Annotated in this window: 45 protein-coding genes, 1 tRNA gene and 1 pseudogene (1 of these 47 running past the window's edge); 27 read left to right on the forward strand and 20 right to left on the reverse strand. The window is 57.7% G+C overall.

The genetic code is table 11. From position 1 onward, the window contains the following. Window positions 1-1,423 precede the first annotated feature (1,423 nt). The 3 genes from K5Q35_RS09965 to K5Q35_RS09975 all read right to left on the reverse strand — a co-directional run bounded on the left by K5Q35_RS09965 (window position 1,424) and on the right by K5Q35_RS09975 (window position 5,790). A complete protein-coding gene (locus tag K5Q35_RS09965; RefSeq protein ID WP_259650520.1) occupies window positions 1,424-2,083 on the reverse strand; it encodes an ATP-grasp domain-containing protein in 660 nt (219 codons plus the stop codon). Between the two features lie 366 nt (window positions 2,084-2,449). Next, window positions 2,450-4,057, reverse strand: coding sequence for a tetratricopeptide repeat protein (locus K5Q35_RS09970; protein ID WP_220799461.1), 1,608 nt, complete (start codon window positions 4,055-4,057; stop codon window positions 2,450-2,452). An 830-nt stretch (window positions 4,058-4,887) separates the two neighbouring features. After that, window positions 4,888-5,790: a spondin domain-containing protein gene (locus K5Q35_RS09975; protein ID WP_220799462.1), complete on the reverse strand. Its 903-nt coding sequence runs from the start codon at window positions 5,788-5,790 to the stop codon at window positions 4,888-4,890. A gap of 396 nt (window positions 5,791-6,186) precedes the next feature. On the opposite strand from K5Q35_RS09975, the pseudogene K5Q35_RS09980 reads away from it, so the two are divergent. After that, window positions 6,187-7,280: pseudogene (locus tag K5Q35_RS09980) on the forward strand (IS3 family transposase). 110 nt (window positions 7,281-7,390) lie between these two features. Here K5Q35_RS09980 and K5Q35_RS09985 read toward each other — a convergent pair. The 4 genes from K5Q35_RS09985 to K5Q35_RS10000 all read right to left on the reverse strand — a co-directional run bounded on the left by K5Q35_RS09985 (window position 7,391) and on the right by K5Q35_RS10000 (window position 13,317). Next, window positions 7,391-7,465, reverse strand: a tRNA-Gly gene (locus tag K5Q35_RS09985). A 105-nt stretch (window positions 7,466-7,570) separates the two neighbouring features. Beyond that, the gene (locus K5Q35_RS09990) at window positions 7,571-8,404 is read right to left on the reverse strand and encodes a B12-binding domain-containing protein (protein ID WP_220799463.1); all 834 of its coding nucleotides are present in this window, start codon (window positions 8,402-8,404) and stop codon (window positions 7,571-7,573) included. A gap of 169 nt (window positions 8,405-8,573) precedes the next feature. Further along, window positions 8,574-12,014: a pyruvate carboxylase gene (locus K5Q35_RS09995; protein ID WP_220799464.1), complete on the reverse strand. Its 3,441-nt coding sequence runs from the start codon at window positions 12,012-12,014 to the stop codon at window positions 8,574-8,576. A 145-nt stretch (window positions 12,015-12,159) separates the two neighbouring features. Then, window positions 12,160-13,317 (reverse strand): alpha-hydroxy acid oxidase, encoded by a 1,158-nt coding sequence (locus K5Q35_RS10000; RefSeq protein WP_220799465.1) that lies wholly within the window; start codon window positions 13,315-13,317, stop codon window positions 12,160-12,162. Window positions 13,318-13,423: 106 nt separating this feature from the next. Between K5Q35_RS10000 and K5Q35_RS10005 the strand changes: the two genes are divergently transcribed. Both K5Q35_RS10005 and K5Q35_RS10010 read left to right on the forward strand, forming a co-directional pair. Next, complete coding sequence (locus K5Q35_RS10005; protein WP_220799466.1) at window positions 13,424-15,817, forward strand: ATP-dependent helicase; 2,394 nt, start codon at window positions 13,424-13,426, stop codon at window positions 15,815-15,817. A 137-nt stretch (window positions 15,818-15,954) separates the two neighbouring features. Next, a complete protein-coding gene (locus K5Q35_RS10010) occupies window positions 15,955-16,656 on the forward strand; it encodes a DUF1868 domain-containing protein (RefSeq protein ID WP_220799467.1) in 702 nt (233 codons plus the stop codon). A gap of 292 nt (window positions 16,657-16,948) precedes the next feature. Here K5Q35_RS10010 and K5Q35_RS10015 read toward each other — a convergent pair whose 3' ends face one another. Further along, complete coding sequence (locus K5Q35_RS10015; RefSeq protein WP_220799468.1) at window positions 16,949-17,188, reverse strand: DUF1127 domain-containing protein; 240 nt, start codon at window positions 17,186-17,188, stop codon at window positions 16,949-16,951. A 218-nt stretch (window positions 17,189-17,406) separates the two neighbouring features. Between K5Q35_RS10015 and K5Q35_RS10020 the strand changes: the two genes are divergently transcribed. From K5Q35_RS10020 to murD, 9 genes are all read left to right on the forward strand, one after another. Beyond that, the gene (locus tag K5Q35_RS10020; RefSeq protein ID WP_013962471.1) at window positions 17,407-18,480 is read left to right on the forward strand and encodes an Mrp/NBP35 family ATP-binding protein; all 1,074 of its coding nucleotides are present in this window, start codon (window positions 17,407-17,409) and stop codon (window positions 18,478-18,480) included. Window positions 18,481-19,129: 649 nt separating this feature from the next. Beyond that, window positions 19,130-19,663 (forward strand): division/cell wall cluster transcriptional repressor MraZ, encoded by a 534-nt coding sequence (gene mraZ / locus K5Q35_RS10025; RefSeq protein ID WP_220799469.1) that lies wholly within the window; start codon window positions 19,130-19,132, stop codon window positions 19,661-19,663. A gap of 3 nt (window positions 19,664-19,666) precedes the next feature. Beyond that, window positions 19,667-20,659, forward strand: a complete 993-nt coding sequence (rsmH, locus tag K5Q35_RS10030; RefSeq protein WP_220799470.1) for a 16S rRNA (cytosine(1402)-N(4))-methyltransferase RsmH — start codon at window positions 19,667-19,669, stop codon at window positions 20,657-20,659. Next, window positions 20,659-21,018 carry a cell division protein FtsL gene (locus K5Q35_RS10035; protein WP_220799471.1) on the forward strand — a complete coding sequence of 120 codons (360 nt, stop codon included), beginning with the start codon at window positions 20,659-20,661 and terminating at the stop codon, window positions 21,016-21,018. The genes rsmH and K5Q35_RS10035 overlap by 1 nt, the downstream gene beginning before the upstream one ends. Then, the gene (locus K5Q35_RS10040; RefSeq protein WP_220799472.1) at window positions 21,015-22,796 is read left to right on the forward strand and encodes a penicillin-binding protein 2; all 1,782 of its coding nucleotides are present in this window, start codon (window positions 21,015-21,017) and stop codon (window positions 22,794-22,796) included. The genes K5Q35_RS10035 and K5Q35_RS10040 overlap by 4 nt, the downstream gene beginning before the upstream one ends. 18 nt (window positions 22,797-22,814) lie before the next feature. Then, window positions 22,815-24,296, forward strand: a complete 1,482-nt coding sequence (locus tag K5Q35_RS10045) for a UDP-N-acetylmuramoyl-L-alanyl-D-glutamate--2,6-diaminopimelate ligase (RefSeq protein WP_220799473.1) — start codon at window positions 22,815-22,817, stop codon at window positions 24,294-24,296. After that, on the forward strand, window positions 24,293-25,723 hold the full coding sequence (gene murF / locus K5Q35_RS10050; protein WP_220799474.1) for a UDP-N-acetylmuramoyl-tripeptide--D-alanyl-D-alanine ligase: 1,431 nt from the start codon (window positions 24,293-24,295) through the stop codon (window positions 25,721-25,723). Before K5Q35_RS10045 ends, murF begins: the two co-directional genes overlap by 4 nt. 9 nt (window positions 25,724-25,732) lie before the next feature. Continuing rightward, a complete protein-coding gene (mraY, locus tag K5Q35_RS10055; RefSeq protein ID WP_013962464.1) occupies window positions 25,733-26,815 on the forward strand; it encodes a phospho-N-acetylmuramoyl-pentapeptide-transferase in 1,083 nt (360 codons plus the stop codon). A gap of 55 nt (window positions 26,816-26,870) precedes the next feature. After that, window positions 26,871-28,265 carry a UDP-N-acetylmuramoyl-L-alanine--D-glutamate ligase gene (gene murD / locus K5Q35_RS10060; RefSeq protein WP_220799475.1) on the forward strand — a complete coding sequence of 465 codons (1,395 nt, stop codon included), beginning with the start codon at window positions 26,871-26,873 and terminating at the stop codon, window positions 28,263-28,265. A 9-nt stretch (window positions 28,266-28,274) separates the two neighbouring features. Here the strand turns inward: murD and K5Q35_RS10065 are convergent, their stop codons facing one another. Continuing rightward, entirely contained in the window at window positions 28,275-29,447 is a 1,173-nt protein-coding gene (locus K5Q35_RS10065; protein WP_220799476.1) for an NAD(P)/FAD-dependent oxidoreductase, read from the reverse strand. 132 nt (window positions 29,448-29,579) lie between these two features. On the opposite strand from K5Q35_RS10065, the gene ftsW reads away from it, so the two are divergent. From ftsW to K5Q35_RS10130, 13 genes are all read left to right on the forward strand, one after another. After that, the gene (gene ftsW, locus K5Q35_RS10070; protein ID WP_013962461.1) at window positions 29,580-30,749 is read left to right on the forward strand and encodes a putative lipid II flippase FtsW; all 1,170 of its coding nucleotides are present in this window, start codon (window positions 29,580-29,582) and stop codon (window positions 30,747-30,749) included. Then, the gene (gene murG, locus K5Q35_RS10075; protein ID WP_013962460.1) at window positions 30,746-31,846 is read left to right on the forward strand and encodes an undecaprenyldiphospho-muramoylpentapeptide beta-N-acetylglucosaminyltransferase; all 1,101 of its coding nucleotides are present in this window, start codon (window positions 30,746-30,748) and stop codon (window positions 31,844-31,846) included. Before ftsW ends, murG begins: the two co-directional genes overlap by 4 nt. Continuing rightward, complete coding sequence (gene murC / locus K5Q35_RS10080) at window positions 31,843-33,249, forward strand: UDP-N-acetylmuramate--L-alanine ligase (protein ID WP_220799477.1); 1,407 nt, start codon at window positions 31,843-31,845, stop codon at window positions 33,247-33,249. Before murG ends, murC begins: the two co-directional genes overlap by 4 nt. A gap of 19 nt (window positions 33,250-33,268) precedes the next feature. After that, window positions 33,269-33,517 carry a DUF2484 family protein gene (locus tag K5Q35_RS10085; protein WP_220799478.1) on the forward strand — a complete coding sequence of 83 codons (249 nt, stop codon included), beginning with the start codon at window positions 33,269-33,271 and terminating at the stop codon, window positions 33,515-33,517. Window positions 33,518-33,526: 9 nt separating this feature from the next. Then, window positions 33,527-34,456, forward strand: a complete 930-nt coding sequence (gene murB / locus K5Q35_RS10090; protein ID WP_220799479.1) for a UDP-N-acetylmuramate dehydrogenase — start codon at window positions 33,527-33,529, stop codon at window positions 34,454-34,456. Between the two features lie 107 nt (window positions 34,457-34,563). After that, window positions 34,564-35,484, forward strand: coding sequence for a D-alanine--D-alanine ligase (locus tag K5Q35_RS10095; protein ID WP_220799480.1), 921 nt, complete (start codon window positions 34,564-34,566; stop codon window positions 35,482-35,484). Continuing rightward, complete coding sequence (locus K5Q35_RS10100) at window positions 35,472-36,353, forward strand: cell division protein FtsQ/DivIB (protein ID WP_220799481.1); 882 nt, start codon at window positions 35,472-35,474, stop codon at window positions 36,351-36,353. Before K5Q35_RS10095 ends, K5Q35_RS10100 begins: the two co-directional genes overlap by 13 nt. A gap of 3 nt (window positions 36,354-36,356) precedes the next feature. Beyond that, window positions 36,357-37,691, forward strand: a complete 1,335-nt coding sequence (gene ftsA / locus K5Q35_RS10105; RefSeq protein ID WP_174270235.1) for a cell division protein FtsA — start codon at window positions 36,357-36,359, stop codon at window positions 37,689-37,691. 330 nt (window positions 37,692-38,021) lie between these two features. Beyond that, entirely contained in the window at window positions 38,022-39,641 is a 1,620-nt protein-coding gene (gene ftsZ / locus K5Q35_RS10110; RefSeq protein ID WP_220799482.1) for a cell division protein FtsZ, read from the forward strand. Window positions 39,642-39,844: 203 nt separating this feature from the next. Then, the gene (lpxC, locus tag K5Q35_RS10115) at window positions 39,845-40,768 is read left to right on the forward strand and encodes a UDP-3-O-acyl-N-acetylglucosamine deacetylase (RefSeq protein WP_013962452.1); all 924 of its coding nucleotides are present in this window, start codon (window positions 39,845-39,847) and stop codon (window positions 40,766-40,768) included. A gap of 177 nt (window positions 40,769-40,945) precedes the next feature. Further along, entirely contained in the window at window positions 40,946-41,812 is an 867-nt protein-coding gene (locus K5Q35_RS10120; RefSeq protein ID WP_013962451.1) for an outer membrane protein assembly factor BamD, read from the forward strand. 34 nt (window positions 41,813-41,846) lie between these two features. Continuing rightward, window positions 41,847-43,496 carry a DNA repair protein RecN gene (gene recN / locus K5Q35_RS10125; protein WP_220799483.1) on the forward strand — a complete coding sequence of 550 codons (1,650 nt, stop codon included), beginning with the start codon at window positions 41,847-41,849 and terminating at the stop codon, window positions 43,494-43,496. 68 nt (window positions 43,497-43,564) lie between these two features. After that, window positions 43,565-45,250 (forward strand): chloride channel protein, encoded by a 1,686-nt coding sequence (locus K5Q35_RS10130; RefSeq protein ID WP_220799484.1) that lies wholly within the window; start codon window positions 43,565-43,567, stop codon window positions 45,248-45,250. 6 nt (window positions 45,251-45,256) lie between these two features. On the opposite strand, the gene K5Q35_RS10135 is transcribed toward K5Q35_RS10130, so the two are convergent. The 5 genes from K5Q35_RS10135 to K5Q35_RS10155 form a co-directional block, all read right to left on the reverse strand. Continuing rightward, window positions 45,257-45,601 carry a DUF427 domain-containing protein gene (locus tag K5Q35_RS10135; protein WP_220799485.1) on the reverse strand — a complete coding sequence of 115 codons (345 nt, stop codon included), beginning with the start codon at window positions 45,599-45,601 and terminating at the stop codon, window positions 45,257-45,259. A 75-nt stretch (window positions 45,602-45,676) separates the two neighbouring features. Then, window positions 45,677-47,467 carry an aminopeptidase P family protein gene (locus tag K5Q35_RS10140; RefSeq protein WP_220799486.1) on the reverse strand — a complete coding sequence of 597 codons (1,791 nt, stop codon included), beginning with the start codon at window positions 47,465-47,467 and terminating at the stop codon, window positions 45,677-45,679. Between the two features lie 46 nt (window positions 47,468-47,513). Continuing rightward, window positions 47,514-49,391 carry a cobaltochelatase subunit CobT gene (gene cobT / locus K5Q35_RS10145; RefSeq protein ID WP_220799487.1) on the reverse strand — a complete coding sequence of 626 codons (1,878 nt, stop codon included), beginning with the start codon at window positions 49,389-49,391 and terminating at the stop codon, window positions 47,514-47,516. 51 nt (window positions 49,392-49,442) lie between these two features. Further along, on the reverse strand, window positions 49,443-50,429 hold the full coding sequence (gene cobS, locus K5Q35_RS10150) for a cobaltochelatase subunit CobS (RefSeq protein WP_013962444.1): 987 nt from the start codon (window positions 50,427-50,429) through the stop codon (window positions 49,443-49,445). A gap of 121 nt (window positions 50,430-50,550) precedes the next feature. After that, window positions 50,551-51,177 carry a J domain-containing protein gene (locus K5Q35_RS10155; protein ID WP_220799488.1) on the reverse strand — a complete coding sequence of 209 codons (627 nt, stop codon included), beginning with the start codon at window positions 51,175-51,177 and terminating at the stop codon, window positions 50,551-50,553. A 76-nt stretch (window positions 51,178-51,253) separates the two neighbouring features. Between K5Q35_RS10155 and K5Q35_RS10160 the strand changes: the two genes are divergently transcribed. After that, the gene (locus tag K5Q35_RS10160) at window positions 51,254-51,511 is read left to right on the forward strand and encodes a BolA family transcriptional regulator (protein WP_013962442.1); all 258 of its coding nucleotides are present in this window, start codon (window positions 51,254-51,256) and stop codon (window positions 51,509-51,511) included. A gap of 9 nt (window positions 51,512-51,520) precedes the next feature. Here K5Q35_RS10160 and K5Q35_RS10165 read toward each other — a convergent pair whose 3' ends face one another. The 5 genes from K5Q35_RS10165 to K5Q35_RS10185 form a co-directional block, all read right to left on the reverse strand. Beyond that, on the reverse strand, window positions 51,521-51,985 hold the full coding sequence (locus K5Q35_RS10165; RefSeq protein WP_220799489.1) for a DUF4177 domain-containing protein: 465 nt from the start codon (window positions 51,983-51,985) through the stop codon (window positions 51,521-51,523). A gap of 134 nt (window positions 51,986-52,119) precedes the next feature. After that, window positions 52,120-52,593, reverse strand: a complete 474-nt coding sequence (locus tag K5Q35_RS10170; RefSeq protein ID WP_220799490.1) for a thioesterase family protein — start codon at window positions 52,591-52,593, stop codon at window positions 52,120-52,122. A gap of 477 nt (window positions 52,594-53,070) precedes the next feature. Continuing rightward, entirely contained in the window at window positions 53,071-54,582 is a 1,512-nt protein-coding gene (gene gatB, locus K5Q35_RS10175) for an Asp-tRNA(Asn)/Glu-tRNA(Gln) amidotransferase subunit GatB (RefSeq protein WP_220799491.1), read from the reverse strand. Window positions 54,583-54,708: 126 nt separating this feature from the next. Further along, a complete protein-coding gene (locus K5Q35_RS10180) occupies window positions 54,709-55,191 on the reverse strand; it encodes a hypothetical protein (protein WP_013962438.1) in 483 nt (160 codons plus the stop codon). After that, on the reverse strand, window positions 55,175-56,470 hold the full coding sequence (locus K5Q35_RS10185) for a hypothetical protein (RefSeq protein WP_220799492.1): 1,296 nt from the start codon (window positions 56,468-56,470) through the stop codon (window positions 55,175-55,177). Before K5Q35_RS10185 ends, K5Q35_RS10180 begins: the two co-directional genes overlap by 17 nt. Window positions 56,471-56,694: 224 nt before the next feature. Between K5Q35_RS10185 and K5Q35_RS10190 the strand changes: the two genes are divergently transcribed. Continuing rightward, entirely contained in the window at window positions 56,695-57,315 is a 621-nt protein-coding gene (locus K5Q35_RS10190) for a transglycosylase SLT domain-containing protein (RefSeq protein ID WP_013962436.1), read from the forward strand. Between the two features lie 12 nt (window positions 57,316-57,327). On the opposite strand, the gene K5Q35_RS10195 is transcribed toward K5Q35_RS10190, so the two are convergent. Beyond that, a protein-coding gene (locus tag K5Q35_RS10195) for a hypothetical protein (RefSeq protein WP_220799493.1) crosses the window boundary here: on the reverse strand, window positions 57,328-57,671 show its 3' portion. Its footprint extends 94 nt past the window's final position; 344 of the gene's 438 nt are visible here — the last part of the coding sequence; the start codon falls outside the window, past its right edge; its stop codon occupies window positions 57,328-57,330.

The raw sequence follows: 57,671 nt of genomic DNA on the forward strand, positions 1-57,671 counted from the left end.
ATCCCGATTATCTGTTCTTCACTGAAACGGCTTCTCTTCATCGTCTGTCTCCTTAGTTGGAGAACAGGCTAACTCAAAACACCGGACTTTTCAGGGGAGCAGGTCACCTTGCGCGAGTACTGTGACTTTGATCCAAGCACATGCTGTCCCGATTTTAACGGCGATTTGTGCGTGGTGTGCGAAGATGTCAGCAAACTTCGCGACATGATCGCTGGCCAAAGCAACTCGGTCCAGATCACCTGGGTCGAAAAATTCTGCCGTCCCTATGAGAGGATTGTGGAGGAGCGCACACCTAATCACCTGATCTAGGACAACACTGTACGGCTTACTTCAACAAGGTTGGGGTCAAAGCGTTCAAGGGAAAGAAAAAATAGTTTTTCGCGGAAAAGCTGTAGGCGTTCACACATGAGTTCTGTGAAGCATTCAGTTTAGCCCACAGCCACCCCCGGTGCGCAGCAAATTCAACGACAACTCCCAGCCTGAAGCGGACCTTGGAAATAGAAGCCCTATGACGGGTCAGCGGACTTTGTTGCCATTGGCTATTGAGGCTTAGTCACAGAACATAAGCAAATTTATCCATCCTGATACAACATCGTAATTACGCCCTGCTCCCACTCAAAATAAACCCACACACCATGGTCTGCTCTTATTTGTACGCGGTCTTCTGAGTTAAGTGCTGCGCCCGTTATCGAGTTGATCGCACCCCTGTCTAATCTGGGATTAGAAAGACCATTCTTAATTCCCTCAATAAAGTGAGCCATATCGAATCGACTTCCAGTAGCTTGAAAATCAACTGTAAAATCGATCAACCCAGCATACTTACATTTCGTCGCGACTGCGTTTGCGGGAAGGCTTCTAGCAACCGGACACGAGTTTGGAAAATTGCTGTATCTCCAGTCTTCGCTAACCAACCAAGCAAGAATACCGATCAGAGCGAACTCAAAGATAACGGCAACAGTTTTCGTTATGCCCCATGACTTTATTCGCATGTGAATTTACTAGAGGTAAGCTGCTGTTTCCACAAGTCGGCGCGATAACCCGTTTTTGGAAAGGTAACTATGGGCTGATTGTGTTGAAAAACTCGAAAATCTGACGGCTGCATTTTCCTGCTAGAATCCACTGCGGTAGCCAAATTGAACCCGAGCGCCCGGTGGAGCCTCTGAGGGCCTCGTACATCGCCGACGCGGGTCATAGGCCGATCCCCAACGAATATTCAGAGAGGCCTTCTATGGGTAATTTTTTTAACCCAATCTCGTAAGAATTGGAGTTTTTCAACAGTATGGGCTCGCAGCCGACATCTGACAGTTTCGGTTGGGTGACGGGTGCCAGCTCCCAAGCGGACCTTGGATTTGTACGTCCATTGACCGGTCAGCGGGACAAAATAACCTTCTGTGACCCTCACAGGGATGGCCGCTTTCGGATTTTACACAACACGGAATTCATCGATTTCTGATGCGAGCTTCATAAGGTCAGCCGCGTAGAAGCCAGCTGCGTTGATGCAATTTGTCTCTATCATTTTTAAACCGTCTTCGGTCCGGCATATGTCGATGACGAAGGCAGGTGAATAATCGGAGTTCAAATCCACCAACTGCTGAGCAAATTCCAGAGCGTCGCCGTCTATTTCATGGCGGTAAACGACACGTGAGCCTTCCTTATATAAGGAATAAGTCACAATTTTTCCGCCAACTGCCCACAGCCGCCATTCCTTGAGAATGCGCACAGGTTTTGTGAGCATTAACTCGGTGTCATGGCGAGGCGATCCATTGGGAATGTCAGCCTCGCAAAGGGACAGCGCTTTTTGCGCCAGCTGTATGATTTCTTTTGCCGACTTCACACTACCTGGCACTTCTTTGCTTTCGTCAACAGGGCGGAAGAACCAATCCTTCACGTCATCAGCCAAGCGTTCAGGAATGTCTCTCAAGGTTATGAACAGGGCATCCGACCCATTGAGCATGAAAGGGTGCCATACTGTTTCATGAACAAATGGGCGTAGCTTGAATATGCCGGGTTTGAGATTTTTCTCATTGGCGTACCGCCACAAGGTATATGATCCAAACATAATAACTTCGTCTGGATCGCCCACAAGCGGCTCGGGGAATAACTCACCTACGAACGGAACGAGCTAGTGCCACGTATAGGACATTTCGAGCCGGTCGAGCGCTTCAGCTAACTTGTGGGTATCCTCAAATTCTTGCAGCGACCATTGCATCAGTTTTGAACCCTTCCAGTGTCAAGTTAGTCCTCAGGCTAAGGACCATCTTTTGGCCAAAGCCTCAATAACAGACATTCGTGCATAGTGCAGCATCGGTCAAAGTGGGCTCGCAGCTCCAAAGCGGAAACGCCTAGTTCAATGGCGCATCAAGCTGAGGTGCCCGTCAGATCAAGTCTGAAGTTTTATAATTAAATCTGCGCTTATTGTGAAAACCATCTCGCTTTTTCACACTGTAAATCAATGCCGACATACTTGGCTCAGCCCAAGAGCACATGCTTTTTCCATTAGCTTATATGCTGCTGCTTGGTCGACAGGTCCGCCTTTCCCTTCGAACATCATGAGGCCCAAATTTCCGCATGCAGGTGCCTCGCCTTTGTCGCAGGCCTTTGCAGAGAGCGCTCTCGCACGTTCAAAATCTTGCGGGACGCCTTGCCCGTTCATGGTCAGTTGCCCCAACGAAGCGCAGCCCGGCGAAGAGTTCAGATCACATGCGTCATGGAATAGTGCTGCTGCCTGTTCAAAGTCCTGATCAACTCCCGTGCCAAATTGGTATATCAGCCCAAGGTTTATGCAGGCGTCTTTCTGGCCCCACTCACATGCAAGCCAGTATAGTTCGACGGCCTTTAAAGCATCTTGCCTTACATGGGTTCCATCAGCATAGTTGGCAGCCAACATGAAACAGGCATCGGCATGCTCATAATCGCAGGACAGGCTATAATACTCCATGGCAAGATCGGGATTCAATTGAACACCCCTACCGTGTTCAATTCTCATACCGAGATTGTAGCATCCCAATCCAGACCCCAGGTCACATCCCTTTTGGGTGTACGCAATCGCTGCCGCCTCGTTCTGTGCTAGACCTTCTCCATGCGTGTTCCTAACACCTAGCATACTGCATGCATGGCCTGAATCTCCGTCACAGGCGATAGTGTAATACTGCGCTGCCAACTCATGGTCTGCTGGGAAAAACTCTTCCGTAACGTATAGTTCCCCGAGGTTCGCGCACCCAAGAGGATCTCCACCAACACAGCCTTCGACGAGAAATTCAAGCGCTTCTTGCGCAGCTTGCGCGGAGTTATCCTGTGTGAGTAACATCAGACCGTACCCGCTACATCCCTCCACGGCACCAAGTTTGCATGCTTTTAAAAATAATGACGCTGCCAGAGGGTTCACGACATCATCGTCTTCGATTCTGTTGTAAAGACCGCCGAGATTCACACAGGCCAGCCCCATATTCTGCGCGCAATGCTCTTCATAAATTGATGCTGCATGCTGCAGATCAAGCGGCACACCGATCCCATTTTCAAAGAGTAAACCACGGTTCATGCATCCGTCGAAGTATCCATCCTCACAAGCCAGAAGAATGAGGCGTGCCGCCTCATTTTCGTTTGGCTCGACGCCTTTGCCGTGAAGATGAAGGGCACCTAGTTGCCCGCAACCCATCGGGACACCAGCATCGCAAGCTTTTTTGTAGAGATCTGCGGCCCGTTCATGGTTTCTTTCAACAACTCGTCCTGATTGAAAAAGCGTCCCAAGATATGCACAGGCCAGCGCATCATCGTTACCACATGCCTCTGACCAAGCGGAAAAAACAGTCGTGGCTTCGGTATTGTCTGTATCCAGAAAGCGAAGTGCACATTGGACGGGTTGCGAAGTGATTTGACATCTATTGATTATATCGATCGCCAGGTTGTTCGGATCATCCTGAACCTCGGTGGTATTGGATAGAACTGGGTCAGAAAGAAAACCGACCAGCGCCAAACCCAGAGCGGCGGGTGTAATAGTCTGGGTCGGGAAACACCAGCGTGTCAAGCAGGCAAATCGGTCAAACTTCTCGAAAAACACGGTGCAAAAATCCTCTAAGGATCGGGTCAAAATCAACTTTGGAAGTAATTTTCTGAGCATACGATCAAATCGAGACGCGTAAAAGAAAATATCTTAATGCTGTCGCTGAAAGTGCCTGAAAATCGGGCCTGTCGCGCGCACATAGCAGGTCGACTTCTGACTGTTTACTTCGCGCTAAACCCAAAGAAACTCCAAGCCGTCATAGAAGCTGCAAAGAAACTGCTCAGTGTCCTTAAAGGTCACGCGAACTCAAAACCCCGACTTCCTTTTTGGCCTCGACTTGTGAGCTAGTTTGAGACTGAAATGCGGGCATGTGGTAAACATGCGCGATGCGCCTTCGTCGGAGCGATGCCGTTTAATTTCGAGCGCTCACTATGGGTCTTTCGTCAAACTTTGCAAAGTGCGCTTTTGCGCAGTCCTGCCTTTCGCGCGAGACGCAGCATCTTGTAAAATTGGGCTCGTTGCCGTCATCGGAGCTGGTGCAGCCTGTGGGGTCCTACGCTGATTTTCTCAATTGAAGACGGCCCGAAGCCGACATTCGCTCGGTGAGAATTGTTGCCCTAAGCTTCCGCAAACCCGCCATTTACTGCCCGCGGGAAAAAGTACCAGTTTCAGTTGCTATGCGAGTAAGTTTTCCTCCATTAGCAATGTGCGCCTGATCTGACAGAAGGTATTTCGCGGCTCTCAGTAGGCGTTCAAGATTGACATCTATGTCGCCATCATCGGTGATGCGACCGAAAGGGCCTTGTTCCAGTCGCCACAACTCTCACTTAATTGAGAACGCCGCGCCAAAGTTAGTCGGCGCGGCGTGGTTTCGTAGATATCCAGAATTACGACAGTTTTCTCTTCCGGCGAGCTACAAATGCCATGCCGCCGAGGGCTGCAACCAGCAAGGGCGCTGCGGCAGGCAACGGAACCGGAGTAGGTGTCACTTCAATACGAAAGCTGCCCAGTACATTGTTGCCCGATGCGCCGGAGGGCACAAATTCGATCAAGCCTCCGGGCGTTTCTGTGCCGATCAAGTTCGCAAGATTCAAACCCGCCGTCGAAGCGACATTGCGCACAACACCATTTTCGTCCGGGCCAACATTGGATTGGCCAGGACCCTGCGCGCTACCGAACACAAATGGCGCGTTCTCCAATACACCAGAACTGTTGGCGACGCTGTTGAGCTCAGTTCCTGCATCGTAGACCGAACTATATAGAACGTCGAATTCCAACACTCCGTTCGTGCCGAGGAATTCACCGGATGCATTTAGAAGCTGAATGCTCAACGGATCGTCATTGCCGATAAAAAAGTCATTTGATGGCAGGATCATGGAAAGAAAGCTGAAGTAAACCGGACCACCGGCCAGCGTGCTGGCATCGAGGTTGAGGGTGGACGTTTCGCCCGGTTCGAACAAAGGCGGTTGTCCTGCTCCGTTAAAGCTACCGCTGGCTCCATCAGTGCCAAGAATTGCACCAGCTACAGCACCAGCGGCCTCCGCGTTCGAAATTGCGCCGCCAACCGCGCCATCTTCCGCCACCGATTCCAGTGCAGCATTTGCCGTTGAGCCTGCGGTAAAAGTGTCGAAATTACCATTATGCAACGCGGTGAAAATCGGAGTGAAGAAAATGTCTCCACCGCTTGCATTATTGGTGAACGAAACATCGATCGAAGTGGCGGAAGCGCCCGTTGCAAACAACGTCGCGGTAGCAGACACCGCAAGCGCTTTCCGAAAATTTACAGTCATAGGTGAAGTTTTCCTGTGCTAAGGTTTACGCGATCCCGACATTGCATTGAGATCTGCGCGAATTACAGCACACTTGCCACATCAACTCAGAATGAAGCTTCTGTTACTTTACGTGAGTAGATGTACTCTGACTTTAAGCACATGAAAAATATAATAAAATGGACGTATTAGACTGATGGGGGCAGCCAAATTCGCAGCAACAAACAAATCGCGGATCAATGCAGATCACGGCGATGGGTTCTTCTTGTGACACCGGCTTACAAAAAAGGTGAGGAGCCATTGGTCAAGGGCGAATGGTTTTAAAAATCGAATTGATCCCCCCCTTTTGAACGGGTCCATCGTTATGTTTAGGAAACACAGGATCACAAATGGCAAACAAGCGAGCCAAGCCCAAAGATAAGGCAGGTTGACGTTCTGATGGGGCAAGGCATGCCGCGTCTGGATGCGATAAGACAAATAGGCGTCGTTGAGCAAACCTATTATCGCTGGCGCAAGCAATATGGCTAAATGGGCACAGAACAACTGAAGGAGTTCAAGCATCTTCAGAAAGAGAATGAGAACCTGAAACTGGCGGTTTCGGATCTGACGCTCGATAAACTCATTCTGACGGAAGCAGCGAGGGGAAACTTCTGAGCCCCGCCGGCCGCCGTGCCTGCATCAAGCATGTGCGCAGCCAGTACAGAGCATCGGAGCGCAGAGCCTGCCGGGTACTGGGGCAACACCAGTCTACACAGAGGCGAGTTCCGAAAGGACGCCCGGACGAGGACAAGCGGGTTGCCGACATGATCGAGCTGGCCCGGCAATATGGTCGCTACGGCTATCGCAGGATCGCTGCTTTGCTCAGAGATGCCGGATGGTCAGTCAGCGACGGACGGGTCGAACGCCTGTGGCGACGGGAGGGGCTGAAAGTGCCACTGAAGCAACCAAAGAAAGGGCGGCTCTGGCTGAACGATGGTTCTTGTGTCCGATTGCGACCGGAGCATCGCAACCACGTATGGTCCTATGACTTCGTGCATTACCGTACCGATGAGGGAAAGGTATTCCGGACACTCAACATTATCGATGAACACAGCCGCGAATGCCTGGCGATCAAGATGAAGCGCAAGTCGAACTCGATCGACGTGATCGACGTGATCGACGCACTGACGGATCTGTTCATTCTTCGTGGAGCGCCCAGTTACATTCGTTCAGACAATGGCCCTGAGTTCGTTGCTCCGACCGTTCAGGATTGGATTGCCGCTGTCGGTGCCAAGACTGCCTACATCAAGCCAGGATCACTTTGGGAGAACGGGTATTGTGAAAGCTTTAATGGTCGCTTCAGGGATGAACTCCTCAACGGCGAAATTTTCTACTCGCTCAGAGAAGCACCAATCATCATTGAAGAATGGACGAAACACTACAACACAAAGAGACCGCACAGTGCATTGGGCTACCGCCCACCCGCGCCAGAAGCCATCGTTCCGATGGACCAAAGGCCAATCATGCACTAACTTTCAAATTGCACCACTCAAGTGGGGCCGGTCAAACGTTCGCATGAATTAAGAAATTGACCAGCCTTACAGGTGTTTTAAGCTAAACAACTGTAAGGCTTTGGTAATTTTGGAGCGGGCGAGGCGATTCGAACGCCCGACCCTAACCTTGGCAAGGTTATGCTCTACCCCTGAGCTACGCCCGCATCCTTGGGTGAGGTTGAGATACATACAGGAGCCATATGCTGCAAGAGGTAAATCGACGATAAGTATATTTTTTTGGCCCCTACGGAAGACGTCTTCGTTCAGGATCAGGATGGTTGTGCGCACGACTCCGACCAAAGGTCTTGCAGAATACGCTTGGCGTCTTCGATATCATCGGCAGCACCGTCAAGGTCCATGACGGTAACGAGGTCGGGGCAAGCTTGCACAATCTGTCCGCTGAGGAAAATCCGCATATCAGGTCGGGCCAGTCGTACAGCGACAATCAACCGTGCCAATGCACCGGCAGAATGTGCGCCACCTGCAGACAGGCCCAGAATGTGATAGGGGCTTTGAGTGATCTGTTGAACAAGCGCTTCATGGGACAGGCCGGTCATGACGTCGATATTCCAGCCTTCGGTGCCAAAAAGGTCCGCCGCCATCTGAACGCCAAGAACATGCGTTTCATTCGGGGTAGTTGCGAAGATTGCTGATTTTACCTCAACAAGGCGATCGGGCACAAACAGATAGCCAAGGTCGCGCATGATTGCGTAGATCCGACTGCTGCCAATCGTGACCTCAAGAAAAGTGACGTGATCATCATCCCACCACTCGCCCAGAACTCCGGCGGCTTCGGCGAGATAGTTCAGATAGACTGCTTCGAGGGTCGCGCCTTCTTCCTGCACATCATGAATGAACGCGGCACCTTCATTCATGTCGTCTGAAATCAGCGCATAGCACAGTTTTTCAACTTTTTCCCGCGTTGGCAGGTTAACTCTGTCGCCGTTTACTTTTCTGAGCGCAGTAACGCGGTTCAATACTTCTGAAACGATATCACCGACATCAGCCTCGGGAAGACGCGCCTTGAGCTGCAAAACATCCGTCTGAACCTGGCGATACAGATTCTCATCTCTCGCCGCGCGCGGGGAATTCTGATCCGACATTTAGTCCCCCCCAAGGCCGTAGTTCAATGCATCCTTCGACAATCATCGTGTGCCTTGGCCATAGCGTACAGACTACCGATGAGCTGTGTCAACAAAAGTTGACATCATAGAAGCGGTTTTTCGCGTGAAAGGCGAATAAACCGTGCGTCTCGCCGGTGTCTTTTGGGGGTTACTCAAATTCGATAAGCAGATCCTTGGCGTCAATTTGCCCGCCGGGGCTGACATGTACGGTTTTGACCGTGGCCGCCTTTTCGGCGTGGATGCCCGTTTCCATTTTCATGGCTTCGATTGTGAGCAACAGATCACCTGCCTTGACCTTGCCCCCTTCCTTGGCTGCAACCGACGCTACAACCCCCGGCATCGGCGCACCAATGTGTTTGGCGTTTCCAGTCTCGGCTTTGGGTCGTTTTTGCGTTGTCGCCGCCACGAGGCGGTTGGGCACCCGGATCACGCGGGGTTGGCCGTTGAGTTCAAAGAATACCCGAACCTCACCGTCTTCGCCGGTGTCGCCGACCGTCTGCAGACGTATTTCAAGCGTCTTGCCGGGGTCGATTTCAGCGCTGATTTCTTCGCCCGGTTCCATGCCGTAAAAGAACGTCTTGGTCGGCAGCGCCCGTACCGGCCCATAGGTCCGGTGACGGCCCATGTAATCGAGGAACACCTTGGGATACATCAGATATCCCGACAGGTCCTCATCATCAACGAGCTTGCCTTCCATCAGATTGGAGGCCTCTGCGCGCAGGGCTTCCAGATCAGCGGGGGGCAGGTGTTTGCCGGGGCGGTCAAGGACGGGCTGCTCGTCCTTGAGCACCTTTTTGACAATGGCTTCCGGAAAACCGCCGGGCGGTTGGCCGAGGTTGCCGCGCATCATATCCACAACACTGTCCGGGAAGGAAACATCCGTGTCCGGGTTTTCCACGTCTGCGCGGCTTAGCCCTTGCGATACCATCATCAGGGCCATGTCGCCCACTACCTTGGAGGATGGCGTCACCTTAACGATATCGCCAAACATCTGGTTCACCTCGGCATAGGTCTGTGCGACCTCATGCCAGCGGTCGGCAAGCCCCAGACTGGCCGCCTGCGCCTTGAGGTTCGTGAACTGACCACCGGGCATTTCATGTAGATAAACCTCGGAGGAGGGGGCCTGCATACCTGTTTCAAAGGCGGCGTAGTGATTGCGCACCTCTTCCCAATAATCAGAGATTTCGCGAATCGCAGACATATCCAGCCCGGTGTCGCGATCGGTGTGTTTCAGCGCCGAAACGACAGACCCCAGCGTCGCTTGTGAGGTGTTGCCCGACAGCGCATCCATTGCGCAGTCCACGGCATCTACGCCAGCCTCGGACGCGGCAAGGATCGTGGCACAGGCAACCCCGGCGGTATCATGCGTATGAAAGTGAATGGGCAGGCCGACTTCGGATTTCAGGGTGCGGACCAACTGGCGCGCGGCGGCGGGTTTGAGCAGGCCCGCCATATCCTTGAGGCCGAGAACATGGGCCCCCGCGTCGCGCAGTTCCTTGCCCATGTCCACATAGTATTTCAGGTTATACTTTGCCCGATCCGGGTCATTGATGTCGCCAGTGTAGCAGATGGACCCTTCGCAAACCTTGCCGTTCTCAATCACGGCATCCATCGCAACGCGCATGTTCTCAACCCAGTTGAGACTGTCGAAAACGCGGAAAACGTCCACCCCTGTGCTGGCGGCAACGCGCACGAATTCTTGCACAACATTATCGGGATAGTTGGTATATCCCACCCCGTTTGAGGCGCGCAGCAGCATCTGGGTCATCAGGTTTGGCATCGCGGCACGCAGATCGCGCAGGCGCTGCCATGGACATTCCTGCAAGAACCGATAGGCCACATCGAACGTCGCGCCCCCCCAGCATTCAACCGAAAAGAGTTGCGGCAGATTGGCCGAATAGCTCGGCGCCACCTTGATCATATCAATGGACCGCATCCGCGTGGCCAGCAGAGACTGGTGCCCGTCGCGCATGGTGGTGTCGGTGATCAAGAGCTGGCGTTGCTGTTTCATCCAGTCCGCAACCCCTTGCGGACCTTTTTGTTCAAGCAGGTTGCGCGTGCCCATCATAGGCTCTGCGCGTTCCTTTGGGGCGCGTGGGTCTTTGACATGGGCTGGCGGGCGCGGATGCGCTTTGGTCTCGGGATGGCCGTTTACCGTGATGTCCGCGATATAGGTCAGCACTTTGGTGCCGCGGTCACGCCGTTTGGAGAACTGGAAAAGCTCAGGCGTCTCGTCAATGAATTTGGTGTGGTATTCATTGTTCAAAAACGTAGGGTGTTTGAGCAGGTTCTCGACAAAGGCGATATTGGTGGACACGCCCCGAATACGGAATTCGCGCAGGGCGCGGTCCATCCGGGCGATGGCCGCGTCCGGTGTTTGCGCCTTGGCGGTGACCTTGACCAGCAGGCTGTCGTAATAGCGCGTGATCACGCCGCCGGAATAGGCGGTGCCGCCATCAAGGCGGATGCCCATGCCCGTTGCCTCGCGAAAGGCAGTGATGCGGCCATAGTCAGGGATGAAGTTATTCTGCGGGTCCTCGGTGGTGATCCGGGTTTGCAGCGCATGGCCGGTCAGTTGGACATCAGATTGCGTCGGCTTGCCCGTCGCCTCGGCAATGGTTTTGCCCTCTGCGATCAGGATCTGAGCCTGCACGATGTCGATGCCTGTCACCTCTTCGGTGACGGTATGTTCAACCTGTACGCGCGGGTTCACCTCGATGAAGTAAAATTTGCCGTCATCCATATCCATCAGGAATTCGACCGTGCCCGCGCACTCGTAATTCACATGTTTGCAAATATCATAGCCCAGTTTGCAAACTTCAGCACGCTGCGCCTCAGTCAGGTATGGCGCAGGCGCGCGCTCAACGACCTTTTGGTTGCGTCGCTGGACCGAGCAATCCCGTTCAAACAGGTGATACATGTCGCCATGTTTGTCGCCCAGAATTTGAACCTCCACGTGGCGCGCCCTGAGGATCATTTTTTCCAGATAGCCCTCACCATTGCCAAAGGCAGCCTCCGCCTCGCGCCGCCCCTCAAGGACCTTTTCTTCCAGCTCGTCCTCTTGCTGGATTGGACGCATGCCGCGCCCCCCGCCGCCCCATGACGCCTTGAGCATCAGCGGATAGCCAACCTGTTTCGCCTCGGCCTTGATCGCCTTCATGTCATCGCCCAGCACTTCGGTGGCGGGGATCACGGGCACGCCTGCTTCAACAGCCACCCGACGGGCAGAGGCCTTGTCCCCAAGCGCACGCATGGTTTCGGCCCGCGGTCCAATAAAGACGATGCCGTTTTGATCGCAGGCATCCACAAAATCGGGGTTTTCCGACAACAGCCCATATCCGGGGTGGATGGCATCCGCGCCCGCTTCCTTGGCGACACGAATGATCTCATCAATGCTGAGATAGGCGGCAACCGGCCCCATGCCTTCGCCGATCCGATAGGCTTCGTCCGCTTTGAAACGATGCAGGCCCAGTTTGTCCTCTTCGGCAAAAACGGCGACGGTTTTCTTGCCCATCTCGTTTGCGGCGCGCATGATGCGGATCGCGATTTCGCCCCGGTTGGCAATGAGGATTTTTTTGAATTCAGGCATGTGACTCTCTTGATTTCAGCGGTGTCGTTACCCTGTCTAGGCGGGTTTGGGTGTATCGTAAACGCGTACTAACGGATGGTTTTCGCGCTGCCGCAGTGCAGCATTTCGCTGACGTAAAGTAAAGCACCAAGAGACCCTCGTCCCTTCAAGCCACAGGTCCGGAGGCGCTCAGATCAAACGGCGACGGCAATTTGCTGATCGTTCGCGCGCCGAGCTGTCCCATATTGGCCTCAATATCCTTGGTCAGAATCTCAATCAGATGATCGACGCCGATCGGTCCAAGGGCGGCCAACGCATAGTGGAACGCCCTTCCCAGCATGACGAAATCTGCACCGCATGCATAGGCGCGCAGAATATCAAGGCCCCCCTCAATGCCGCTGTCAAAAATTAGCGGCAGGTCCGTCGCGGCGCGGATCTCACGCAATGCGTCAATGCTGGCAGGGGCTGCATCAAATTGGCGGCCCGCATGATTTGAGACCCAGATCGCATCAACGCCGCGTGATTTAAGGGGCTGTGCATCCCTGGCGCGCAGCACGCCTTTGAGTACAAAAGCCCCCTCCCAGGCGTCGCGTAACCAACTGACATACTCCCAGTCGGGGGAGGTGCGCAAAAGATATCCGGCGTGTTGTGTGGAAGACAGCGCACTTTCGGTTTTCGGGGTGTATTTCTCAAGCCCGCGCATACGGGGCATGCCGCGTTGTGCCATCCCCCAGGCCCATGCCGGTGTCGTCGCCACCTGTGCCAGCAGGCGCGGTGTCAGGCGGGGGGGCTGTGTCAGGCCAGACCGGGTCTGCCGCTCGCGGCGCGAGGCGACGGGCACATCTACTGTCAGCACCAAGGTGCTGAAACCAGCAGCGCGCGCGCGCTTCAGCATGTCGGTACGAATGGCTTGGTCGCGCGGCGGGTACATCTGAAACCACGCATCCGGACCCAGATGCGGCGCGACGTCTTCGGGGGACTGGCTGGCAACGGTGGACAGCGAATAGGGGATCTGCGCGCGGGCAGCGGCGCGGGCCAGATGCCCTTCGGCATCGGGCCACATCAGCCCGGACATGCCTACCGGGGCGATCCCGAAGGGCAGGGGGCGTTCGACACCAAGGAATTGCGTGCCGAGATCCGGGGTGAATTCGCCATGCAGGATCGAGGGATGCAGGCCGATCCGGTCGAGCGCGCTGCGGTTTCGGCGCTGCGTTGCCTCGGTGCCTGTCGCCGAATCAAGATACTCCCACACGAATTTCGGCATGCGGGTGCGGGCGCGGGTCCGCAGATCAGCAATCGCGGGATAGCGGTTGTGCAGGCTCATGCGCCTATTTGCCTGCCAGATCAGAGGATTGTCCAGAGCGGAAAAGCTGCAGAACAGAGTGTGAACTTCTCTTTATCTCCGGACAACCGCGCGCTAGGGTGCGTTTATGAGCAATTTTGATGACATGGACGCTTTTGAGGGCGCTTCGCTCTCCGCGCAGGCGATGGCCGCGCGCCCGCAGCCCTATCTTGACGGGCTGAACCCCGCGCAACGAGAAGCCGTGGAGCAATTGGACGGACCGGTCCTGATGCTTGCGGGCGCAGGGACGGGCAAGACGCGGGCGCTGACTGCGCGGATCGTGCATCTGCTCAACACAGGGCGCGCACGCCCGAACGAAGTTCTGGCGGTGACCTTCACCAATAAAGCAGCGCGCGAGATGAAAAACCGCGTTGGTGCAATGTTGGGCCAACCGGTCGAAGGCATGCCATGGCTTGGCACCTTTCATGCGATTTGTGTCAAACTGCTGCGCCGCCATGCGGAACTGGTTGGATTGAAGTCGAACTTTACCATCCTTGATACGGACGATCAGTTGCGTCTGCTCAAGCAGTTGGTGTCTGCCGAAGGTGTCGATGACAAACGCTGGCCTGCCCGGCAGCTGGCCAGCATCATAGATGGCTGGAAAAACAGCGCTTTTACCCCTGAAAAGGTGCCGACGGCGGATGCGGGAGCTTATAACCACAAAGGCGTCAAGCTTTACGCACAGTATCAGCGACGCCTGATCGAGCTGAACGCGGTCGATTTCGGCGACCTGCTGCTGCATATGGTGACGATATTTCAGACGCATGACGACGTGCTGAAACAGTATCAGCGCTGGTTCGCCTATATCCTCGTGGATGAGTATCAGGATACGAACGTCGCGCAGTATCTGTGGCTGCGGCTCTTGGCGGCGGGGCATAAGAATATCTGCTGTGTTGGCGATGATGATCAGTCGATCTACGGCTGGCGCGGGGCCGAGGTGGGCAACATCTTGCGGTTCGAAAAAGACTTCCCCGGCGCCCATGTGGTCCGTTTGGAGCAAAATTACCGCTCCACCCCGCATATTCTGGCGGCCGCATCCGGCGTGATAGAAGGCAACGAAGGCCGCCTTGGCAAGACGCTTTTTACCGACGTGACCGAGGGCGAAAAAGTGCGCCTGATCGGGCATTGGGATGGCGAGGAAGAGGCCCGCTGGATCGGGGATGAGATCGAAGCCGCCCAACGGGGCACCCGCGGGCTTGAGAAATTCAGTCTCGATGCGATGGCGATCCTTGTGCGTGCGAGCCACCAGATGCGTGCCTTCGAAGATCGCTTCCTGACCATCGGTCTGCCCTACCGCGTAATCGGTGGCCCGCGCTTTTATGAGCGGATGGAGATCCGCGATGCGATGGCCTATTTCCGCGTCGTCGTCAGCCCGGACAATGATCTGGCGTTTGAGCGGATCGTGAACACGCCCAAACGCGGCCTTGGCGACAAGGCGCAACAGACCATTCAGGTGACAGCGCGCGCAAATGGCGTCTCCCTCTTTGAAGGCGCGCGACTGGCTGTTGCCCAAGGGTTGATCAAAGGCAAGGGCGGCACAGAACTGCGCAAACTGGTTGAGGGGATCGATCGGTGGATCGCGATGCTGCATCAGCGCAAACATGTGGACGGGGATGCGGTCATTGACGACGGGGGCGAGGGCGCGCTTGCGTTCTCTCACATTGAGCTTGCTGAGGTTATCCTCGACGAAAGCGGGTATACGACCCATTGGCAAAACGAAAAAACACCCGAAGCGCCGGGGCGTCTGGAAAACCTCAAGGAACTGGTCAAAGCACTGGAAAACTTCGAAAACCTGCAGGGGTTTCTGGAACATGTCAGCCTGATCATGGACAACGAAAGCGATGATGGCGGCGCTAAAGTGTCGATCATGACGTTGCACGCGGCCAAGGGGTTGGAATTCCCAATGGTATTTCTGCCGGGATGGGAAGACGGGCTTTTCCCCTCGCAACGCTCTATGGATGAAAGCGGGCTTAAGGGCCTCGAAGAGGAGCGCAGGCTGGCCTATGTGGGGATCACACGCGCTGAAGAGGTCTGCACCATATCCTTCGTGTCGAACCGTCGCGTTTTCGGGCAGTGGCAAAACGCTATGCCGTCCCGTTTTATCGACGAGTTGCCGCAAGCGCATGTGGAAGTGCTGACGCCGCCGGGACTTTATGGGGGCGGATACGGGGCAGCCGCGCCGCGCAGCACCTTGCATGATCAGGCGGCGGAGGCGAATGTATATAACTCCCCCGGTTGGCGACGATTGCAGGCGCGCAGTCAGGAGCGTTCTGTTGCTCAGCCACGCGAAACAAAAAACACGGTCATCGACGCATCGGCACTGTCCAGTTTTGTAATCGGAGAGCGCGTTTTTCACCAAAAGTTCGGTTACGGTACCATAGCCGGGATCGAAGGGGATAAGCTGGAGATCGGGTTTGAAAAGGCGGGCACCAAAAAGGTCGTTGCCAAATTTATCACCGCAGCAGATGACATCCCATTTTGACGAAATCGTATCCGTAGATATGCGTTATGGTAGCACCTGGGTGATTGCCGTGAGCCACGAAGAGTTTGCCCGATGATAATCGAAACCCATTATCGTCGGGCTTGAAACGGTACTGCCTATGGGAGCACAAGTACATTATGACGAACCCCCATATTCTCAAAGTAGCCAAACGCAACAACCCTAACGGGCCGGCGCGGCTTGGCCAGCGTTATAGTCATACCGCTTTTCTACCCGAAGCTGGCAATACGGTCATCTGCCATCTCGATACAGACCACCCGGGCCATCGCGCGATACTGCATGCGCGATCAAGAATTCAAGCGCTGCCCGGTGCCAAACGGTTTCTGTTCACGCCAGCTTCCAGCTTGCATATGACCGTGTTTGAAGGTGCCATCGAAACCCGCCGCACCGCAGATGCATGGCCGTCTGGCCTCGATCGGCAGGCGGACATGGACGATGTGACGGCGCATGTGATTGAACGGCTTTCCAACTTTGCGCCACCGCCTGCATTTTCTGTGCGTGTCGGGAAGGTTGTACCCACAGGGCTCGCTCTGAAGGGGGCGACAGTGCGGGACGAAAAGATACTGCGTGCATGGCGTGACGCATTGACCAAACCCTTTGGGCACAGGCACAAAACGCACGACACATATGAATTTCATATGACGTTTGGCTATTGCATTGACTGGCTGAGCGACGACGAAGTGCCGATTTGGGAGAGCGCTTTGAAATCCATCCACGCAGACCTTGTCAAAGAAGCGCCCGTGGTGCCCCTTAAAACCCCCGCCTTCAGCAGGTTTGCGGATATGACGCGGTTTGAAGAACTGTTGGTTTTGCGCGCCTGATCTTGCCCAAACGCGACTACCGTACGGCGTCAACCCCGAGAGGGGATGTTGTCTCTTTTGTGCTTGAAAAGGGACGGTGGCGCCCGGGAGGAGGATAGGCGCCACCGCCTTGTAACAGACCATCCCAGGGAGGAGGAAGGAATGATCTGATCTGGTTCTTACGAACGACCCTGTCGTCGGTAAGCGCATGGGTAAAACCACATGCATTTGTTTGTGAACGGCGACATCTGGGAGGAGGATAGATGCCGCCGCCAACATGCGGGCGTCTCAGGGAGGAGATAAAGCCCGAACGTCAGTAGGCTCGGTGAGCCATTTGTTTCGTTGCAGCCTGCATCGCTATGTCCTTCAGCGCATAGCGGCTCAAGCCAAGGTCTTCGAGTTCACGATCGCTCAGAGCGCGCAGCTCATTCAGCGAGTTGCGATAAATTCTGTAGCGCGCGTGCGTCACGGCTGTCTGTTCCAACCCGTGAGCAACCCACGCCAGCAACCGCTCAAGCGCGCTCGGTGATTTGATGTCGTTGTAATATGTCATTTGCTCGTACTCTCAACTGGTCATGTCTTGCTACCATACTTAGGATAATGCTGCGCTTGCACAATGGTTACCGTCAACATTTCTGCTATGCAGCAATTGCATGGGGGAAGAGGGTGAATGCTGTGCGTGTCGCCCAACTTTTAGGCAATTGAATGCTGCCGGTGGTACTTCGGTTTTCAGTTGCTATATGGAGTGGCGAATATGAGGGGTAATTAGGCATGTCTATCACGAAAGCTGAAATCGAAGCCGCGCTGGATCGTGTCCTGCTGCCGGATGGGCGCAGCCTGATTGCGCATGATTTGATTCGCGCTTTGGCGATTGATGGCAGCACTGTGCGCTTTGTGATCGAAGCGCCAAGCCCCGAGGTTGCCCGTCAGATGGGCCCCCTGCGCGACGCGGCTGAAAAGACCGTGTCCCAATTGCCCGGCGTGCAATCGGCATCCGTCGCACTGACAGCGCATGGTCCTGCAGAGGCGAAACCCGCAGCGCCGAGCCTAAAAATCGGGGGGCACCCCAAACCGCAAGCCGGTCCGACCAAGCCGAGCGGCGTGCAGCGCATTTTGGCCATTGGTTCAGGCAAGGGCGGCGTCGGGAAATCAACGGTGTCCTCTAACCTTGCTGTTGCTCTGGCCAAGGCGGGGCGCAAGGTTGGATTGCTGGATGCGGATATTTATGGCCCCAGCCAGCCGCGCATGATGGGCGTGAACAAGCGGCCCGCCAGCCCGGACGGCAAGACCATCATCCCACTGCACGCCCATGGTGTGACGCTGATGTCGATCGGCTTCATGATGGAAGAGGGCAAGGCGGTTGTCTGGCGGGGTCCCATGTTGATGGGCGCACTGCAGCAAATGTTGGGGCAGGTAGAGTGGGGCGAGCTTGACGTGTTGCTGGTCGATTTGCCGCCCGGTACGGGTGATGTGCAACTGACGCTATGTACAAAGTCGGAACTGACGGGCGCAATTGTCGTGTCGACCCCTCAGGATGTGGCGCTGATCGACGCGCGCAAAGCACTGGATATGTTCGCGACGCTCAAGACACCTGTGCTCGGGTTGATCGAGAACATGTCGATGTTCGTCTGTCCCGACTGCGGATCGGAACACCAGATTTTCGGGCAGGGCGGTGTAGCCGCCGAGGCGGACAAGCTTGGCGTGCCATTGTTGGGTACGCTACCGATTGACCTCGAAACCCGGCTTGCCGGGGATGGTGGCACACCAATTGCGGTGGGAGAAAGTGCCATGGCACAGGCCTATGGCCGTATCGCGGACGGTCTTATCAAAGGCGGTATGGCTTGACCTACGTGAATTTTCGTCGCGCATGCGCCTCCTTGTGCTGACACGGGAAATTATGGGAACTGGCTGAAATGCTGCTGGTTCTGTGATTTGATTCTGGTCGACTGCTATATTCATCCGTGTAAAGGCTGCGAAATATACTCGTTTTCCCAGATTTCACGCGTATCTCTTAGGATTTCCGGGAATTGAGGGGAAATTTCATGATGCGCTATTTCGGACCACATATGGTGTGTCACCTGCAGGGTGATGCCAATATGTATTAGATCATTGCATTTTTCGGAATTCTTGCTAGTGATTGCTCAGCGTGAATTGGCCACAGTTGTGATAAATTTCAAAAAATTCCCTTGCTTCACCATGAATTCCCATACTATACCTGTCCTCACAAGATGAGAACGGGACCGGGGCACCAAACGACCCCACGCAGATAAAAACTCTAGCAGGTTTCATACAGGCATCTCGCTTTCATCACGACAGAGATCCGGCGCGTGAGCGAGCAGACATCCCCCCAGGTGGCGCGCGCAGCTGGACTTCCCCGCACAGCGGGACGAGGGCGGCGGGTTGATCAGTGGCAGCAGATCAACCCGCCGTTTCCATTTCAAGACAGGGGGATAAGCGTCAATCTTAAAGTGACGCATGAGATTGGGATAAGGCAGTGAGCCGCAGGTTCAGAGGCGAGAGCCATCACAAGGTCGATGCAAAGGGGCGGGTGTCTATTCCAGCCTCTTTTCGCCGTGTGATTGAGGCTTGTGACCCGAACTGGACGTCCGGCGCGGCACCTGAGCTTGTCATCGTCTATGGCGATCATCGCCGCAGTTTTCTGGAATGCTACACCATCGAAGCGATGGATGAGGTGGATGCCAAGATCGCCGATCTTGCGCGCGGAACACCCGAACGCAAGATCATGCAACGGCTTTTTCAGGGGCAGTCTGTGACGATTGCGGTGGACGAAACCGGTCGGCTGGTCTTGCCAGCAAAGCTGCGTCAAAAGATTGGCCTCGACAAGGAAGCGTTTTTCATCGCTGCGGGCGATACGTTCCAGATCTGGAATCCAGACACATATGACACAGAAGAAACCGCCAAGACCGAAGCCCTGCTTGACGATCTGCCGGATGATTTCGACCCACTGATTTTGCTGGACGGTGCGCGTCTTGACGATGTGCGCAGCACTGGTGAGCAGGGGGGGTAAGGTATGGCTGCTGCTGCCACAGCTGACACGACACCGCCTCATATCCCTGTTTTGCTGTCTGCCATTCTGGACGCGGTTGCCCCCGTACACGGCGATTGGCTGGATGGCACGTTCGGGGCTGGCGGATACACGCGCGGGCTACTGGAGGCTGGCGCAGATCGTGTGATCGCGGTCGATCGCGATCCGCTGGCCTTTGAAATGGCGGCTGGTTGGGCTGATGCATATGGTGCGCGGCTGGTGCAGCAACTTGGTGTTTTCTCGAAGATGGACACATATGCCGACGCGCTTGACGGTGTGGTGCTCGACCTTGGTGTCTCCTCTATGCAGCTGGATCTGGCGGAGCGCGGGTTTTCCTTCATGCGCGATGGTCCGCTGGACATGCGGATGAGCCAGGAGGGCCCGTCCGCGGCTGATATCGTCAATGAGGCCTCCGCTGAAACCATCGCAAACATCCTGTTCCAATACGGCGAAGAGCGCGCAAGCCGACGGATCGCCAAGGCCATCCTGACCGAGCGCGCCATCGCGCCGATTACGACGACGCTGCATCTTGCCGGAATAATTGAGCGTTGTCTGCCGCGTTCCAAGCCGGGTCAATCGCACGCCGCAACGCGCAGCTTTCAGGCCCTGCGGATTGCAGTAAACGATGAATACGGTGAGTTGTATCAGGGGCTTATGGCCGCTGAACGGGCCTTGAAACCGGGCGGTCAGTTGGCCGTTGTCACGTTTCATTCGGTTGAGGATCGCATGGTAAAGCGGTTTTTGACCGCGCGGGCAGGCGCGGGCGGCAATGCAAACCGTTTCGCACCCGAAGTGCAGCGGGACGCGCCAGCCTTTACGCTCAGGTCGCGCAAGGCGATTGCAGCGGACGCCGCTGAAATCGCCACAAACCCGCGCGCGCGGTCGGCCAAATTGCGCATCGCGGTGCGCACGGATGCGCCAGCGGGTGAGATAGATGCAAAATCGGTCGGCATGCCGGTCGTGAAAGCGGGGAACTGATGCGGACATTCTTGTTTATTGTGACCACCCTCTGCGTTATCGCGCTGGCGTTCTGGGCCTATCGTGAGAACTACGCAACGCAGGCAGCGCTGGCGGAAACACGCGAATTGCGGCAGGATATCCGTGCCGCGCATGAACGCCTGTCGATGCTCAAGGCGGAATGGGCCTATCTGAACCGTCCGGACAGGCTGCGCGATCTGGCCGAGATTAATTTTGACCGCCTTGGTTTGTTGCCGCTGCGCCCTGAACAGTTCGGTCATGTGGATCAGGTCGCTTATCCGCCAGACCCCCTGATTGAGATCAGCGACATCGTTGAACTGGCGAACCTCACAGAGACAGACGCCGAGGTAGGCCAATGATCCGGACACCGCTACGCCCGCTTGCCCGAATACTTGATGCGCGCAGCAAGGGCGAAAACCCCGATGCCATTGAGCGTGAAAATATCCGCATCCGCCACGAACAGATGCGCGATCAGGCGCGCCAGCGTGCCGAGGGGCGGCTATTGGTGTTAGGGCTGTTTTTCGTTGTGGCCTTTGGTGTTGTCGGCCTGCGCATGGGGATGCTGGCCACCTCCGAACCGACCGAGCCGCGCGTCGACGCACCCGGAGCGCAAATTCATGCCGCGCGGGCAGATATCGTGGATCGTCACGGCAACCTCTTGGCGACGAATTTCGAAACCCACGCGCTTTACGCGCAACCGCCGCAAATGATTGACCCCGAGCACGCAGCGCAGGAACTTGCCAAGGTCTTTCCCGATCTGGATGCGGCGGACTTGCTCGAAGACTTCACCGGCAAGCGCAAGTTTTTATGGGTAAAGCGCAAGATCAGCCCCGAGCAGATGCAAGCCGTCCATGAAATTGGCGATCCGGGCCTGCTTTTTGCGACGCGCGACATGCGTCTTTATCCCAACGGTCAACTTGCTGCGCATGTTTTGGGCGGTGCCAGCTTTGGTAAGGAAGGCGTCAGAGCGGCCGAGGTCATCGGGGTCGCAGGGGTCGAGAAATACTTTGACGAGTATCTGCGCGATCCTGCAACGGTCAGCCAACCCTTGCAATTATCGCTTGATCTGACTGTGCAGGCAGCAGCTGAGCGCGTGCTTTATGGTGGCATGAAACTGATGAATGCAAAGGGCGCCACGTCAATTCTGATGGACGTGCACACTGGCGAAGTGATCAGCGTTGTGTCCTTGCCCACCTTTGACCCCAACAACAGGCCGCGCCCCGCGACCTCGGGTGATGCGTCGGACAGCCCGCTTTTCAACCGCTCGGTGCAGGGCGTGTACGAATTGGGATCAACCTTCAAAATATTCACAGTGGCACAGGCGATGGACCTTGGCCTTGTCAATCCTGACAGCATAATCGACACCAAAGGCCCGCTGCGCTGGGGCAAGCACCGTATTCGCGATTTCCGCAATTACGGCGATGAGATGTCGGTCACAAAGGTGATTGTCAAAAGTTCGAACATCGGGACGGCGCGTATCGCGCAAGATATTGGCGTTGCGAGACAAAAGGCCTTTCTCGGCGAACTTGGGATGCTTGAAACCACTGGCTTTGAGATTGTCGAAGCCGCAACCGGCAGACCCCTTTTGCCGCCCAACTGGTCTGAATTGAGCACGATGACGATTTCCTATGGGCATGGCTTGTCCACGTCTCCTATGCATCTGGCGGCGGGCTACGCGGCCATTGCGAATGGCGGCTACCGCGTGCAGCCGACTATTTTGAAAGCGACCAACCCTGAAAAAGGGCCGCGTGTGTTCAGCGAAAGCTCCTCTGCCGCGTCGCGCAAAATGTTGCGTCAGGTTGTCACCGAAGGCACCGCAAGCTTTGGCAATGTGGAAGGTTATGCGGTCGGCGGCAAAACCGGCACAGCGGACAAGCCCGGCAGCCGGGGCGGATATTACGAAGACAAGGTCATCGCCACATTTGCCTCCATTTTCCCGATTGATGACCCGAAGTATGTTCTGATCGTCACCCTTGATGAACCGGTGGAAACCACCAGCGATGAACCACGCAGGACAGCGGGCTGGACGGCCGTACCTGTCGCGGCTGAAATGATCCGCCGCGTCGCACCTTTGCTTGGGCTAAGACCAACCGTTGAACCCTTGGCCACGCGCGATATAACCCTGACCAGTAATTAAACCGCAAAGGCGGGTGCAATGCTCGGGCAGACAAAAACACTTTCCCAACTGGGGCTCACAGCGCGCGATGGGCGGCAGGCGGCGCTGACGGGGCTTGCCGTTGACAGCCGCGATGTGAAAGACGGATATCTTTTTGCGGCTTTGCCCGGGTCGAGGATCCACGGCGCTGAGTTCATCCAATACGCTTTGCGCATGGGCGCGTCAGCCATTCTGACAGATATCGTTGGCGCGCGGTTGGCGGCCACCGAACTGGGCGCAAGCGACGCGGCCCTCGTGATATCCGATGACCCGCGCGAAGCTCTGGCGCGCACGGCAGCTTTATGGTTCGGGGCACAGCCAAAAACCATGATCGCGGTGACAGGGACGAACGGCAAGACATCCGTTGCGACCTTTGTGCGGCAAATCTGGACGCTGCTGGGGCATGAGGCGATCAATTTGGGCACAACGGGCGTCGAAGGCGCATGGAGCGCGCCGCTGGCACACACCACTCCGGAACCGATCACGCTGCACCGCGCGTTGGCTGAGGCCGCGCGCGAGGGTGTGACCCATGCCGCGATGGAGGCCTCAAGCCACGGTCTTGATCAGCGCAGGCTGGACGGTGTGACGCTGGCCGCCGCCGGGTTCACGAATTTCACGCAGGACCATCTGGATTACCACGCCACCTTCGAGGATTATTTTGCCGCCAAGGCGGGTCTGTTTGCGCGCGTACTGCCGGAAGACGCCAAGGCCGTCATCAACATCGACGCGGATCGGGGTGTCGATATGGCTGCGATTGCCGAGGCGCGCAATTGTCCCGTGATCACCGTCGGGCGGGATAGTGGCGATCTGCATCTGGGGAATATTCAGGTCGATGCTACCGGTCAGGTGGTATGCTTCATGCATCATGGCAAGCAATATGTGCGCCGCCTTGGTTTGATCGGGAGCTTTCAGGCCGAAAACGTGATGCTGGCGGCGGCTTTGGTGATCGCCTGCGGGGAAGAACCGCCGCACGTATTTGACACGCTGGAGCATCTGAGCACCGTGCGGGGCCGTATGCAGCTTGCGGGCACGCGCGACAATGGGGCCACGGTCTTTGTCGATTATGCCCATACGCCCGATGCGATTGCCACGGGACTCAAGGCGCTGCGACCGCATGTTGTTGGGCGCCTGATCGCCATTGTCGGGGCAGGCGGGGATCGGGACGCGACCAAACGCCCCCTGATGGGGCAGGCAGCGGCGGAAAATGCGGATGTGGTATTTGTGACAGACGATAATCCGCGCTCCGAGGACCCGGCAAGCATCCGCGTGGCGGTTTTGCTGGGCGCTCCCGAGGCAATTGAGGTCGGTGACCGGGCGGAGGCGATCCTGCGCGGCGTTGACGCACTGGGGCCGGGCGATGCCTTGTTGATCGCAGGCAAAGGACATGAAACCGGGCAGGTTGTGGGCGATGATGTACTGCCCTTTGATGATGCGGAACAGGCAAGCGTGGCGGTCGCTGCTTTGGACGGGAGGCTGGCATGACCCTTTGGACATCCGCAGAGGCGGCAGCGGCCACCGGCGGCACAACAACGCCGGAGTGGCAAGCCACAGGTGTGTCCATTGACACACGCACCTTGCAAGCGGGCGATTTGTTTGTCGCTTTAAGCGATGTGCGGGACGGGCATGATTTTGTGCAACAAGCGCTGGACAAAGGGGCGGCAGCAGCACTGGTCAGCCATGTGCCGCAAGGTGTGCCCGAGGACGCGCCCCTGTTGATGGTCGAGGATGTTCAAAGGGCCCTCGAAGACCTTGGACGGGCGGGCCGCGCCCGCGTGGGCGGCAAAGTGGTCGCGGTGACGGGAAGTGTCGGAAAGACCTCCACCAAGGAAATGCTCCTCGCGATGTTGTCCGATCAAGGCAAAACGCATGCTTCGGTTGCAAGCTACAACAACCATTGGGGGGTGCCGTTGACACTGGCGCGCATGCCGCGTGACACGGAATTCGCGGTGATCGAAATCGGCATGAACCACCCCGGAGAGATCGCACCGCTCGCCAAGATGGCCGCCCCGCATGTGGCGCTGATCACCACGGTCGCGGCGGCGCATCTGGAAGCCTTTGAGGACATTACGGGTATTGCTGTCGAAAAAGCATCCATCTTTGAGGGCGTCGTGCCGAACGGTGTCGCGATCCTGAACGCAGATGTCGACACATCCGCAATTCTGATGGCCAAGGCACAGGACTGCAGGTTGCGCGACATTACGTTTGGCGAACACGGGTATGATTTCAAATTGATGCGCGCGGATTTGCAAGGCGACACGACAGTTGTGCGCGCGCAGATGGGCGATGTGCCGATCCTGTACAAGATCAACTCGCCGGGGCGGCATTTTGCGATGAATGCGCTGGGGGCAGTGGCTGTTATGGCCGCCTTGCGTACGGATGTGGCGCTGGCTTTGGGCTCGCTTGGGCGTTGGACACCCTATAAGGGGCGCGGCCAGCGGGAACGCATTTATCTGGACAGCGTCGATACGCGGCTTTTCGTGGATCTGATTGATGACAGCTACAACGCCAACCCGACCTCAATGGCGGCAGCCCTTGAGGTGCTCGCTGCCGCTAAGGTGACAAACGACATTGGGCGCGTCTCGAAGGGGCGGCGGATTGCCTATCTGGGCGACATGAAAGAGCTTGGACCCGATGAAGTCGCGCTGCATGCGGGCCTTGCGCATTTACCCGCCACAAAAGAAATCGACGTGATCCACTGCATCGGCCCGGTCATGCGTGCGCTCTACGACGCTCTGCCGGAGCCGCAGCGCGGCACGTGGTTTGAAACCGCTGAAGAGGCCGCCACCCGCGTAAAAACACATATCGACAGCGGTGATGTGGTCCTTGCCAAGGGGTCACTGAGCATGAAGCTCGCCTGCGTCGTTGACGCCATCCGCAAAATGGGACATGCCCCGCTCGACGAAGAATAGGAATTCGCGATGCTCTATTGGTTAACGCTGCTGTCGGACGGAGGGGATTTTTTCAACCTCTTTCGCTATATCACATTTCGGGCAGGCGGCGCGTTTCTGACGGCATTGATATTCGGCTTTCTGTTCGGACGCCCCCTGATCAACGTGCTGCGGCGCAGACAGGGCAAGGGCCAGCCTATTCGCGATGATGGTCCCCAGGGCCATTTTGCAAAGGCTGGAACACCAACCATGGGTGGTTTGCTGATCGTGGGGGCATTGCTGACCTCCACGCTGCTCTGGGCGCGGCTGGACAATCCGTTTGTGTGGATTGTGCTTTTTGTAACCATTTCCTTTGCGATCATCGGTTTCATGGACGATTACGCCAAGGTTTCCAAACAAACGACGGCGGGTGTGCCGGGCAGAGTGCGGCTCTTGCTGGGTCTCGTGATCGCGGCCATCGCATCCTATTGGGCGGCGCAATACCACCCCGAGGCCTTGCAGAACCGGCTGGCCCTGCCGGTGTTCAAGGATACGCTGATCAACCTCAGTTACTTTTTTGTGCCGTTTTCGGTGATCGTGATTGTCGGGGCGGCGAATGCGGTCAACCTGACGGACGGGCTGGACGGGCTGGCGATCATGCCGGTCATGATTGCGGCAGGCACGCTTGGCGTGATTGCCTATGCGGTCGGCCGGGTTGATTTCACCGAATACCTTGATGTGCATTACGTGCCGGGAACGGGCGAAATCCTCATCTTTACGGCCGGTATCTTTGGCGGGGGCTTGGGCTTTTTGTGGTACAATGCACCGCCTGCAGCCGTCTTCATGGGCGATACCGGCAGCCTTGCTTTGGGCGGCGCATTGGGCGCAATCGCGGTATCCACCAAACACGAAATCGTTCTGGCCATCGTGGGTGGTCTGTTCGTGATTGAGGCGCTCAGCGTCATCATTCAGGTGCTCTATTTCAAATCTACCGGCAAGCGCGTATTTTTGATGGCCCCGATCCATCACCATTATGAGCAGAAAGGCTGGGCGGAAAGCACCATTGTCATCCGCTTCTGGATCATTTCGCTCATCCTCGCGATCATCGGACTTGCCACGCTGAAAGTGCGTTGATGCTGGGTATCGTGCGGAACAAAATTCTGGACCTGACCCGCAACGGGGCTCTGAAGTGATCCCGGTTCAGGGGCTGAGAGGCGCAAAAGTCGCTGTGCTGGGGCTTGGTCGGACAGGCATGAGTGCCGCGCGTGCCCTGAAAGAAGGGGGCGCGCTGGCGTTGTGCTGGGATGACAACCCGGACGCCCGCGCACGTGCGCAAAACGAGGGCTTTGACTGCACACCGTTTCGTTCGGTGTCTGATTTTGACGACATCGCCCGGCTGATCGTCAGCCCGGGTATTCCGCATCTTTATCCCGCCCCGAACCCTGTTGTTCGTCTCGCGTTGCAGGCAGGGGTGCCGGTGGACAACGACATCGGCCTGTTCTTTCAGTCCTTCGCGACGGAGGATTGGTCCAATTTTGACATCGCCCCCCGCGTTGTGGCCGTTACCGGATCCAACGGAAAATCGACAACATCCGCGCTGATCCACCATATTCTGGAACATGTGGGCCGCCCGGCGACCTTGGCTGGAAACATAGGCCGCGGGGTGCTTGATATTGACCCGCCCCATGATGGCGAAGTCGTGGTTCTGGAACTGTCCAGTTATCAGACGGACCTTGCGCGCAGTCTGACGCCCGATGTGGCGGTGTTTACCAACCTGTCCGAAGATCATCTGGATCGGCACGGGGGTATGGGCGGGTACTTTGCGGCCAAGCGCCGGCTGTTTGCCGAAGGCGGGCCGGACCGTGCGATAATTGGGGTTGACGAGGATGAAGGGCTGTCTCTGGCGGGGCAGCTTGCGGAGGGTCGCGCAGATGATCGTGTTATTCGCATTTCGGTTGCGCAAAAGCTGACCGGACCCGGTTGGCAGGTTTTTGCGCGCAAAGGGTTTTTGTCTGAATACCGCAAGGGCAAGCAGATCGCGTCGATTGATCTGCGGTCTGTGCCGGGCCTGCCGGGCGTTCATAATCACCAGAATGCCTGCGCGGCTTATGGTGTGTGCCGGTCCTTGGGTCTTGCGCCCAAAGTGATCGAGGCGGCGCTGCATTCGTTTCAAGGGCTGCCGCACCGCAGCCAGCTGGTCGGCGAAAAAGACGGTGTGCGCTTTGTGAACGACAGCAAGGCGACAAATGCCGATGCCGCCGCCAAGGCGCTGGCGGCCTTTCCATCCATCCGCTGGATCTGCGGCGGGCTGGAAAAAGATGGCGGGATGGACGCCTTGCGCGACGCGGGCGTTTCAGTGGTCAAAGCCTATGTCATTGGTCGCGAAGCGGCGGCTTTTGCCATGAAGCTCCCGGTTGAGGCCGAGATTTGCACAACGATGGCTCAGGCCGTGGAAAAAGCGGCGCGCGAGGCCGAGGCGGGCGATGTGGTGCTGCTGGCCCCGGCGGCGGCGAGCTTTGATCAATATGACAATTTTGAGCAACGTGGCGACGATTTCACCCAAGAGGTCGCCAAGTACCTTTAACCACCGTTTTCATGCCAACGCGCGGGCGGTCGCCATGGCGGACGACCACGCCCATTGAAAGTTATATCCGCCGAGCCAGCCGGTGACATCCACAGCTTCACCTATGAAAAACAGACCGGGGACCTTCTTGGCCTCCATCGTTTTTGACGACAGATCATCGGTATCGATGCCGCCCAAGGTCACTTCGGCTGTGCGGTAACCTTCCGTGCCGGAGGGGTGCAATGTCCATTTTTCCAGCGCTCCGGTAATGCCGGCGAGTTTCGCATCGGACTGATCCGCGATATTGCCGCTCAGGTCGAGGGTTTGCGCCAGCGTCTCCACCAGCCGCGCGGGCAGGAAATGCGACAGCTCGTTGGTCAGTTTGCGCGCGCCCGACTGGCTGCGTTTTTCTTTCAGGGCCTCAAACAGATTGGTGTCTGGCATCAGATTCACATCAATGGCAGTTCCTTCGCGCCAGTAGGAGGAGGCTTGCAAAACGGCTGGCCCGGATAGCCCGCGGTGGGTGAAAAGAACCGCTTCGTCAAAACTTGTGCCACCTGTGGTGACGCGTGCAGGCGCCGCCACGCCCGCGAGCGGCGCAAATCGTCCCTCGGGAAAGGTGAATGGCACCAGCGCAGGTCGGGTTTCAGTGACGCGCAACCCGAATTGGCGTGCGATATCATAGGCAAGCCCGGTCGCCCCCATCTTGGGAATGGATTTCCCGCCGCTGGCAATCACCAGTGTTTTGCAGTGCACCCGGGTGGTCTGGCCGTCCTTTACGAGGTTGAATTCATAGCCATTGACGGTCTTCGCAAAGTCCTGCGTCTGTGTTTGCAAACGCAAATCAACGCCGTTCTCTTGCATAAGACCGCGCAGCATGGCGATGATCTCTTTCGCAGAGGTGTCACAAAACAACTGGCCCAGTGTTTTTTCGTGCCAGGCGATCCCGTGTTGATCAATCAGATCGATGAAGTCCCACTGCGTGTAACGCGCCAAGGCAGATTTCGCGAAATGTGGATTCTCAGACAGGAACGCGGGCGGGCCGCAGTGCATATTCGTGAAATTGCACCGCCCGCCGCCGGAGATACGGATTTTCTCACCGGGCGCGCGGGCGTGATCCACCAGCAGAATGCGCCCCGGCGCATAGGCGGCGCACATCATGCCGGCGGCACCTGCGCCAATTATTGCCACATCAACTTGCATGGCGGCCAACTGGCCTGAAACGACAGATATTACAAGGCTTGAGGCTAGCTTTGCGGTTCAAATCAGGCTATGCTCTGCGAATAGACCTCGAAAACGGGGCGCATCGGCAGTGAATTACTAAGGCAGACATCCATGACGGAAATGGTCTATGGCGCGGTACCGGTTCGTGATGGCGAACCGATCCTCCCCAAGTGGTGGCGGACAATTGATAAGTGGTCGCTGTCCTGCGTGCTTATCCTCTTTGCCGTGGGCCTTTTGCTGGGGCTTGCAGCCTCGCCGCCGCTCGCAGCCAAAAACGGGTTTGAGCCCTTTCATTATGTGCAGCGACAGGCGTTTTTTGGCACATTTGCGCTGCTGGCAATGATCATCACCTCCATGATGCTGCCGACGCTGGTGCGGCGCTTGGCGGTTATTGGCTTTATTTGCGCCTTCATCGCCTTGGCGTTGTTGCCTTTCTTCGGGACAGATTTCGGCAAAGGGGCTGTGCGCTGGTACGGCTTGGGCTTTGCGTCCTTGCAGCCTTCAGAGTTTTTAAAGCCCGGTTTTGTGGTTGTCACCGCATGGATGATGGCGGCTTCGGCTGATGTGAACGGTCCGCCCGGCAAGACATGGTCGTTTGTTTTATGCGTGACGATCGTACTGATGCTGGCCTTGCAACCTGATTTCGGGCAGGCCTGTCTGGTGCTGTTTGGCTGGGGTGTCATCTATTTTGTTGCGGGTGCGCCGATGCTCTTGCTGGTCGGCATGGCGGCGCTTGTGGTGGCAAGTGGGGCAATTGCCTATTCCAACTCGGAGCACTTTGCCCGGCGCATTGATGGTTTCCTGAGTGCTGAGGTCGACCCGACAACGCAGCTTGGCTACGCCACCAATGCCATTCAGGAAGGTGGCTTTTTCGGTGTCGGTGTGGGCGAGGGGCAAGTGAAATGGTCCCTACCTGATGCGCATACAGATTTTATCATCGCTGTTGCCGCCGAAGAATACGGGCTGATCCTCGTGCTTGTCGTGATCGCGCTTTATGCCTGTGTGGTTGTACGCTCGCTGATGCGTCTGGTGCGTGAGCGTGATCCGTTCATTCGTCTGGCTGGAACCGGTCTTGCCTGCATGCTCGGCGTGCAGGCGATGGTGAATATGGGCGTGGCTGTGCGGCTGTTGCCCGCCAAGGGCATGACGCTGCCCTTTGTCAGTTACGGGGGCTCATCCGTGATTGCATCCGGGATCGCCGTTGGCATGTTGCTGGCCTTTACGCGCACGCGCCCGCAGGGTGAGATCAGCGATCTGTTGTCGCGTGGACGCACCCGATGAGCGCGCCGCTGTTGTTGATCGCTGCCGGGGGCACGGGCGGGCATATGTTTCCCGCGCAGGCCCTGGCTGAGGCGATGTTGAACCGGGGCTGGCGCGTCAAGCTGACCACGGATGCGCGTGGCGCACGCTACACCAGCGGTTTTCCGCATTCGACAGAAATCGAAGAGATCAGCAGCGCGACCTTCGCGCGCGGCGGTATCGCCTCAAAAATCGTCGCTCCATTCAAGATCGGTGCAGGTGTTTTGCGCGCCTTGCTGAGCTTTCGGCGGGATCGACCAGCCGTGGTAGTGGGTTTTGGCGGCTATCCGACAATCCCGGCGCTTGCTGCGGCCTTTGTGATGAAGCTGCCCCGCATGATCCATGAACAGAACGGGATTTTAGGGCGGGTGAATACCGCCTTTGCCAGCCGCGTTGATGCGATTGCCTGCGGTACTTGGCCGACCGATTTACCCGAAGGCATTGAGGGATATCACACCGGCAACCCGGTGCGCAAAGCCATTCTGGAGCGGGCGGAGGCGGGATATATCTGCCCCGGCGATTATCCGATGGAAGTGCTCGTGATCGGCGGCAGTCAGGGTGCGCGCATCCTGAGTGATGTGATCCCCCCAGCCATCGCATCGCTGCCGATGGCGATGCTCAGGAACCTGCGGGTCAGCCATCAGGCGCGCGATGAAGACGAAGAGCGTGTGGCAAAATTCTATGCGGACAATGGCGTGCAGGCCGAGGTGCAGCCATTCTTTCAGGATGTGCCGCGTCGTATGACCGAGGCGCAACTGGTGATCAGTCGTTCCGGGGCTTCCTCTGTCGCGGACCTTTCTGTGATCGGACGGCCGTCCATATTGATCCCCTTTGCCGCAGCCACCGGGGATCATCAAACCGCGAATGCGCGCGGGCTGGTTGAGGCAGGTGGTGCGATCATGGTGCCCGAATCCAAGGCATCCCCAGAGGCACTGGCCACCCAGATACTTTCAGTGCTGGACAATCCGACCGCTGCGATGCAAATGGCGACCGCTGCCGCGCGATTTGGCAGACCTGAGGCCACTGAAATGTTGGCACAAATGGTCGAAGGGCTGGCAGAAAAAGGGCAAGGGACATGAACGCAGCAACAAAACTGCCCGGCGATGTTGGGCTCATTCATTTCGTCGGTATTGGCGGCATCGGTATGTCTGGCATTGCCGAGGTTTTGCTGAACCACGGCTACCGTGTTCAGGGTTCTGATCTGAAACCTACACCCATCACGCGGCGCCTTGAAGAGCTTGGCGCGCGTGTATTCGAAGGCCAGCGGGCCGAAAACATTGAAGACGCCGAAGTTGTGGTCATCTCAAGCGCGATCAAGCCGGGCAATGCGGAGCTCGATGCGGCCCGTGCCAGTGGATTACCCATTGTGCGCCGCGCTGAGATGTTAGCTGAACTCATGCGTTTGAAATCAAATATCGCAGTTGCGGGTACCCATGGCAAAACCACCACGACAACCATGGTGGCGACGCTTCTGGATGCGGGGGAGTTTGATCCGACTGTCGTCAATGGCGGTATAATCCACGCCTATGGCTCAAACGCGCGCAAGGGCGAGGGCGAATGGATGGTGGTCGAAGCCGATGAAAGCGATGGCACGTTCAATCGCTTGCCTGCGACGATTGCGATCGTCACGAATATTGACCCCGAGCATATGGAACACTGGGGGGATTTTGACACGCTGCGCCAAGGTTTTCTCGATTTTGTCTCCAACATCCCATTCTACGGCGTTGCGGTGTGCTGCACAGATCATCCCGAAGTGCAGGCTTTGGTGGGTAAGATCACCGACCGGCGGGTGATCACCTATGGGTTTAACGCGCAGGCCGACGTGCGCGCTGTCAATCTGCGCTATGCGTCAGGTGTCGCGCACTTCGATGTCGCCCTTCAGGCCGAAGGCATCGTGATCGAGGATTGCAGCCTGCCCATGCCGGGGGATCACAACGTCTCCAACGCGCTGTCGGCCATTGCGGTGGCGCGCCATCTGGGCATGAAGGCAGAAGTGATCAAGACGGCCTTGGCCGCGTTCGGCGGCGTTAACCGTCGGTTTACCCGTGTGGGCGAAATTGACGGTGTGACGATTATTGACGACTACGGCCACCACCCCGTTGAAATTGCGGCAGTATTGAAAGCTGCGCGGCAGGCCACGGAGGGTCGCGTGATTGCGGTGCACCAGCCGCATCGGTATTCCCGTCTCTCAAGCCTTTTTGATGATTTCTGCGCCTGTTTCAACGATGCGGATGTGGTCGGTATTGCCGAGGTTTACGCGGCGGGCGAAGACCCCATCCCGGGCGCTGGTCGTGACGATCTGGTGGCAGGGTTGATCCGCCACGGGCATCGACACGCACGCGCCGTGGTCGGCGAAGATGATCTGGAACGTCTGGTGCGCGAACAAACCCGCCCCGGTGATATGGTTGTTTGCCTTGGGGCGGGGACGATCAGCACCTGGGCCAACGGTCTGCCGGCACGATTGCAAAAAGGGGCCGCTTGATGGCGCAGGAGTTTCCTTCATGAGCATTTCTCTGACACTGGCGGCTTTGTGGGCTGTTTTGGCAAACATTCTTGCAATGACGCCCAGTCGGGATCACCACTGGCGCAACGCCTATATGCTGATCGCGGTGGGCATCCCGATCGTGGGCTATGTCACCTCGCAACATGGCCCTTGGGTCGGCATGTTGATCCTTGGTGCAGGCATGTCGGTGCTGAGATGGCCGGTCATTTATTTTGGGCGCTGGATCAAACGCCGCACGTTGCGTTAAACAGCGCACATGAGTGATATGCCAGCAGTCCGGGGCCGCCTGACGCAGGGACGGCCCTTGAGCGATCTGACATGGTTGCGTGTGGGCGGGCCTGCAGATTGGCTGTTTCAGCCCGCGGATATGCAGGATTTGTATGCATTTCTGGTCAGCTTGCCACCGGATGTCGAGGTTTTTCCCATGGGTGTGGGATCAAACCTGATTGTGCGGGACGGCGGATTGCGCTGCGTGGTCATACGCCTTGGGCGGGGGTTCAACCAGATTGAAATTACCGGTTCCCGTGTTGTCGCCGGGGCTGCGGCGCTGGATGCGCATGTGGCGCGCAAAGCGGCGGATGCCGGGCTTGATCTGACGTTCCTGCGCACGATCCCGGGGAGCATTGGCGGGGCTGTGCGTATGAATGCGGGATGTTATGGCAGCTATACAGCTGACGTGCTGGTCGAAGTGCAGGTTGTCAGCCGCACGGGCGAGGTCAGCACCTTGTCGGCCAGTGATCTGCACTTCGGATATCGTCACAGCACGTTGGCCGAGGGGGCCGTTCTGACAAAAGCGATCTTTGATGCCCCGCGCGGCGATCCTGATACGTTACATGCCCGGATGGCCGACCAACTGGCCAAACGCGATGCGACGCAACCCACCAAAGAGCGAAGTGCGGGGTCGACCTTTCGCAACCCGTCGGGATTTTCATCCACAGGTAGAAGCGACGATGTGCATGACCTCAAGGCGTGGAAAGTGATTGACGATGCAGGAATGCGCGGGGCGCGGCTTGGCGGTGCGCAGATGAGCGAGATGCATTCGAACTTTATGGTTAACACCGGGCGGGCAACCGCCGCCGATCTGGAAGGATTGGGCGAAGAGGTGCGAAAAAAGGTTTACGATTCCAGTGGTATCACGCTAGAATGGGAAATTATGCGGATCGGTGAGAAGTTAAGTCCAGATTAACTCAAATTGAATTAAAATCCGCATGTAAATTGACGGTGAACCGGCGCAAAAGCCGGACAACTAAAAATAAAACGGGCCCTGAACGGGCTCATACCAGAGGCACCAAGGTGGGTCAGTCGAGCAGGACACCCCCGAAAGTGGCAGTATTATTGGGCGGACCTTCGGTTGAACGCGAAGTGTCGCTGTCCAGTGGGCAAGCCTGCGCTGCCGCTTTGCGGGACGAAGGATATGACGTCGTCGAAATTGACGCGGGCCAGGATCTTGGCGCGCGTTTGATCGACGTAGGCCCGGATGCCGTCTTGAATTGCCTGCATGGTCGTTGGGGCGAAGATGGTTGCGTGCAGGGCCTACTGGAGTGGATGGGCGTGCCCTATAGCCACTCCGGTGTTTTGGCCTCCGCCCTCGCGATGGACAAGCAGCGCAGCAAAGAGGCTTTCGTCGCGGCAGGCTTGCCAGTGGTTCCGAGCGTCATCGCCAAGGCGGCCGATGTGCGCATAGGCCATGTGATGCAGCCCCCCTATGTGGTCAAACCCAATAACGAAGGGTCCTCCGTGGGCGTTTACCTTGTTCATGAGGCCGCGAACGGCCCGCCACAGCTCTCGGAGGATATGCCACAAGAGGTCATGGTCGAAGCCTTTGCCCCGGGGCGTGAATTGACCACGACGGTGGTGGGGGATCGCCCGCTGACCGTCACCGACATCGTGACAGACGGCTGGTATGACTATGATGCCAAATACAAACCCGGTGGGTCCCATCACGTTGTGCCTGCGGATATTCCTGCCGATATTTTTGATATGTGCATGGATTATGCCCTGCGCGCGCACCATGCCTTGGGCTGTCGCGGTGTCAGCCGCACGGATTTCCGATGGGATGAAACAAAGGGCGCCGCGGGCCTGATCCTGCTTGAGACAAACACGCAGCCGGGCATGACGGCCACGTCGCTTTCGCCTGAGCAGGCAGCGGCCACGGGCATGCCCTTTGGCAAGCTCTGCGCGTGGATGGTGGAGGACGCCTCATGCGACCGTTGATGCGAAACAGAGCGTCAGAGCGCGGCGTTGATCCGGCCCCTTCGCGGTGGGCATGGCGCATGCAGCGGTTGTTGCTGACGCCTGCGTTTCTGCTTTTCTTGCGTGCCGGTGTGCCCGTTCTGGTGCTTTTTGGTGCGGCGACCTGGTGGCTGTCGGATACAGACCGACGTGCTGCCATCTGGGAAACGGTGGCCGAAGCGCGCGCCAGTTTCGAGACGCGACCAGAGTTCATGGTGCAACTGATGGCCGTTGACGGCGCGACAGACGCGCTGGCCGCAGAAATTCGCAAGGAAGTGCCGCTGGACTTCCCGCTGAGTTCATTTGATCTCAACCTGAGCGATATGCGCGACCGTATCGTAGCACTTGATCCGGTGAAATCCGCCACCGTGCGTATCCGGCCGGGTGGTGTTCTGCATATTGATGTGGAGCCACGTATCCCGGTGGTCATCTGGCGCAATCCGCAGGGCCTCACGGCGGTGGATGTCAACGGAATACACGTGGGTCCGATCGCGCAGCGCATGGACCGGCCTGACCTGCCATTGATTGCTGGAACGGGTGCTACCGAGCATGTCAAAGAGGCCCTGAACCTTTATCGCGCGGCGGGTCCTTTGGGGACGCGTCTGCGGGGGATTGTGCGGGTTGGAGAGCGCAGGTGGGACATCGTGCTTGACCGTGACCAGCGCATCATGCTGCCCAAAGAAGGACCGGTTGAAGCGCTCGACCGTGTGATCGCTCTGGATACTGCGCAAGATATCTTAAGCCGCGATATCAACCGGGTGGATTTACGTCTGGGCGCGCGGCCGACCGTTAAAATGAGTGACTATGCCACCAATGTCTGGTGGGAAATCCGGCAGGTATCAAGGCAATAAATGATGACCGATCTATATGACAGCCAACGACAAATGCGCAACATGCGCCAAGCCGCGATGCAACGCGGTGTGGTGGCCATTCTTGACGTTGGCACCTGCAAAATTACCAGCCTCGTTTTGCGATTTGATGGCGCGCCCCCTCTTGGCGATGAGGGGGAGATCGGCTCGCTGGCCGGGCAGTCCGGGTTTCGGGTGATCGGTGTGGGCACGACGCGCTCGCGCGGGGTGAGGTTCGGTGAGATCAGCGCCATGCCCGAAACAGAAAGAGCTATTCGCACCGCTTTGCAGGGCGCTCAGAAGATGGCGGGGATCCGTGTGGATCATGTGATCGCCTGTTTTGCCGGGGCTGAGCCGCGGTCTTATGGTTTGGACGCGCAGGTGCCGCTGGAAGGTGAGGCGGTCGGTGAAAATGACGTGGCGCGCGTTTTGGCAGCCTGCGATGTGCCGGATTATGGGGCGGGGCGCGAAGTGCTGCATGCGCAGCCGGTGAATTTCGCACTGGATCACCGCTCCGGCCTGCGGGATCCGCGCGGACAGTTGGGCAACAGCCTGTCGGTTGATATGCACATGTTGACGGTGGACGGCGACGCCATTCAACATCTTGCCCATTGTATCAAACGATGTGATCTGGAACTCGCGGGGATTGCCTCTTCGGCGTATGTCAGTGGCATCTCTTCGCTGGTGGAGGATGAGCAGGAACTCGGTGCGGCTTGTATTGATCTGGGCGGGGGCACGACGGGCGTGTCCATCTTTATCAAAAAGCACATGATTTATGCGGATACCGTGCGCATGGGTGGGGATCATATCACCTCGGATATCTCGATGGGGTTGCAAATTCCCATGACGAATGCGGAACGGATCAAGACATTTTACGGCGGTGTCCATGCCACGGGTGTTGATGACCGCGAAATGATCGAAATCGGGGGGGACACGGGCGATTTCGAACACGACAGACGCACGGCAAGCCGCGCAGAAGTGATTGGCATCATGCGCCCGCGCGTCGAAGAAATACTCGAAGAGGTGCGCGCGCGATTGGACGCTGCGGGTTTTGAGCATCTGCCAAGCCAGCAGATCGTGTTGACAGGAGGGGGCAGTCAAATCCCCGGGCTTGATGGTCTGGCCAGCAAAATTCTGGGTCAACAGGTGCGCCTTGGTCGCCCGCTCAGGGTTCATGGTTTGCCGCAAGCCGCCACCGGCCCCGCGTTTTCCTCGGTGGTCGGCCTGTCGCTGTTTGCCGCCCATCCGCAGGATGAATGGTGGGATTTTGACATTCCGACGGACAGCTACCCGCACCGCTCTTTGAAGCGCGCGGTCAAGTGGTTCCGTGACAACTGGTGACAACAACGGCGCAGGGGTCGAATCGACCTGACAGACGCTGAAAACACCCCATAGGCAGACCGAGCAGTCCGCCCGCACAGACGAAAATACCCCGGTGCTTCAAGGGACCGGCGCCAAGGCTTTGCGCGCCGGCCTATGGCAGCACGGCAACTTTTCGCAAGATATTGCCGATCAGGTCAACTCTGAGCGGCCAAAGCACTAAAATTCCCCATATTTTGTGGTGTTTATGCGTTTTTTGCGTGACCCTTTGGCGCACAGGCGGTACACTGCTACGGGATTGGCAGAAAAAAACGCCCGCGAATGCGGGCAGCAGCACAGGCGGATTTGATCATGACACTTACTTTATCGATGCCGGGACAGGCGGAACTCAAACCACGCATTACAGTTTTCGGCGTCGGCGGCGCTGGTGGTAATGCGGTAAACAACATGATCGAAAAAGCGCTCGACGGCGTCGATTTCGTGGTCGCGAACACAGATGCGCAGGCGCTGCAGCAGGCCAAATCAGACAACCGGGTTCAACTGGGCGTCAAGGTGACCGAAGGTCTTGGCGCCGGCGCGCGCGCAACAGTTGGCGCCGCAGCTGCCGAAGAAAGCATTGAAGAGATCGTCGATCATCTGGCGGGTGCGCACATGTGTTTCATCACCGCTGGTATGGGCGGCGGCACCGGGACGGGGGCCGCGCCTATCATCGCGCAGGCCGCGCGCGAACTGGGTGTGCTGACTGTTGGCGTTGTGACCAAACCGTTTCAGTTTGAAGGCGGCAAGCGGATGCGTCAGGCCGAAGACGGCGTTGAGGCGCTGCAAAAGGTCGTGGATACGCTGATCATCATTCCGAACCAGAACCTGTTCCGGCTTGCCAACGAGAAAACAACCTTCACCGAGGCGTTTTCCATGGCGGATGACGTGTTGTACCAAGGCGTCAAGGGTGTCACCGATCTGATGGTGCGCCCTGGCCTGATCAACCTTGATTTCGCGGATGTGCGCGCTGTCATGGATGAAATGGGCAAGGCGATGATGGGCACCGGTGAAGCAGACGGTGAGGATCGCGCCATTCAGGCCGCTGAAAAAGCCATTGCCAACCCGCTGTTGGACGAGATTTCTTTGCGCGGTGCCAAGGGTGTTCTGATCAACATCACCGGTGGTCACGATCTGACGCTGTTCGAACTGGACGAGGCGGCCAACCGCATCCGCGAAGAGGTCGACCCCGATGCAAACATCATCGTTGGCTCGACGCTCGACACGGACATGGGCGGATTGATGCGGGTCAGCGTTGTGGCAACCGGTATCGATGCGGTGGATGTGAACACGGATATTCCAGTGCCGCGCCGCTCCATGTCGCAACCGCTTTCTCCGCCCGTTGTCGTGCAGGAACCACTTGAAGAGACCATGCCAGCGGCAGAAATCCCGCAGGAAGTAGCAGCCAGTGCCGAACACGTGGAAGAGCCTTCCTTGTTCGAAGGCCTTGACGGTGCGGGCGATGCAGCCCCTGCAAGCGACGATGGTTTTTTCGACGTGCAACCGGCGCAGGATGAAGTCAACGATCTGCCGCCGCCTGCGTATCAGCCACATGTACCTGCATTCGAACCGGCACGGGACATGGTCGACACAGCGGCTGACAGTTTCGTGGCACCCCGCGCACCCGCGCCGGGCACGCCGTCACCGGAAGCGATGGCACGCCTGCGCGCAGCGGCGGAAAAATCCGCTCCACGTGGCCAGGTGAGACCACAAGCCGTGGCAGCCGATGCCACGGAAGAGCGCCCTCGGTTCGGGATCAATTCCCTGATCAATCGCATGACCGGGCACGCGGAGGCGGGGCAGCCTGCTGCGCCGCGGCAACAGCCGCAAATGCAGAACCGGGCCGCAGCGCCCGCTGCAGTGCCGCAAGACCACGATGACCCGGATCAGGAACGCATCGAAATTCCCGCGTTTTTGCGCCGTCAAGCCAACTAAACCGATCACGAAATGACGTTAAAGGGCCACCTTAGGGTGGCCTTTTTTCGTTTTATATCATGCACTTAATATTATGATGGCGTGTTTGCGCTCAATTGTAACAGTTGTGTTTCAGACGGTTGCAAAGATTGAGTTGAGCCTTTGCTCGCCAGTCCCTAGTTACCTAAGCAACCGGACAGGAGTCCGCCGTTTTTGGAGGCCACGTGCAAACGACGCTCAAATCATCGATTAGCTTTTTCGGCTATGGTCTGCACTCAGGCCAGCGCGTTAGCATGATTATCCGCCCCGCTTCGGCGGAGCACGGGATCTGGTTTGCGCGTACCGATGTTGCTGTCGGCGATCGGATGATCCCGGCCCGCTGGGATGCGGTGTTGCGCTCACCCCTGTGCACGAAGCTTGAGAACGCAACCGGTCTGCAGGTATCGACCGTTGAGCATGTGATGGCTGCTCTTGCGGGATGTGGTGTGCACAACGCCCTGATCGAAATCGACGGTCCCGAAGTGCCTATTCTTGACGGATCGGCGGCCCCCTTCGTACGCGGGATCATGCAGCGCGGGTTGCGGACATTGAACGCACCGGTACGTGCTTTCGAGGTTCTGAAACAGGTAACCGTCACGGATGGAGTTGCTTCGGCCACTCTCGCGCCTGCTGAAACATTGAAGATCGATTTCGAGATCGATTTCGAAGACGTGGCCATCGGGCACCAAAAGAAATCTCTGGTCATGAACAACGGCAGCTTCGCGCGCGAACTTTGCGACAGCCGTACGTTCTGCCGTCAGGCGGACGTGGATGCGATGCGCGCAAACGGTCTGGCATTGGGCGGCAACTCTGGTGAGAACGCGGTTGTTTTCGAAGGAGATCGCGTGCTGAGCCCGGGTGGTTTGCGTCACAGCGACGAACCTGTGCGCCATAAAATGCTCGACGCTCTGGGCGATCTGGCCTTGGCTGGTGCGCCTTTGATCGGACACTACAAAGGCGTGCGTGCCGGTCATTCCCTGACCAACACACTGTTGCGCACCCTGTTCGCGACGCCGGATGCGGTACGCATGATCGTCTGCGATGAGGCTGCGGCGTCACGCCTGCCGGGATACGGTCTGGTGTGGGATGAAATTCCCGCCGTTGCGTGAATAATTCCACTTGAGGAACGTCCTGTCGGCATCACCCGGTAAATTCTTTGGTAGGTCACACAAGCTTATACGCTTCGTGAACGCAAATGGCATTTTGCCTCCCGAAATTCTATGCTAGGACAAGCGGGCGCGGTGGGTGAAAGTCTGCTGCGGAGGAAGAATCGAAGGTATCTGGGCATGAGTTGGCGAGGATCTGCACAGCGTTTTTCAGCGATTGCGCTCGTGGTTGTCGGCATTGCCGGGTGCACCAGCGATCCCGGTCGTACAACCGGCACCTTCTTCAATCCGCAGGAAGTGCCGCTGGAGGCTTTCGAGGCCGAGCAGATCTTTGAACGCGGCGAATTCGAACTGACCCGTAACCGCCCTGACGATGCTGCCTTCTATTTCGCTGAGATCGAGCGGCTGTACCCCTATTCGGATTGGGCGCGCCGCGCGTTGATCATGCAGGCGTTTTCGTATCATCAAGATCAGGACTATCCCAACAGCAGGTCAGCCGCGCAGCGGTTCATCGACTTTTATCCCGATGATGATGATGCCGCCTATGCGCAGTACCTGCTGGCGCTCAGCTATTACGATCAGATCGACGAAGTCGGGCGCGATCAGGGGCTGACCTTTCAGGCGCTTCAGGCGTTACGCCAAACGATCGAACGCTATCCCGACAGCGAGTACGCACGCGCCTCCATCCTGAAATTCGACCTCGCCTTTGATCACCTTGCGGGTAAGGAAATGGAAATCGGCCGCTACTACCTGCGTCGCGACCATTTTGCCGCTGCGATCAACCGCTTCCGCGTTGTGGTCGAAGACTTTCAAACCACCTCGCACACGCCAGAAGCGCTGCACCGGCTGGTTGAGGCCTATTTGTCACTTGGTCTGACGGATGAGGCGCAAACGGCGGGGGCTATCCTCGGATACAACTATCAATCCACGATTTGGTATCAGGACAGTTTTGCACTGCTGACCGGGCAGGGGTTGCGCCCGGAGGCAACTGGGGACGGATGGCTCGGCCAAGTGTACCGTCAGACCGTACGTGGCGAATGGCTCTGACGCGACCTGCATTACCGAAAAACGGATAGGGCCTATGCTGCGCGGGCTGGATATTCAAAACATGCTGATCATCGACCGGCTTGAGCTTGCCTTCGAGCCGGGTCTGAACGTGCTGACTGGTGAAACCGGTGCGGGCAAGTCCATTTTGTTGGATTCGCTCGGCTTTGTTTTGGGCTGGCGCGGTCGCGCTGATCTGGTGCGTCAGGGGGCGGAGCAGGGGGAGGTGACAGCATGGTTCGACCTGAGCGAGGATCACCCCGCACATGCCATTCTGCAGGAGGCGGGGCTGCCGGACGGTGATGAGCTGTTGTTGCGCCGCATGAACATGCAAGATGGCCGCAAGACCGCTTGGGTCAATGATCGGCGATGTTCGGGCGAGGTACTGCGGGCCTTGTCGGAAACGCTGGTGGAGCTGCATGGGCAGCATGATGACCGTGGGCTGTTGAACCCCCGTGGTCACAAGGCCATTTTGGACGAATTTGGCAAGCTTGATGCGCTGAAATCAAAAGTGCGCAAAGCATGGACCGCAAAAGGAAAAGCAGCAAAGGCACTGGCTGCGGCAGAGGCTGCGATGGCAGCTATTCGCGACGAAGAGGACTTTTTGCGGCACGCGGTGGCAGAACTGGATGCGCTCGCGCCGTTGCCCGGCGAAGAGGCCGAACTGGATCAGCAACGCCGCGCAATGCAGGGTGCTGAGAAGATCCGAAATGATGTGATCCGCGCGCATGAGGTTTTGGGAAATCAGGGGGCAGAGGCCGCTTTTTCGGATGCACTGCGTTGGCTCGATGGCGCGGCGGAGCGTGCAGAGGGCGCTTTGGAGGCACCGATGGCGGCTTTGGCCCGGGCCATGACGGAACTGGACGAGGCAATGGACGGCATCGTCGGCGCAATTGAAGGGTTGACCTTCAATCCTGCCGAGTTGGAAGACACCGAAGAACGCCTTTTCGCCATCCGTGCTTTGGCGCGCAAGTATGATGTTTTGGCGGATGATCTGGCGGAATATGCCAATAGCCTGCGTCAAAAGTTGGACGCATTGGATGCCGGGGATGCGGATTTGTCCGCCTTGCAGATAGCGGCCAGGGAGGCCGAGGACCAGTATGTTGATGCTGCGGCCAAGCTGACGGCGGCGCGGCGCAAAGCGTCGGCTCGACTTGATAAAGCTGTAGCGGGCGAGCTTGCACCTTTGAAAATGGAACGGGCCATCTTTACAACCGGGATCACCGAAGACGCCGCAGGACCTGATGGTGTCGATCTTGTCGCGTTCAGCGTTGCGACCAATCCCGGCGCGCCATCCGGCCCGTTGAACAAGATCGCTTCGGGCGGGGAACTCAGCCGGTTTCTGTTGGCGCTCAAGGTCTGCCTCAGCAAAAGCCAGAGCGGTGTCACGATGATCTTTGATGAAATAGACCGGGGCGTCGGGGGGGCGACAGCAGATGCTGTGGGGCGCAGGCTTGCGGCGATTGCAGATGGTGGGCAGGTTCTGGTCGTGACCCACTCGCCGCAGGTTGCAGCTTTGGGCACGCATCACTGGCGGGTGGAAAAGCATGTCTCGGACGGCATGACGACCTCGACCGTGACCGCTTTGCCGCGCCCTGCGCGTGTCGATGAAATCGCGCGCATGCTCGCCGGAGACACGATCACCGAAGAGGCGCGCGGGGCTGCGCGGGCATTGTTGGCAGGCTGACTGGCACTAAAGGGCTTTCACCTGCGTCTGGCTTGACCTAGACAGGAAAGGCGCAAGGGGCAAAATGAATGTCCGGGGATAAACGATCTTTTTTCAGCCAGCAGGTCGAAAGGCTGAAGACCTTCCTCGGGGAGGCGTATCGATTGTTGCGCCACCGTGGGCCGAGCCAGATACAGTTTTGGTTTATCGCTTTGGCGGTCGGTGTGGCCGCCGGCTTTGCGGCGTTGTTTTTCCGCAAGGGGATCAATGCGTTACAAACCTATCTTTACGGGACCGAAGACGTACGTCTGCTGCACAGCTTTGCGGAATCGCTGCCGTGGTACATGATTTTGATCATCCCGATTGGCGGCGGTTTGGTGGTTGGGGTCATCCTGCATCTCTTTACGAACGATGGCCGTGCCCGTTCGGTTGCGGATGTGATCCACGGGGCCGCGATGAACAATGGTCGGGTGGAAACCAAAGCCGGTCTCGCGTCGGCGCTGGCGTCGATGATCACATTGGGCACGGGCGGCTCAACCGGACGCGAGGGGCCAGTCGTGCATCTGGCGGCAGTGATTTCGACGTGGGTCAACCGCCGTATCCTTGCCGATGGCATCACGGGGCGCGACCTTCTGGGCTGTGCCGTTGCTGCGGCGGTTTCAGCGAGTTTCAATGCGCCCATCGCCGGGGCATTATTCGCGCTTGAGGTTGTGCTGCGCCATTTCGCGGTCCATGCCTTCGCGCCAATTGTGATTGCCAGTGCCGCGGGCACCGTGATCAACCGGCTTGAATTTGGCGGCGTGACCGAATTCACGCTGACGACTGTGAACGAAGTACAATTCTATCAGGAATTACCAGCCTATATCATCCTCGGACTGGTCAGTGGCTTGGTTGCGGTGGCCTTGATGAAGGCTGTGTTCTGGTCCGAAGATGTGGGCAACAAGATACAAGACCGCTTTTCAATCCCGCGATGGCTGCGCCCTGCGATTGCGGGTGCCATGCTCGGGGGCATCGCAATCTACTTTCCCCACATCATCGGCGTTGGCTACGAGACGACTTTTCTCGCACTGGACGGGCAGTTATTGCTCTGGGATGCGATTGTATTTGCCATGCTGAAGACGGCGGCAGTGGCAATCACCATGGCCGGGCGCATGGGGGGCGGAGTCTTCTCGCCTTCGCTGATGATCGGTGCGTTGACGGGGTTGAGCTTTGGTCTGATCGCAACAAGCATCTTCCCGGATGTGTCCGGGTCAATATCCCTTTACGCCTTGGCGGGCATGGGGGCGGTGGCTGCCGCTGTGCTGGGCGCGCCGATATCGACGACACTCATCGTGTTTGAATTGACCGGTGACTGGCAAACAGGTCTTGCGGTGATGGTCGCGGTGTCGCTGTCCACGGCATTGTCGACGCAGCTTGTGGCGCGCAGTTTTTTCCTGTCCCAGCTTGAACGGCGCAACATTCACCTTGCGGCGGGGCCGCAGGCCTATCTGCTGGCTATGTTCCGGGTCAGTGGCCTTGTGCGCGGACGGCGTGATCCGAATGCGGCAGATGAATCCGCCTGCATGTCGATGATCGAAGAAGGCGTCTTTCTCAGCCCGAACGCAACCTTGGAAGCGGCAATGCCACTGTTTGAAGACGGGCGTAGTTTTGTGCCAGTCGCCGCCAAAGCCTCAGGGGAGGGGCCACCAGAGCTGGTGGGGGCCTTGTTCCATGTTGACGCCCTCAAGGTCTATAACCGCGCCCTCGCAGCCACTGCCGCAGAAGAGCACTCCTGACCCTGCTCAGATCTGTTCGACGGTGACATCCCCATCTGTGAAAAATGCCAGATGTCCCTTGATGCGCGATACAGCTTCGGCAGGGGCTTCATAGCTCCACACGACGTCTTTCAGTGTCGTGCTTTTGGTGACGACCGAAAAGTAACTGGCATCGCCCTTATGGGGGCAATGCGTTGATTTTTCTGACGTATCCAGAAAAGCCATCGCAATATCGGTGCGGGGGAAGTAGATGACCGGCGGGTAATCCCCTTCGACCAACTCCAAAGCTTCGCTGCTTTCGCCCAAAACCGCACCGCCTGCACGCACAGACCATGTTCCGTCTGCTTTTCGTATCGTAATATGTTGTGCCATCTTGGTTCCTTCCATGTTGTGCGCCACTCTATTTTCACGCCACATGATTGTAAACGCGGCATCCGTGGAGCGCCTTCAGAGAGGTGCGGTCGCAGCCTCCAGCCATTTCCGCGTATCTGCACTGACCCGTGGGCCGATTTTATCGGCCACATCCGCGTGATAGCTGTTGATCCAGTCGATTTCCGGGCCTGTCATCATCTCCTTGACGATCAGGCGTCGGTCAATCGGCGCATAGGTCAGGGTGCGCCATTGCAGCATCTCGCGTTCCGCATCGCCGTCGGGCAGGGCGGGGGCCTTGATCACAACAATCAGGTTTTCGAGCCGGATGCCGAATGCGCCTTCGCGGTAATAGCCCGGCTCGTTGGACAGGATCATACCGGGTTGCAAGGGCACCGAACTCACCCGGCTCAGCCGCTGTGGCCCCTCATGCACGCTCAGATATGCGCCGACGCCATGGCCCAGCCCGTGGTTGAAATCCTGCCCGGCCAGCCAGAGCGGCACGCGCCCGACCGCTTCAATCTCGCGCCCGGCAAGACCGACGGGCCAGCGCAGGCGGCTCATGGCGATCATGCCCTGCAACACGCGGGTAAAGGCTTCGGCAGCGGCGCGGGGCGGGGCGCCAATGGGGATCGTGCGGGTGATATCAGTGGTGCCGTCAAGGTACTGGCCCCCACTGTCGAGCACGATCAATTCACCCTCCTGCAGCAGGCTGTCGGTCTCTTCGGTGACGCGGTAGTGCATAATGGCCCCGTTTGGCCCGGTGCCTGCGATGGTTTCAAAACTGATGTCCTGCAAGGCATTGTCACTGCGCCGGAGCGTTTCAAGCCGTGTGACCACCTGTGTTTCGGTGATGCTCCCCGGTGCTTGCTGATCCAGCCATGCCAGCAGTTCCACCACAGCCGCACCATCGCGTAAATGGGCCGCCGCCGAACCTTCTATTTCGGCCTCATTCTTGCAGGCTTTGGGCAATGCGCAGGGATCATCCCCCCAGACCACGCGGTCTCCGAGACGTTCCGCCAGATAAAGCGGTACGGTCGCTTTGTGCGCGCGCACCGGCCCTGCAAGATCGTCCAGAAAGCCCGGCAGCCTGTCCGGTGCGTGGATCGTAACGCCGTCCCCGAGATGCGCGCGTACCTCGCTCAATTTGGCCTCGGCGATGAACAGATGCACATGACCATCCGCCATCAATACGCAAAAGCCCTGCGCGATAGGGTTGCGCGCGATATCCGCACCGCGAATGTTCAACAGCCAGCAAAGGGCGTCGGGCAGGGTGATCAGCGCTGCCGCTTCGCCTGCTTCTTTCAGGGTCGCGCCGAGGCGCGCGCATTTATCGGTGTGGCTTTCGCCTGCAAATTCAAGGGGGTGCCCTTTGGCAGGTGCCATCGGCGGCGCGGGTTGGTCATGCCAGATCGCATCCACCAGATTGGCGCAAGGCTGCAAGGTGATACCGCTGTTTTTCAGCGTCTTTTCCAGCGCTTCGATTTCGCCGGGCGTGTGCAGCCATGGGTCGAACCCGACGATACCGCCACTGGGCATCTGCTCTTTCAGCCAGTCGCCCAAGGATACGTCGGGCCAGGGCACGGGCGTGAAGTCTGTCGCGACCTGTGCCTTGACCTGCGTGCGATACCGCCCGTCTATGAACACGCCCGCCACCGGTTGCAAAACCGCGCAGAACCCGGCGGAGCCGGTGAAACCTGTCAGCCATGCAAGCCGTTCGTCATGCGGTGCTACATACTCGCCCTGATGCGCATCTGCCCGAGGCACCAGAAAACCGTCCAACTCGGCCTCTGCCATACGGTCGCGCAGCGCAGCGAGACGCGGGGGGCCCTGTTCCGGGCGGGCTGTGACTTCAAATGACTGAAACATAGCGATGGGTCCCTTTGATTGTGCCGCGATAGAACTGTAGCCGGGTTTAGCCTGCGCGGCGCATGCCCATGACGCGTGCGCGTGCGCGTGGATCACTGTCAAACAGAGCCGCCAGTTGTTCGGTCATCGCCCCGGCAAGCTGGTCGACATCGGTAATGGTGACCGCCCGCTCATAATAGCGGGTGACATCGTGACCGATCCCGATGGCCAAAAGCTCAACCGCTTTGCGCTTTTCGACCAAGGCGATCACGTCGCGCAGGTGTTTTTCCAGATAGTTCGCGGGGTTCACGGACAGCGTGCTGTCATCCACCGGCGCACCATCCGAGATGACCATGAGGATCTTGCGCGCCTCGGCCCGCATCAGCATACGCCGGTGCGCCCATTCAAGCGCTTCACCGTCGATGTTTTCCTTGAGCAACCCTTCTTTCATCATCAGGCCCAGATTGGGACGGGTCCGCCGCCAAGGCGCATCGGCTGATTTATAGATGATGTGGCGCAGATCGTTCAGGCGGCCGGGCTGTTGGGGGCGGCCATCGTTCAGCCAAGCCTCACGGGCCTGTCCGCCTTTCCACGCGCGGGTGGTAAAGCCGAGGATTTCCACCTTGACGTTGCAGCGCTCCAGCGTGCGCGCCAGCACATCTGCACAAATCGCCGCAATCGAAATCGGACGCCCCCGCATGGAGCCGGAGTTGTCCAGCAGCAGCGTCACCACGGTATCGCGAAACTCGGTGTCTTTCTCGACCTTGAAGCTAAGCGGCGTGGTCGGGTTGGCTACCACGCGCGCCAATCGGCCCGCATCCAGCATCCCCTCTTCGAGGTCGAATTCCCATGACCGGTTCTGCTGCGCCTGAAGGCGTCGTTGCAATTTATTCGCAAGGCGGCTCACGGCCCCTTTGAGCGGCTCAAGCTGCTGGTCGAGATAAGCGCGCAGGCGTTCCAGCTCAACCGGTTCGGCGAGGTCTTCGGCGTTGATCTCTTCGTCATGATCCCCGAGGTAGACCATGTAATTCGGATCCGCATCCGACACCGGCTGCGGGGCGGGTGGCTCAAGCGGGGCCTCGCCTTCGGGCATTTCCGCTTCGTCGCCCATCTCCTGATCGGCCATGTCATCCATGGAGACCTGTGCCTGCGCGGCATCCTGCTGATCTTCCTGGCTCTGTTCGGGGGAGGCGTCTGCGTCTTCCTCGTCCTGATCATCCTGCCCGGTGCTGTCGGGTTCGTTCTGATCCTCGCTGCCATCTTCGGCGTCGTCTTCCTGATCCTCGTCCACCTGATCGGGATCATCCCCAAGCTGGTCACCGTAGCCAAGATCAGAGATCATCTGGCGTGCAAACTTGGCAAACGCGGCCTGATCCGCCAACGTCTCATCCAATGCGTCAAGCGTACCGCCCGCCTGCTCTTCGATGAAACCGCGCCACAGATCCATGACGTTTTGCGCCCCGGAAGGCAGATCGCGCCCCGTCGCAAGGTGACGGATCAGATACCCCGCCGCTGTCGCCAGCGGCACATCCGCCGCCTGCGTGACCTGATCATAGCCCTTGCGCATCGCTTCATGCGCGATCTTGGCGTCAATATTGCCCGCTGTGCCCGGCATGTCGCGCGCGCCCACAGCCTCGCAGCGGGCGGTTTCCATCGCCTCGTACAACTCGCGCGCCATTTCGCCCTGCGGCGCATAGCGTGCGTGTGTTTCGCCATTATGATAGCGCCGGTTCAGCGCCAGAGCATCCGCCGTGCCGCGCGCCAACAGAACCTCGGCGCGCGTCATACGACGACTGACCTGCGGCAGACGCATCGCATCCCCGGACAGGCCCGCCGGGTCCACCGAATAGCTGACCGACAGCTCAGGATCATCCGCCATGACCTTCGTCGCCTCGGTCAGTGCCTTTTTAAAGGCATCTGCGGGATTGTCAGAAGGTTTGCTCATACGGTTGTTCCCATCGGATTGGCACGGGGTCTCCGCGCCACGTTCAGCACCTTACCCCAAGCTCAGGCTTGCCGCGCTTTCGGGCAGTTCTTCGTCGAACAGGCGTTGGTAAAACTCGGCCACGGTCTGACGCTCCAGTTCGTCGCATTTGTTCAGGAAGGACAGGCGGAAAGCATAGCCTACGTTGCGGAAAATCTCGGCGTTCTGGGCCCATGCGATCACGGTGCGCGGGGACATCACGGTGGACAGATCACCATTCATGAAGGCGGTCCGTGTGAGGTCCGCAACGGTTACCATCTGTTTGACGGTTTTGCGCCCCTTTTCGGTGTTGTAATGCGGGTTCTTGCTGAGCACGATGGCAGTTTCGGCATCAATGCTGAGATAGTTCAGCGAAGCCACCAGCGACCAGCGGTCCATCTGGCCCTGATTGATCTGCTGTGTGCCGTGATAAAGGCCGGTCGTGTCGCCAAGCCCGACAGTGTTTGCCGTCGCGAAAATGCGGAAATAGGGGTGCGGGGTGATGACCTTGTTCTGATCGAGCAGGGTCAGCTTGCCATCCACTTCCAGCACCCGCTGGATCACGAACATCACATCCGCACGGCCCGCATCATATTCATCGAACACGATGGCGGTCGGATTGCTCAGCGCCCAGGGCAGGATGCCCTCCTGAAAATCGGTGACCTGCTTGCCGTCTTTCAGCTTGATCGCATCCTTGCCGATCAGGTCGATCCGGCTGATGTGGCTGTCGAGGTTCACGCGCACGGCGGGCCAGTTCAGACGCGCGGCCACTTGTTCGATGTGGGTCGATTTACCTGTCCCGTGATACCCTTGGATCATCACCCGCCGATTGTGCGTAAAGCCCGCAAGGATCGCGAGGGTCGTGTCGGGATCGAATTTATAAGTGGAATCAACATCGGGAACGCGGTCGCTGGGTTCCGCAAAACCTTTCACGATCATATCGGAATCGATGCCAAACACGTCGCGGACATTAATGTCTTCGGTGGGCTTTGTATTAATGTCCAGTGCGCCATCGGCCATGAGCTTTGGTCCTTCGAATAACTTGGTTGAGGAGCAGGTGCAAACCTGCGCCATCTCGTGCAACATATTGCAGTGAGGTGCAAGGGAAAGGGGCGTGCCAATTAAGGGCAATGATTACCCGTCAGCTTTTAAAGTTCCTGCTGCCCTTGATCTGATCCCACGCCCAAACGACTTCCTGCAATTGTTCTTCCTGACTGCGATCGCCCCCGTTCATGTCCGGATGCAATACCTTGATGAGCGCTTTATAGGCTTTGCGCACATCCGGCTTGCTCCACGTATCCTTTGCCTCGAGGATCTCCAGCGCACGGCGTTCGGTTGGTGGCAGGCGACGCCCGGCCTGCGCCCCTTTGCCGGGGTTCTGCGTCGCGTTCGACCCCAGCACCTGATGCGGATCCTCAATGCCAAGGCGGGCCCATGCTCGCGCTTCGGGGTCGCCCATCGGTTTTGTGTTGCGTTCCCACACCTTGTCCTTGGACATCTGGGCGTTCATCTCGGCCTCTGTGGTGCCGTCAAAGAAATTCCATTTCAGGTTGTACTCACGGACGTGCGTCTGGCAGAACCAGTAATAGTCATCCAGAACATCAGGCGCTTTGGGCGCGCGGTATTTGCCCGGGTCATTGCAGCCCTCTTTGTCGCAGATGCGTCTTGACGTCTCGGATGCGCCCGACATGCCGCGTCTGCTGCGTGGGTTTTTCTTCTTGGACGAAGAAACGGACATGTCGAATCCGAATGGATCAGGTTTTGTCATCATTGGCACCTATACGAGTCGAGGTTGCATAGTTTAGACTGACTGAAGAAAGATTGAAGGGGGCAGAGAGAAAAAAATGTCGAAACGGCAAGATATTGAGGACAGTTTGCAAAAAGCCTTCGCGCCGCGCGTGCTGGAGGTGGTGGACGATACCGAAAGCCACAGGGGACATGCGGGCTTTACCGAGGGTGTAGAGAGCCATTTCAACGTCATGATCCGGTCTGATCATTTCGCCTCGATGAGCCGCGTCGCGCGACATCGTGCCATCCATAGCGCTCTCGGGCCTGAGCTGATTGCGAAAATTCACGCTTTGGCACTTGATGTAAACGTTTAAGCAGGCGTTTTAACCATCTGATTTGTCTGTTTTTCGCGTCTCTGCCAGTTGTTTCAAAGACGTGGTGACGCCGGAGACATCGCTGAGCTCCTCAACGCCATTGTCACGCAGCATTCGGCTGGCACCGGCGCTTTGCGAAGCGTCGTCTTGTGGTGTCTCTGGTGTCGTTGTCTCTGGCAGAACCTCTACTTCGGGTTCATCCGTGAGGGTTTCTTCAACGGTCTCCGATACTGCGCTCGAGGCCTCCGGTCGACGAAAGATCAGCATGTTTCGCCATTTGGTGGTTGTCGAGGTCAATCCCGCCCGTTCGGTCGAGGGCAGCGTTTCTGCGCGGAGGTATTCCCAACCCTCTGCTGCCATCGTGTTCATCTGCTCTTCGAGCGCATGGCAGAACCGCGCCTCCGCTGTTTTAACACCCTTGGCTTTCAAGCCGCGTGTCGGGGCGGCAACGACCCGGTATTCATATCTTTGCATGCACCCTCCAACGGCTTTATCCCGTTGGTCTATAGCAACGGATTGTGAAGGCGGAAAGTCTCATGCGCAACAGGTGTTGGGCGTGTTGTATTTGCGGGTGCCGCGCAATCGGGACGCGGCGTCGCAATTGCATGTCATCGCGGAATTCCTATCCGCCGGCCGACCCTGTGCGGGCGTGGCAATTTGGCATGGGCGTCATGCAGCTTTTTCAGGTTCGCTAAAATATGGGGCGGCATGGCTGCGACCTTCGGCCCGGACTGATCGACATGCAATGCCATCGCCTCACCCGTGGCGGCGCACCAGCCGTCCTCGTGCCAGATTTCCTGATAGAAGTGAAATCTCTTTTCATCAAAATCGATCAGTTGCAGCGTTACCGTAACAGCATCATTGAGGTGAAGTTCGCGCAGATAGCAGATGTGGAATTCCGCCGTGTAGGTCGTAAACCCGGTTTTCTGATAGTCAGGCCCAAATCCAATTTGCGGATAGATTTCATCGCCAGCCTCGTCAAACAAGACCGCGTAATAGGCCATGTTCATGTGACCGTTATAGTCGATCCATTCGGGGCGCACGCGTGCAACGGAGGATCGGAAGGGAACAGAGAGGGACAATTCAGGCCTCCACAAAAAGATTACGACATTTGCGCTGAGGCGAAAGACTAAGCAAAGCCGAAGCACTGCTCAAAAGGTTTTCGACCTGCGAGGGCTTTGCAATTGAGCGGTGTAAATCGTGACCGTTCAAACCCCGCATGAATGATGAATGTACCACGGGTGTGAGTCCATCGCTCGAATGCCGCGTATTATAATTGGCGTTATATGCTTATGACTTTAAACGCCATTGCTCTTGCCGAAAACCTGTCCGAGGTGGTCATAGATGAAGGTTAGGCGCCCCTTTAGAGCACATCAAAGGGTACCACAGCGATACTCACGGGTGCCGTAGGAGCTGGCTTGAAGATCATACCGGACACTGGGGAAGCACAATGCGCGGTTGTCTCGCCATCGACAACGGACACCGCCAAGGAAGTTGACGATACATCGGACAAAAGAGTTGTGACATATGATTGCAAAGCGCGCCTGACGTCGACGGCGTTAGCCTGCCAGCTTTTTGGCGACCAGTTGGTTGACGGCCTTAGGATTCGCTTTGCCGCCCGTTGCTTTCATCACCTGTCCCACGAACCAGCCGGCAAGTTTCGGGTTTTCGCGCGCCTTGGCCACCTGATCGGGGTTGGCGGCGATGATTTCATCCACGGCGGCTTCGATTGCGCCTGTGTCGGTGACCTGCTTCATGCCTTCGGTTTCGACAATCTCCGCCGGGTCACGCCCGGTGGTATAGCAAATTTCAAAGACATCCTTGGCGATCTTGCCAGATATCGCATCCGAGGCGATCAGATCAATGATGCCACCTAGTTGTGCGGGGCTGACCGGGCTGTCCGTAATGGCGTGGTCTTCTTTCTTGAGACGCCCGAACAGTTCGTTGATCACCCAATTGGCCGCCATCTTGCCATCCCGGCCTGCCGCCACAGCCTCAAAATAGCCCGACGAATCCAGATCGGCGGTCAGCACTGAGGCATCATAGTCCGACAATCCGAAATCATCCCGGAACCGCGCCTTTTTAGCGTCAGGCAATTCGGGCAGGTTGGCGGCGATGTCATCCACCCAAGCTTGTTCGATATCGAGCGGCAACAGGTCGGGGTCGGGGAAATAGCGGTAATCATGCGCTTCTTCCTTGGAGCGCATGGAGCGTGTCTCATTCTTGTCCGGATCATAGAGGCGGGTTTCCTGATCAATCGTTCCACCTGCCTCGACAATCGCGATCTGGCGGCGCGCCTCGACGTCAATGGCCTGCTGTATGAACCGCATTGAGTTCATGTTCTTGATTTCGCAGCGCGTGCCCAGATGGCTGAAATCCTGCGTGGCCTGGTATTTTTCATATTGCCCGGCCCGGCAGATCGACACGTTCACATCGGCGCGCATGGCACCCGATTGCATGTCTCCGTTACAGGTGCCGAGATAGCGCAGGATTTGCCGCAATTTGGCGAGATAGGCCGCAGCCTCTTCGGGCCCGCGGATGTCGGGGCGGGAGACGATCTCCATCAGGGCAACGCCTGTGCGGTTCAGGTCCACAAAGGACATGTTCGGGTCCATATCATGGATGGACTTGCCCGCGTCCTGTTCAAGGTGAATGCGTTCGACACGGACCAAACGCGCGGTGCCGTCGCCCATTTCGACCAGAACTTCGCCTTCGCCCACGATCGGGTGGTACAACTGGCTGATTTGATAGCCCTGCGGCAGATCGGGGTAAAAGTAATTCTTGCGATCAAACGCGCTGTGCAGGTTGATCTCTGCCTTCAGGCCAAGCCCGGTGCGCACGGCCTGCTCAACGCAGAATTCGTTGATCGTGGGCAGCATGCCGGGCATGGCCGCATCGACGAAGGACACGTTGTTGTTCGGCTCGGCTCCGAATTGGGTCGAGGCCGCCGAAAACAGCTTCGCAGCGGAGGTGACCTGCGCATGCACCTCCATACCGATGACCAGTTCCCAGTCATGTTTCGCCCCGGAAATCACCTTGGGTGCGGGGGTCTCATAAGTCAGATCGAGCATCGGCAGTCTCCCTCAGGTCACACGTCATCGACCGAGGGTTTAGGCCAGTGGGCCACCTGCTGCAAGTGTCTGTTGTGTGCGGCTGGGCGCGTCGCATGCCGGGTGTTTTGACAGGGACGGTCCGGCCTAAAAAGCATGAGGCAGCGATTTCCATGCGACGCGGTAGGGCCCGTCTTTGGACTTGGGCAGATCAGCGCGGCTGATCATCCGGGCCTTTGACGAGAAATCATCCGAAATTTTCACAACGATCAAAGTCACAAAGGGTTGCGACAGATCGACCTCCACGTCGTCTGATCGGCTGTGCGGCGCCAGCCAGCTTATTTCCACACCTGTCTGCGCGCAGGTACGGTCTGGCCCCTCCAGCGGAAGGTCACAGAAAATCGCGGCATGTACATGTGCGATGTGCTGGTAGACCGGCAGGTGGTGGCCTGTCATCTCGAAATACCCTTTGGCGGCGCGCAACAGGCTGATGTGAAGCGCCGTGATCTGCGCCAGCTTGTCCTGTGCTGCAGCCGCGCAAGGGCTGTCATCGACCCCCAGAGAGGTACGATGCCATTCTATCCAATCGCCAGTGTCCCAATGGGCGGCGTCGTCAGGTATCTGTCCCATGATGTGTCCTTTCCTGCTTGCTTGTGCAATCTGCGGCGACGGGTCCGTCGACGGTAAACGTGATGTGCTGTCCCTTGGCGATCTCGTGCCGGAACAATTTTGCCAGGGTGCGCAGGGCTGTCTGCCGTCCCTTGGCTGCGAACCAGCGTGATGAGCGCACGCGCGCAGCGTTATCAAATCCGCAGGCGGCGTGCGCCCAGACCATGGGGTGCACTTCTTTCAGATGCTTGCGCACGATCCAATGTGCGCAATCCGCGATCTGTGTACGCACGCCATCCGCCTTGGGGTTGCCGGTCCGCTGTGCGCCAATCGTCTGGGTACAATAGGCCGCCGCCATATTCGCCGTGTGCTGATCGGTCTGACGAGTCAGTATATCTTCGAGGCCCTCGATAAAGAATGTCACATCCAGATTGGCGCAGGCCACCGGATCATCGGTCAGTGTGTCGAACATCACCCAGGTATACCCACCAGCACCCCAGGCATTATGCGTGCGTGCCGCCGTGCGGCGGGCTTCGATCTCGACGTCTTCATGGCTGCCGTACCAGCGCGGCGAAAGATAGGTCCCCAAGGCGCGCATCGACGCCGGGTTCAACGGGTTCAGGTCAATCAGCGTCTCGTAATCCCGCGCCAGACGCGACTGCGGCGATATGCTTTGCGCGTTGAGCATGCACCATGTTGTGTAAAACAGCGGGGAACTCTCGGACAGATGCAGGAATGGCGCGAGAATGGCGCGGGCCCGCTCGAAATGCGTGTCAAAAGCCGGCTGCTTCCGGGGTGATCCGCGGAGTTTGCCTTCGCTTCGGCGACTGGCCCAGCCGATGTCCATATGCGCCTGTGCCACGGTAATGGCCCGGTACGGGTCGCCTGGCGCGTTCGCGATCATCCGTTCCAGCGCGTCGATCCCCTCAAACAGCGGTGCGCCGCGCGGCGGGCAGCCATCCACGAAGGCATGTTCAACAGCCGCCACCACGTCGGCACGCGCGCCGTAGCACAACAATTCTGCCACGGGCATCGCTGCCGGCGTGATTGAACGCGTCAGGTCTGCGACGGCGATTTCCCGGCTCAGTGTTTGCCACTTCTCCTGTCGGGCGAGGAATTGTCCGCGCATCTGGTGAGCATCGCGAATGCGTTCTTCTTCGGTTGGATCAGGGCAGTGAACAGTCAAGGCATCGACCGCATGCTCTGCCGGATCATCCTGCCCGAACAGCGCCGGTGCCGGTGTGGCATGGCGCACCGGTCTGAACAGGTCTTTCAATCCAAGCATTGTCGACAAAACCATCTACCCGCGTCCTCAGCTTCAACAGCCCTTAAACTGCCGTTGGTTTGGGGCCGAAAGAAGGCGCGCGCGCGGAGATATCACGATGATTGACCCCGAAAGGTGAACAATATGCAGGGGTTGTTCCCGGATCACGAACGATGTCAGCGGGTTGACATGGTCTCGCCTTGAATACGCCTGCGGATTGCCGCCGATCTGTTGTGTAGTGTCTTGTCAGGACAACAAAAATGGACGCATATCAGATTATGAAATACGCGATTGTTATAAGTTTGAGTGCTCTTTTGGTGGCAGGGTGTCAGGAAGCAAGCAGTAATGCCGGGGCCTTGTCAGACACGGACTTGCCGCAGATGCGCTGGAGTGCCGCCCCCGGACAGGCAGAATGGAATGAGGCCGCACTTGAGGCCCTTGATGGCCACGGCGCGCCGCTGGTTCAGATGGTGCCGGAAGACATAGAAAAATGGTGCCCGGCCTATCCTGAGGCCGACGAAGCGGGACGCGAAGCCTTCTGGATCGGATTCATGTCCGCACTGGCCAAACACGAAAGCACCTACAAACCCACCGCCGTGAACCCGAATGGCAAGTGGTTCGGGCTGCTCCAGATATCGCCCGCGACCGCGCGCGGATATGACTGTCAGGCAGGTTCGGGCGAGGCACTCAAGGACGGCGGCGCAAACCTCAGTTGCGCAATCCGGATCATGGCGGTGACCGTGCCGCGCGATGGCGTGATTGAGGATTATGACGGGCGATGGCGTGGTGTGGCGGCGGACTGGGGGCCGTTGCGCGTGCCCTCCAAAAAGCGTGACATTGCCGGATGGCTCAACGATCAGCCCTTTTGTCAAAGCGAGTAGATTGCCGCTGGATCAGCCAATCAGCGAAAAATGATGTCGCTCGGTATGGATGCCCCGGGCGTTGAGCACCGCTTCGAGCAATTCGTGATGCGGCGTGCATTCATAGGGCAGTCTGATCTTGCGCCCGCTGGTCAGAACAGCCGTCGCCCGCACTGAAAAATCCAGCCGGGTATCAAGGCGAAAGCGGTCAATCTCGGACCAGTTGATCGCCGCCTGCCTGCGCCCGGTGAACCACGTTATCTGATCGGGGCGAAAATCGAGGCCCGAGGCCGGGTTCGTGTAAAGCTCCCAAAGTGCGGGCAGGGTAAAAGCCGCGACCGCCAGCATCAGCCAGAGCGCGGCATCCACCGTGACAC

It is taken from the genome of Roseobacter sp. OBYS 0001 (assembly GCF_019654895.1).
Classification (GTDB): Bacteria; Pseudomonadota; Alphaproteobacteria; order Rhodobacterales; family Rhodobacteraceae; genus Roseobacter; species Roseobacter litoralis.

Excerpts from the sequence above, each read along its gene's own strand:
- K5Q35_RS10185 (WP_220799492.1), bottom strand. The coding sequence starts at position 56,470 with ATGGTTTTGTCGACAATGCTTGGATTGAAAGACCTGTTCAGACCGGTG.
- K5Q35_RS09975 (WP_220799462.1), bottom strand. The coding sequence starts at position 5,790 with ATGACTGTAAATTTTCGGAAAGCGCTTGCGGTGTCTGCTACCGCGACG.
- K5Q35_RS10085 (WP_220799478.1), top strand. The coding sequence starts at position 33,269 with ATGAGCATTTCTCTGACACTGGCGGCTTTGTGGGCTGTTTTGGCAAAC.
- K5Q35_RS10190 (WP_013962436.1), top strand. The coding sequence starts at position 56,695 with ATGGACGCATATCAGATTATGAAATACGCGATTGTTATAAGTTTGAGT.
- murG (WP_013962460.1), top strand. The coding sequence starts at position 30,746 with ATGAGCGCGCCGCTGTTGTTGATCGCTGCCGGGGGCACGGGCGGGCAT.
- K5Q35_RS10135 (WP_220799485.1), bottom strand. The coding sequence starts at position 45,601 with ATGGCACAACATATTACGATACGAAAAGCAGACGGAACATGGTCTGTG.
- K5Q35_RS10165 (WP_220799489.1), bottom strand. The coding sequence starts at position 51,985 with ATGCAAAGATATGAATACCGGGTCGTTGCCGCCCCGACACGCGGCTTG.
- K5Q35_RS10000 (WP_220799465.1), bottom strand. The coding sequence starts at position 13,317 with ATGAGCCTGCACAACCGCTATCCCGCGATTGCTGATCTGCGGACCCGC.
- K5Q35_RS10015 (WP_220799468.1), bottom strand. The coding sequence starts at position 17,188 with ATGACATATTACAACGACATCAAATCACCGAGCGCGCTTGAGCGGTTG.
- murF (WP_220799474.1), top strand. The coding sequence starts at position 24,293 with ATGACCCTTTGGACATCCGCAGAGGCGGCAGCGGCCACCGGCGGCACA.
- mraY (WP_013962464.1), top strand. The coding sequence starts at position 25,733 with ATGCTCTATTGGTTAACGCTGCTGTCGGACGGAGGGGATTTTTTCAAC.
- K5Q35_RS10140 (WP_220799486.1), bottom strand. The coding sequence starts at position 47,467 with ATGTTTCAGTCATTTGAAGTCACAGCCCGCCCGGAACAGGGCCCCCCG.
- K5Q35_RS10020 (WP_013962471.1), top strand. The coding sequence starts at position 17,407 with ATGTCTATCACGAAAGCTGAAATCGAAGCCGCGCTGGATCGTGTCCTG.
- ftsZ (WP_220799482.1), top strand. The coding sequence starts at position 38,022 with ATGACACTTACTTTATCGATGCCGGGACAGGCGGAACTCAAACCACGC.
- K5Q35_RS10035 (WP_220799471.1), top strand. The coding sequence starts at position 20,659 with ATGCGGACATTCTTGTTTATTGTGACCACCCTCTGCGTTATCGCGCTG.
- murB (WP_220799479.1), top strand. The coding sequence starts at position 33,527 with ATGAGTGATATGCCAGCAGTCCGGGGCCGCCTGACGCAGGGACGGCCC.
- K5Q35_RS10005 (WP_220799466.1), top strand. The coding sequence starts at position 13,424 with ATGAGCAATTTTGATGACATGGACGCTTTTGAGGGCGCTTCGCTCTCC.
- K5Q35_RS10040 (WP_220799472.1), top strand. The coding sequence starts at position 21,015 with ATGATCCGGACACCGCTACGCCCGCTTGCCCGAATACTTGATGCGCGC.
- K5Q35_RS10045 (WP_220799473.1), top strand. The coding sequence starts at position 22,815 with ATGCTCGGGCAGACAAAAACACTTTCCCAACTGGGGCTCACAGCGCGC.
- K5Q35_RS10130 (WP_220799484.1), top strand. The coding sequence starts at position 43,565 with ATGTCCGGGGATAAACGATCTTTTTTCAGCCAGCAGGTCGAAAGGCTG.
- rsmH (WP_220799470.1), top strand. The coding sequence starts at position 19,667 with ATGGCTGCTGCTGCCACAGCTGACACGACACCGCCTCATATCCCTGTT.
- K5Q35_RS10100 (WP_220799481.1), top strand. The coding sequence starts at position 35,472 with ATGCGACCGTTGATGCGAAACAGAGCGTCAGAGCGCGGCGTTGATCCG.
- gatB (WP_220799491.1), bottom strand. The coding sequence starts at position 54,582 with ATGCTCGATCTGACTTATGAGACCCCCGCACCCAAGGTGATTTCCGGG.
- cobS (WP_013962444.1), bottom strand. The coding sequence starts at position 50,429 with ATGGCCGATGGCGCACTGGACATTAATACAAAGCCCACCGAAGACATT.
- K5Q35_RS10065 (WP_220799476.1), bottom strand. The coding sequence starts at position 29,447 with ATGCAAGTTGATGTGGCAATAATTGGCGCAGGTGCCGCCGGCATGATG.
- K5Q35_RS10160 (WP_013962442.1), top strand. The coding sequence starts at position 51,254 with ATGTCGAAACGGCAAGATATTGAGGACAGTTTGCAAAAAGCCTTCGCG.
- K5Q35_RS10180 (WP_013962438.1), bottom strand. The coding sequence starts at position 55,191 with ATGGGACAGATACCTGACGACGCCGCCCATTGGGACACTGGCGATTGG.
- K5Q35_RS10155 (WP_220799488.1), bottom strand. The coding sequence starts at position 51,177 with ATGACAAAACCTGATCCATTCGGATTCGACATGTCCGTTTCTTCGTCC.
- murC (WP_220799477.1), top strand. The coding sequence starts at position 31,843 with ATGAACGCAGCAACAAAACTGCCCGGCGATGTTGGGCTCATTCATTTC.
- K5Q35_RS09995 (WP_220799464.1), bottom strand. The coding sequence starts at position 12,014 with ATGCCTGAATTCAAAAAAATCCTCATTGCCAACCGGGGCGAAATCGCG.
- recN (WP_220799483.1), top strand. The coding sequence starts at position 41,847 with ATGCTGCGCGGGCTGGATATTCAAAACATGCTGATCATCGACCGGCTT.
- ftsA (WP_174270235.1), top strand. The coding sequence starts at position 36,357 with ATGACCGATCTATATGACAGCCAACGACAAATGCGCAACATGCGCCAA.
- ftsW (WP_013962461.1), top strand. The coding sequence starts at position 29,580 with ATGACGGAAATGGTCTATGGCGCGGTACCGGTTCGTGATGGCGAACCG.
- cobT (WP_220799487.1), bottom strand. The coding sequence starts at position 49,391 with ATGAGCAAACCTTCTGACAATCCCGCAGATGCCTTTAAAAAGGCACTG.
- K5Q35_RS09990 (WP_220799463.1), bottom strand. The coding sequence starts at position 8,404 with ATGTCGGATCAGAATTCCCCGCGCGCGGCGAGAGATGAGAATCTGTAT.
- K5Q35_RS10010 (WP_220799467.1), top strand. The coding sequence starts at position 15,955 with ATGACGAACCCCCATATTCTCAAAGTAGCCAAACGCAACAACCCTAAC.
- K5Q35_RS10120 (WP_013962451.1), top strand. The coding sequence starts at position 40,946 with ATGAGTTGGCGAGGATCTGCACAGCGTTTTTCAGCGATTGCGCTCGTG.